This is a genomic window from Burkholderia sp. SRS-W-2-2016 (genome assembly GCF_001931485.1).
Lineage (GTDB): Bacteria > Pseudomonadota > Gammaproteobacteria > Burkholderiales > Burkholderiaceae > Paraburkholderia.
The window spans coordinates 1-54,668 of the sequence record NZ_MSDV01000029.1 but is presented as its reverse complement, the minus strand read 5'-3'; the positions used below and the strand labels follow the sequence as shown (position 1 = coordinate 54,668).

Below are 54,668 nucleotides of genomic sequence, written 5' to 3'. Positions count from 1 at the left end.
GGATGGAGAAGGCGCGGGGTTGGTTAGGGCGCGAGGGGCTCGCTGATGCGAGGTAACGTGTCGAGCGGTTCGAGCTTGACGCGTTCGCTACGGATGGAGTGTATCCGCCAACTCTAACCACGAACTAACTCGAGCAACATCGCGCGGGTGTCCGGTTGTTCGTTCAGACACTCGTACACCCAATCGCTCATTTGCTGGAAAGACGGATCATTCGCGGTCTCAGCGCCAAATTCACGCCGCAATAGCATTTCGATCGCGACACGAGACAACTGGTTTTCGTCCTGAACACCCGCCGCTCGCAGCGTGTCCATCTGCTTGTGGATGGCCGCGGGAAGATCGTCGCCGAGCGATGCCCCCGCCGCCTGCACCGACGATGTGCCGGTTCGGCCGACCGCTGTCCGTTCTCCACGTTGTTTCTTTTCGGCCAGCTGTTGCCGCAGCAACTGCATGGCCTGATTGAGCGTCGAGATGGGGTCCATGGTGCGCGCGGAGCTCAGTGACGGGTCTGATTGTTCTGATAACCCGACAGCAGCAGGTGCGCGTGCTGTTGAGCGTCGCTGTCCGCTGACGGTGCACTAGATGCTGAGCGATCGACAATTTTCTCGACTACGTTGCGCACATACACGTTGATCAGCGGATGCTCGCGATTCAACTGCATGCCGCGGTTCAATTTTTCCAGCGCATCATCGAACCGGTCTGCGGCAAGACTGAGGAAGCCATCCTTCAGTACCGGCAGTGCATTGTCATCGGGCAGGCGATCGATCGGCAACCACGTTTGCGCTGCCTGTTCGACGAGACCGTTCATCAACTCGAGCAGCCCAAGCATGAAGCGGGCAACGTTATTGTCCGGAGCCAGCGTCAGCGACTGGACGAAATCGGCGCGCGCGTGGCCGTGCTGCTGCAGACCCGCATGGACCGCGCCGCGCAGGAACCACAGACGGGCATCCCGTGGCCAGTTCGCCAGCGCGTCGTTCAGCGCGTCCAGCGCGTGTTCGTCACTGCCCTGCATCGCAGCGAGGACGGACGACATTGCCGCGTCGTTGCAAAGCGTCGGAGAGTTGTGTTCGTGAGTCATGGTTCTAGCCCGTGATGTGCAAATGCTGGGTATTGCCGAGCAGGTCGCGCAGTTCGAGTAGCGCGGCGCGATGCACCTGCGAAACGCGGCCCTTGGTGACGCCGAGAATATCGGCAATCTGCTCGAACCCCAGTCCGTGAAAGTAATGGTAGCGGATAACTTTCTGGTCGCGTGCCGGTAAGCGGGCGACCGCCGTATGCAGTTTTTCTCTAGTCTGCCTCCATGCAATCGTTTGATACGCGTTGGCGGCGGTTGCGGATTGCGCGGCGTTTTCGTGCTCGACGATGTTCGTATCGTCGAGCATGAAACCGATGGCAAGTCCCGCCGCGAGCGAGGCGAGTAGCTGGAACGTATCGGATTGTTTGCCCGCTCTGTCCGACGGCTCGAGCGATGCCACGCGCTCGCGCCGCACCCGCTTGCGCAGCGCGATCTGCTCCTGCGCATCGCTCAGGCGCTGGATGCCGGTCAGCACGTTACCTCTCAGACGCGGGGTGCAGTACGTACGGAACGACACGCCGCGTTCAGGCTCGAAGCGGTCGATCGCTTCGAGCAGGCCAACGCAGGCGAGCTGCAGGAAGTCCTTGAACTCGACGTCGTCGTGCACGCGCCCTGCGTAGAGCTGCGCGGCGAGCGCCTTCGCGTAGGACAGGTAGTGCACGAATACCGCCTCGCGCGCCGGCGGATTCCGCTCGCTTTGGAGCGTGGTCCATAGCTGGTCTTCGAGTACCGTCGACGCGCTTTCGGCGCGCGAGTGATCGGCGCTGGCGTACCCGGCAGGGATATTCATTTAAAGCTGCCGAGAACACCGCGTAATACGAGTCCCCAGCCGTCGACCAGCACGAACATCAGCACCTTTAGCGGTAGCGAAATCGTGGCGGGCGGCACCATCAGCATGCCGAGCGACAGCAGTACGCTCGACACGACGAGGTCGATCAATAAAAACGGCAGCAGCACGACAAAGCCGATCTGGAACGCGACGCGCAACTCATTCAGGATGAAGGCCGGTGTCAGTTGCAACAGGCTGACGTCGGCGGGCGACTGCGGCAGCGGTTGTTGCGACATCTCGTACATCAGCTTGAGTTCGTCCTCGCGCACCTGACGCAGCATGAAATCGCGAATTGGGGCGGTGCTGCTGTCGAGCGCGTGCTTGAGATCGATCTGCCCTTGCATGAACGGCTGAAGCGCGTCGTGATTGATCACCTGCAGCGTCGGCAGCATCGCGAACACGGTCAGGAACAGCGCGAGGCTGATCAGCACCGGTGTCGGCGGTGTTTCGGGCATGCCGAACGCGTGGCGAATCATCGACAACACGATCACGATACGGATGAACGCGGTCATCGACACGATCAATGCGGGCGCGACGCTGAGCAGCGTGAGAAGCGTAGCGATCCGCACCGTTTCCGAGACGCCTTTGCTATCGGCGACGAACCCGGCCGTCGAACCGGACAGGGACAGCATGCCGGGGTCCATGCCGTGCGCGGCCGGTGCCGCGGCGGCGAGGCCGGTGTACAGGCAGACACCAACGCAGGCGCCGCCGATCAGCAATGCAATGAGCGCTCTGCGCCACGCGTCGAAGCGATTGCATTGCATCATGCTTCAGGTGCTCCGGCCGGCTGATCGCGTGCGTCCAGCAGTTTGATCCCGCTCGCGTCCGAGGCGAGCAGCACGACCCGCGAGTCGTATTCGATCAGATGCAGCGTTGCGCGCGAGCCAAGACGCAGCGTTGCGGCGACGGCGATGCGTTGCCGGTCGCCCGGCATCGACAGCTTTCCGCCAATGCGCTGGCTGCGCCGTATCACGAGAATCGCCGCGACACCGAGCGCCAGGCAGAGCACCAGCGCAATGCCGACGCGCATGAGGTCCACCCCCGCGAGTGCGATGCCCGCGGTCGACAAAGCGCTCGGTTGCACAGTGGCATCGCTCGCGCCCTGAAGCCAGGAGGCTGAAACAGGCGCTGTCATGGGGTCGCCGAAATCTCGGTGATACGGATGCCGAACTGTTCGCCGAGCGCGACGATCTCCGCACGCGCGATGGTCTTATTGTTCAGCAGTACTTCAACGGTGTCGCCGAGGTACCGATCGAGTTCGACGACCGCGCCCGCCTGCAACGCCATCAATTCCTTGACCGACATGTCGGCGCAGCCGAGCCGGATGTCCACGGTCACCTTGACGTCTTCGAGCAGCGACAGTTGCGGGCGAATTTCGTCGGCTTCGACGAGGGCCGGTTGTTGATCGGGAAGGTCGACGCGCATCACGAGCGGTCGGGTGGGTGAAGTACTGAGGGTCATGGCGTATCCGGCCGGCCTATCGAGGTAAGTTGAATGGAAAATCTGCCGGCCCGCTGTCCGGGTGTGCCGGCGGCAATGGGCGTGCCGCATCCGTGATCGGGCTGTATCAGCATCAGTGCAAGGGGGTCCGTGAGCGCGTGGTCGAGTGCGATTACATCGCCGACTGCGAGCGTGGCCAGTTGTGGAACACTCAGTTCGCACTGGCCGAGCATTGCGCAGACCGCAACGCGGCTGTCTTCGATGGCCGCGCTGCGGGGCGCCGGAGCCCGGATGTCGGATTGGCCGGCATGCGGCTGCTCTGGCGCAACGCAGGTCCATAGCGTTTGCGCGCCACACACCACGGTCAGTACGGCTTCGCCGCTGGCGTCGACCAGTTCGAAGCTGGCGCCGCCATACGGAAGATGCAGAGGTGCGGCGTCGGCAGCGATGCGTGCTTGCCCGGCGGCTTGCCGCGCGACGGGTACGATTGGTGCGAACGCGGCGTGTAGCGCGTCGAGCAGTTCGCCGACGAGTTGCGCTTCGACGTCCTTCAGCAGCGCCGGCCGCGACTCGTCGCGAAGGGCGAACAGCTCCGGCAGATCGAGCGCCTGATTGACCAGAATGGCTAGCTGGGACGGCTCCGCGATGACCCGCACGTCATCGCCGATCGGCCACGACGAGTACGTATCGGGCCACGTGAACTCATCGCGCGAGGTGAGCAGGGCAACTGCTTTCGCGCGGATTCGTGGCGTAACTAGCCACGTCTGCTGCCACGCGGCGATCGCCCGCGTGAGCAACGCCGCGCCTGCCTCCAGATCGTGCGTTCCGAGTGGCCGCCAGCGGATCGGCACGACGCTCATCCCTGGCCTCGCATCTGGAACAGCTGCATGATCATTTCGTTGGCCGTACTGATCACCTGCGAGGAAGCCTGGAAGCCGCGCTGGACCAGGATCAACTGACCGAATTCCGTCGACAGATCGACGTTGGACGCCTCGGTCGCGCCGGCGAGCAACGTGCCGACGCCCGCGCCGTTGCTGGCGCGATACTGCGGCGGCATTGCGTGCGACGCGTCGAACAGCCCGTTGCCCTGCTGCACCAGCTGTTGCGGATTCGAAAAGCTGGCGAGGGCGATGGCGCCGAGCGTGTCGGTCTGTCCGTTCGAATACTGCAGAACTAGTTGCCCGTCGACGTCGATGTTCATCGACGACAGCGTGCCGGTCGCATAGCCGTCCGCGCTCGACACGCGCAAGCTCGACACGCTGCCCGCGGAGAAGTTGGTGACCCCGGTCGAGAAATCGAGCGTGACGGTGAGCGGCGGTGCGTCGGCCGAGGTCAGCGTGAAATCGATCTGGTCGCGTCCCGGCTCGGGAATGCCGCCGTTGAACTGCAGCGTGCCCTGCTGGATCGGCACACTGTTTTCGTCGGTGACGGTGACCTGCCAGCGCCCCGGAACGATGCTCGAGTCAGGCTCGAAAGCGATTGTGAGCGTATGCTTGCCGCCGTTCGCGTCATACACGTCGACGTTCGGTATCGAGAAGTTGGTCGAGCCCGACGACAGGTTGTCGGAGAACTGGATCACCGTCGTCGCCTGCGGTGGGTTGATCTGCTTGCCGGCAAGCGAGATCGGGCCGAGCTTGCCTGACGCGGTCAGCGCGGCAAGTTTCAACCCGGTCGACTTGTCTTCGATGAAGCCGTCGTTGCCGACCGAGAACTGCCCCGTGCGCGCATAGCGTGGAGTATCGCCGTCGAGCAGGGTCAGGAAGCCGTTGCCCTGAATCGCCAGATCGAGCTGACCGTCGCTGCCGCGCAGATCGCCCTGCGCGAAATTGAGCGACGAATACCCATATTCGACGCCGCTGCCGAACTGCATCGTGTTCGGGTTGCCCGGTGCGCTGCGCGCGAACTGCTCGCCGTAGTACAGATCGGCGAAGTGTGGCGTGGAGGTCTTGAAACCCGCGGTGTTCAGGTTCGCGACGTTGTTGCTGATGGTCTGCAAACCTTTCGCGTATGCCGTCAGGCCGCTCATGCCGATATAGATGCTTTCCAGCATAGAAATTCTCCGTAGAAGAGCAATCGGTTAGCGAACCGAAACGATCTGCGAGATATTCGCGTTCGTGAGGAACTGCCCGCTCTCGGTTTCGATGGTCAACTGCGGTTGCGCATCTTTGAACGACACGCTTTTGACGATGCCGCTGAGCAATGAGGTATCGGTTTGCACGTCGACGTTGCGGCCCAGCAAACCCAGCGTCTGCGTGGCCGATTGCACCGACAACAGGTTGTCGATCTTGTCGGTCATCTGGCGCGACTGCTCCAGCGAGGTGAACTGCGCGAGCTGCGAGACGAACTCGAAGTTGTCGACCGGTTTGAGCGGATCCTGATAAGTCAGCTGCGTGAGAATGATCTGCAGCAGCGACTGCATGTCGAGACCGATCGAATCGATCCGGTTGTTGACGTCGCTTGTCGAGCTGATCGGGTTAGTGGCCATGAGCGGTGCCTTGCAAATGAGTCGGAATCTGTTCGACGCCGTTGACGATGAGCCGTGCCGCGCGCGTCGTGCCGGGGGCCAGTTCGTCTAGCGCGCGCCGGCTGAGCGCTTCCAGCTCGTCGTCGGTGGTCGCGTTGATGCGAAGCGCGATCGACATGCCGGCCTCGCCGGTCATCACGGTCAGGCGATAGGGCGGGGTTTGGTGGGAAGCGTCGCTGGTTGGTGCGCCAGCCCTGGAGCCGGGCATCGTGGCGTGCAATACAGCGGATACAGGAGCCGGCACGAAGCGATCTACAGGTGACGCATCGGGAATGCGCACCGCCGGGGAACCGAGCGACGCAACGGTCACGGATAACGGAGCCGCCCCGCGAGCGTCGAACGGACGATCGCTGTCCGGATGCGCGAGCGGCGAATTGGGTGAGCGCGGCGCCGCCTCCGCCGTCGAGGAAAAAGGCGTCGATGTGCGATTACTCAGTTCGCGTGCCGCAGTGTTCAAAGCAGCGTGGACGCTGGAACCGGGTTCGAACGCCGGCGCGCTTCCAGCGCGTTCCCGTATCGAACGTCCAGCCTGGTCCGGTAATGGGTCGCCGGTCATCGCACCGGCTTTCGCGCCACCCCATATGTCCTGTTCCATTACGCGCAGCATCTGATCGAACGAGCCGGACCTGGCGTCAGGTCTTGATGCTGAACCGACCGGCGACGTCATCGCGTCGCGCGATGCCGCGGATAGATCGAGCTTCACGCGCGGTTCTCCTGCGACAGATACATGTCCTCGATCCGGCTCGCGCGCTGTTCATCACAGTGGCGTTCGAACTGCCGCTTCGCGCGTCCAACCGCGTTGCGGGCATGTTCCGCCTGCTGTTCGTGACGCGCCATGGCGGCGCGTTGCTGTTCCAGTTGATCGGCGGCGTTCTGGGTGCATTGCCGTGCGTCAACGCAGGCTGCGCGAATGGAGCCCGCCGCGCCGCTCCAGTTCGCCGCGAGCGACGGCGACAGTCCACCCGACGCCTGCATCGCATCGCGCCATCCATCGAGATGCGCGTCGAGATTCGACTGCAACGACTGCTCGTGGGCGACGCTGGAGTCATAGGCTTGAGCGACGCGCAGCGTGTCCATCCGTGCCCGTTCCAGCTGCAATTGACGCAAGGCCGCGATCGCGCGCGCCGTTTCGAACTGCTGACGTTTCTTCACCTGTCACTCCTCATCGCGATGTATCGAGCAATGCGGCCAGCACACTGAGCGTCGCCGCGCGCGGCATCGGTGTGTCCGGAGCCTGACGCAGGAAATCGACCAACGCGGTGCGGTTGCGCAGCGCGCGGTCGAGCGGGGGATTGCTGCCGGGCGCGTACAGTCCGGCCTCCACGAGCGTGCGCGATGACTCGTAGGCCGCCAGTTGCGATACCGCTTCGGCTGCCAGCCGCCGTTCGTCGGGCTGCGCGACGTACTGCATCACACGGCTGATGCTGCGCGGCACCTGAATGGCGGGGTAGTGGCCCTGCTCCGCGAGTTCCCGCGTCAGCACGATATGGCCGTCGAGCAACGCGCGCATCGTTTCGGCCATCGGGTCGTCGATGTCGTCGGTTTCCGTCAGCACGGTCATCAGCGCGGTAATCGCACCGCTGTCTCTGAGCGCGCCGCATCGCTCGACAATTTTCGGCAGCGCGGCAAAGACGCCCGGCGTGTACGCGCGCACGGTCGGCGGTTCGCCGGCGGCAAGGCCGATCTCGCGCAACGCGAGCGCATAACGGGTCACCGAATCGAGCAGCAGCAGCACGTGCGCGCCCTGTGCGCGGAAATATTCGGCTAGCGACAGCGCCACCAGAACACTGCGCGCGCGCATCACAGCGGGCTGATCGGACGTCGCGACGACCATCGTCGAGCGTGCGCGGGCCGAGTCGGAGAGCGAGCGTTGCCAGAATTCCTCCGCTTCGCGGCCGCGCTCGCCGACGAGGCAGAGCACGCAGACATCGGCCTGCACATGCCGCGCAAGGCTGGCGAGCAGGGTCGTTTTGCCGACGCCGCTGCCCGCGAAAATCCCCACACGCTGGCCGACACCGAGCGTCAGCAGAGCGTCGAGTGCGCGGATGCCGGTTTCCAGCGGCTCCACGGGCGACAGGCGGTCGAGAGGCGGCGTAGCGACGCCCGCTAGCGGCCAGCACGTCTCACCGGCCGGAATCGGCGGGCCGCCGTCGAGCGGGCGGCCCAGCGGATCGATGACGCGGCCGAGCCACGCGGGACCCACCGGTATGGTTGCGCCCACACGCGTTGCGCGCACCGGGTCGCCGATGCAGATCGCGGCGCTCGACGTGTAAGGCGCGAGCGTGACCTTGCCGACTTCGACCTTGACCACTTCGGCATGACACGGCTGCGCAGCGGATGTACCGAGCGTGCAGAGCGAGCCCAACGGCACACCCGGGCCGTCCGCTTCGACGTAGGTCGGCATGACGCGTGTGACCGCGCCGATGCGCGTAACCGGATCGAGTTGGCGCATTGCCGCGACGTAGCGGTGGAGCGGAGCCGTGTCAGTCATCCGCGCGCAGTCCGTCGAGCGTGTGATCGATCTGCGCCAGTTGCCGCGGCAGGCTCACATCGAGGCGCCCAAGCGTCAGATCGATCACGCAGGAGCCGGCTGTCAATTGTGGGTCGACTTCAACCGCTAACTTCGTGTTGCGAGTGATGGCGGCGAACGCTTCGCTCAATTCGGCAGACGTGGGGAAATCTTCGGCGGACACGCGCATCCCGATCAGCGAGCCGGCGGCGATTTGCGCGACGTGATGGCGGGCGGTTTGCACGACGAGCGCCGCATACCGGTCGGAATCACCGAGCGTTTTCCGCAGCGCTGCCTGGGCGACATCGAGCGCGATTGCTTCGATACCTAGCAGACGCTCGCCGAACACAGCCAGCGCCGAATCGATGCCGGCGGCGAGCGCGTCGAGCTGCTGCGCGTGACCGTATTCGGCGCGTGCGATGCCGGTTTCGATTCCTTTATCGACACCGCGCTGGTAGGCGGCGCGCTCCAGTTCTTCGAAAGCACGCGTTTGCTCGGCGTGGCTGTGCGCGAGTTCGGGAAGCTGGCGCTTCAATTCGGCGAGTTGTGCGCCGTTGTCGGGCCGGGCCGGTACGCATGCAATCTCGCTCACGTTGGATTCGGAATCAGGTGAAGCAAGATTCGTCATGCCAATCGATTTGCGTTCGCTGCCCAGCGTGATCTGTTCCGCCTTGAAAAGCCGGCTCATGCGGACCGTCCGAGCCAGCGGCGAATTTTCTGGCGAAGCCGCGGCGGTCGAACCGGAAGTGCGTCGCCAGCCGGTTCGCAGCTTTCGGATGACCGGGCGCTCGCCGCGAGCCCGGCAGCAAGTAGCGCTGCGCGCGCACGCTCGGTGATCTCATAGACATGACCGCGAGGCACGAGCAATGCACGGCGCTCCGGCGGCAGCGCCGCGAGGACGGCATCGCGCGTCGATGCGTCGACGCAGAACGCGAGCCGCGACAGAAGCTCATTCGGTAACGTTTCGCCGAGACGCGCGATATGTTGTGCATGCGCGGCGCTGTTGTCGTCGTGGCCGGCCGCTTCGGCGGCGGCTACCGTGTCCGGCATGCCGGCCCCCGCGAAGTTGCCCGACGTGATGCGTGAGGCGTCGGCGAGCAGCGGCCGCAGTTGTGCGCGTTCGTCCGGCGAGAGTTCGTTCCAGATCGCTTCGATATCCTCGATCGCAAGTTCGCTCAGATCGGCAACCGCCCGGCGCAGACGGCGCTCGCGCGAAGCAGCGTGCTCAAGCGCGCCCATGAGGCTCTCCTTCTTTGGCCAGCAATGCGCGCAAGCGAGCCACGTAGGCTTCGCGCTGCCGCAGGCTCAATACGCGTGACGGCAGGCGACGGGAAGCGCGGCGCATCCGTACCGCGATCAGGCCGCCGGCCGCGACGAGGAGCAGCAGCGTCCCCAACGAAGCAATCAGCGGATTGCCGGACGACCACTGCGCTATGTGCCGTATCGCACGTTGCGCCCGCGCTATCTGATCTTCGAGCGTAGCGGGGCCGGCGGAGCGCGATGCCGCCGGCGTCGGAGCGTGGATAGCTCCGGTCGTTGCGTCGACCGTAGGGTCCGCCGGCACCGGGGCGGCGAGGCCAGCGTTCGCGGGCGTAGCATCGGCCGTGCTCGCCGCTGCGCCGCCTGAATGCCGCACATAAATAGACAGCACATCGCCGCGCGCCGCATCGAGGCCGATCGACGCGCCGACCATCGCATTGATGCGTGCCATGTCGTCCTGGGGTAGCGCGTGATCGAGCACGATGCCGACCGACAGCCGCCGGATCGATCCCGGCTGCGACACGATCTGCTCCAGACTGCGATCGGTTTTCGTGCCTTCCGTGGAAGGTTGCGAGGGCAGCGGCGGCAGTCCCGCCGGTGGCAGCGCGTGCGAGCCTTTCGAAGACGGCAACGGCGACGCGGTACCGGCGGCGCTCTCCGGACCGGCGATTGGCCGCGATACGCCCGACTCGCGGGTCGTGCGCGTTTGCGCGAAGTCGAGCGTGGCGTCGACGCTGGCGCTCACATGCCCGGCGCCGATGATCGGTGCGATCTGCGCGAGGATTTTCCGTTCGTAGCGCTGCTCGATGGCCTGTTTCAGCGCGAAGTGCGGGTCGTCGGTCTCGGCGGTTTCGCTGCCTTTCGTGCCCGCGAGATCGCCGCGCTGGTCGAGCACGGTGACGTCGTTGGCCGACAGATCCGGCACCGCGGCGGCCACCAGTCGCTGGATGCCGCGCACGGTTTCCGGCGCAAGCGCCTGAGCGTCGCGCATGAACAGCGCCACCGAGGCCTTCGGGCGCGCGCTATCGCGACGGAACAGCGACGATTCCGGCAACGTCAGATGCACCCGTGCGAGGTCGATTTCGTCCAGCGTCATGATCGTGCGCGCAAGTTCGCCCTGCAGTGCACGCTGATAGTTCACCTTCTGCGCGAACTCGGTGAGGCCGAGATCCGAGTTGTTGAACAGCTCGAAGCCGACCGCTCCCTGCAGGCGCAGATCGCTGCTCATCAACTTCAGGCGCAGCGCTCTGGTGTCGTTCTCGGGTACCAGAATCGCCGAGGTCTTGCCGTCGATGCGGTAGGGGACCTTCTGTTTATCCAGTTCCGCGACGACCGCGGACGCGTCCTGCGGCTTCAGATCGCGGAACAGGACCTGATAGCTCGGCCGCGTGATGAAGAACGCGGCCGCCATCGCACCGAACAGCAGCGCCGACAACGCGCCCGCGACGATAAACTGGCGCTCGCGCGAGGCGTCGGTAAAGAACGACGTAAAACGGGACATGCGGGGTTCCATCCTAGAGTTGCATCCGCATCAGTTCCTGATAGCCCTCGACGAGGCGCGATCGAACCTGCAGCGCGAATTGCAGCGACATGCGGGCTTCTTCGAGCGCCATCACTACCTGATGCGGCGGGAGGTCGGCGCCGAGCGCGAAATCGGCGACCGCGGCATTCGCCGTGCTCACTTGCGTATCGACCGACTGCAGGCCTTGTACGAGCAGTTCGCCGAAGCCTTCGCGCGTCGGCGCCGTGACTCCGTGAGCGAGTTGCGAAGCCAGTTCCGGCGTGAAGCCGGTTTGCCATGCCGGAGCGAGAAAGCCCGGCTCGACCGCGGCGATTGCAGTGCTGCTCATGAGCGGTTCCCCAGTTCCAGCGCGCGCATGTACATCGAGCGGGCCGCGTTGAACATCACCGTGTTCGACTCGTACACGCGCAGCGTCTGCACCATCAGCGCCATTTCGCCCGCATGATCGAGGCCGGGGTAGGACACGAAGCCCTTCGCGTCCGCGTGAGGATGCGCGGGGTCGTAGACGAGACGCGGCGGCACGTCGACGGTTTCGACACCGTACATCTGCACGCCGGCGGGTGCTTGCGTCGCCGCGCCGTTCAGCTGGCTGGCGAAACTATCCGATGCCATACGAGGCCCGGACACCAGCCGCAACGGTTGATAAGGCGCGCCGGATGCCGTGCGGGTAGTGCTCGCGTTGGCGAGGTTCTGCGCAATCACTTCCATGCGTTGCCGTTCGACGTCGAGCCCGGAGCGGGCAATCGCGAAGATGGAGTCGCTCATCGGGTTAGCCTCCGCTGATTGCCAGCTTCTCGATCTGCAGCGAGCGATCGAGCATGCCGATCAGCATCGCGTAGCGAGCCGAGGTTTCGGATGCGGTTGCGATTTCATCGTCGAGCTTGACGCTATTCGCTTCGATGGGCAGCGGCACGTCGAAGCGCGGCGTCACGTTGCTCACGCGCGCGAGCAGGCTGGCCGAGGTATCGCCGGAGCGCAGCGCGGCAGCGTCGCGCAATGCGTCCTCGAACGACACACGCACCGGCGTGAAGCCGCTCGAACCGGCATTGGCCACGTTTTGCGCGGTAGCCGTCTGGCGTGCGAACAGGCCGTCGAGCGCCTTGCCGGCAATCGCGGCGACCAGGTTGATGGTCATTGCGGGTTCCTCCTGTTATTGAACGATGATGTCGGCGTGCAGTGCGCCCGCTGCCTTGATCGCTTCGAGAATCGCGATCACGTCGCGGGTGCTGACGCGGCTCTTGGACAGCGCCTGCACCAGCTCACCGACCGAGCCGTGCGGGAAGCTGGCGGCGACGGTCTGCCCCGGTTCTTCGACCGAGAGCTCGCTGTTGCCGATCACGAGGCTGCGCACGCCGCGCCCCGCGATGCCGATCTGTTCGGGCTGCGAGGCCGAGTACTGGGTCGTGACCGTCACGCGGATGTCGCCGTGCGAAATCGTGATCGGCGAAATGTGGGTATCGCCGCCGGCGACCACCGTGCCCGTGCGTTCGTTGATGACGATGCGCGAGTCCTGATCGGGTACCACGCTCAAGGTCTCGACACGCGCGACGTAGCGATTGAGCGCGCTGCTGTCATCGGGCGCGCGGATCTGCACGGTCTCCGCATCGAGCGAACGGGCGTTGCCGGCGCCGAACGCTGCGTTGATGCGCTGCGCGATGCGCTCGGCCGTGGTGGAGTCCGCGTTTCTCAGCACGAAGTTCAGATAGCCATCCTGAGTAACGAGCTCGGCGCGCACCGGCACTTCGACGATCGCCCCTTGCGGCACGGTGCCGACGGTCGGATGATTTTTTTGCCGCAGGTTGCCGTTGGCGTCGAAGCGATAGCCGCCGACCGTCACCGGTCCCTGGGCGAGCGCATAGGTCTTGCGATCGGGGCCGCGCAGCGGCGTCATGATCAGCGTGCCGCCGGTCAGGCTGCGGGCATCGCCCATCGATGTGACGTTGATGTCGATCCGGTCGCCGATATTCGCGGTGGGCGGGAGCGACGCGGTAATCATGACCATCGCGACGTTGCGGCTCTGGATCTGGTCCTGGGTCAGATTCAGGTCGAACTGCGACATCATGTTCATCATCGCCTGACGGGTGGCCTGATTGCGCGGTGTATCGCCGGAGCCGGCAAGACCCGACACGATGCCGTAGCCGACCAGCATGTTGTCGCGCCAGCCGAGAAAGCGGCCGAGATCTTTCAGCCGCACTTCGCTGGCGGCGTGCGCGGTGCCCACGCCGGCAGTTGCCGCGCAGACAAGCAGCAGTACGTAGCGCGCGGCGCGCGAATAGAGTCGCTTTACCATAAGCCCAACCATGCGAGGAAGCGGGGAATGAGACCGGGTCTGGAGCGGTCGGTGATGAAGCCTTCGCCGACATAGTCGATCTTCGCGTCGGCAAGGCGGTTCGACTGGACGGTGTTGTTGGCGGCGATATCGATCGGACGCACCCGCCCTTGCAGATGAATGCGGGTCTTTTCGCCATTGACGTCGATCTCCTGCTCGCCCGCGACGATCAGGTCGCCATTCGGCTTTGCCTCGATCACGTTTGCGCTGATCTGCGCGAGCAGTCGACCCGTGCGCTGGATCTGGCCGCGGCCGCCGTAGTTGTCGCCGAGTCCGATCTGCGCGGCGTTGTTGCCGGCCCACATCGTCGACACGCTGCCTTGTACGCCGACGTTGGTCTTGGTCGAGGTGTCCGCGGTGTTGCTGGCGGTCGAGTTTTCGTAGACCAGGATAGTGACGATGTCGCCGGGGCGCGAAGCGCGGCGGTCGGCGGTCAGCGACTGGTAGGTGTCGCTCTGGAACAGGTCGGCGGCGTGGGTATGCGCGGTTGTCGCGAGCCAGACGAGCGAGACGGTGGCGAGCCAGCGCCATACGGGTCTGATCATGGAATGCATAGACTCGATCATGGGTTCGGTTGAGTGGGGGCCATCCGGGTCCCGGTGCTGTACAGGATGGCTGACCGCCCTCTCGTTCGGTCGACAAGGGCGGTGCCCGTACGGGTGACAGAGACGCCACCGACGACCGACGTGATCGAGACGGTGTCGCCACGACGAACGTCGGCGAGTAGTACTGGCGTGATATCCGTCATCAGGTCGCCCGATGCGAGGTCCGTGCCGGCGCGTACGATTTTTGCGTCGCGGTCGAAGTGTGTGCGCCGAACCCGGTTCCCGTCGCGAGGGCAGGTGACAGGCATGACGTCCACCGCGCGAATCGCTGTGCCGCGGCCGATAGGCGCAGCTACGCGCAGACACTTCGTTCCAGCCGGTGCGATGGCTTCGTCACGCGCCACGCGTTCGCCGGAATTGCGCGCCTGGATGACATCGACCGACAGCAGATCCTCATTGGGCAGCCAGCCGGTAAGACGCGGCATCTGGCGGCGCGCCATTTCCGCAAGTCGTTTAATCGGAATGGTCGCTCGCTCGTTACGCGGATCCAGACGCGCAACGATCAGCGCTGCCGCAGCGTCGCGCCAGGCGGCGGGGAGCGTCGCGATATCCGCGACGTCGCCGAGGCGAACGCGTGCATCTTCAACATGCGCAGTCGCATGGAAGACGATGGGCGTATGGACGGAGCCCGCATGTGCGATACAACCGATCGAAGCCAGAATGACGGTGCAGTAGCGTAGACACCGCGAGAGGCGAGCGCGTATGCCGGCCGGGAGCGCCATCGCACGCCCCCGCGACTCACAGAAAATAGGCATATGCCGAGTTCTTCCCGCAGTTCCACAAACCGCTTCGCTGGTAATCGGGGCAGCCCGTAACGCTGTATACGATGACCGCTTTGCCTGCGGTGTTGATCGCGATATCGGCCACGAATCCCAGGGATACCTTGCCTTCGGCGACACCAACCGGCGCACTCCATCCGGAAGCGAAGTCGAAGCGTGAATAGCTGAGCTTCCCTGTGGAAGCATGGTCGGTCGTTGTCAGTGCGAGTACGGCATCGCCCGACAGGCTCATTTTTACGGCGGGGAGGGCCGTCATTGAGTCAGCCGGAATACCCAGCGACAATGCAAGTTCCGTGGGCGTACTCCAGATACCATTCGCGAGCGACTGGCTCCACATGTATCGTGACCGCGGATCATCCGTACTCTTCTCGGCCCATACCGCTAACACACGACCGTTCCCATCCTGCAAAAGCTTGGCATCGGACACATCGGCGCCCGGCGAGCTGAGCACGAAGGTCTTTACGTCCCAACCGAGACTTGTGTCGATACGGGTTGCCTTCAGAATGCACTGCTTGCGATCGATCGCCATGTCGCCTGACAGGACGACGGCCGAACTGATACTCGCAGCAGCGGCCCTGAGGAGCTGCGCCGAGCATGTCGCACTACCCGCGGCCGTGTTCTGATAGAGACCCCGCGCCTCCATGGTGATGAACGGCTGGTCGTATTGCGCGCGCAGAACCGCCAACGACGAGTACCCCGGCGGTACGCCGTCCGCTTCCTGCCAGAAGAAAAAGCCGTCTGTCCTGAACGCGTTTTCAGCGCCAGTCGGCGGTAGCGCGAAAACGGCTCCGGCGTTGCTCAGACGTGCCGACGGAATGGGTTTTCCGGTCGCCGACATGGCAATGCTCTGGATACCTGTTGTCTGCGCGCCATTTGGGCGCAGCCGATACAACTCAGCGGGTCCCGTTCTATTGGCACTCGATGGACCGGACGTGTCGTATGGCTTGACCGAGATGAGAGCAGAACCATCACTCGTCACCTGAAGATCCGATGAGTCCGGGTAAAGTGCAGCAAGAGTACGGCTTAGCGGCACGGCAGCGGACCACCCGGCATCACCTGGTTTGAAGAAGAACGCCGATGACTCGACGCCATGGGTCGGCGTGGACATTTCGGCGAGTAGGACACGCTGTCCCGCGGTGTTGGTCGCCAGCGCATAGGCGAAACCGAGATGAACGTCTTTTGTTATCAGGGAGGGCGTGGTCCAGTTTCCAGCGGCATCGCTGCTCGACGCGTAGAGTTCAGACGTGAATCCTTCGGCCCAGATCGCGACCGCGGTGCCGGCATCGTCGAGTGTGACGTGGGGCTGGACCAGTACATTTCCCTGCGCTAACAGCACGTTCCCGTGGGCTTGTGAAAACGCCACGCTGCTCGAATTTTCGCTCGCCTGGCCTGTGGCGTTTGCATCATTTGCAACCGGCGCGCCGTCGCTGCCACCACCCCCGCCACATCCGACAAGCGCGAACGCGCAACAGGCACTGACTAACGTCTGTTTGAATAGCGTGTGTTTCTTGTTCATTGTCCCTTTCCTCGCTGTTTGCTAATGGCGGTACGGGGGTGGTCCTCCCGCACGCAAGCGGATGCCTACCGCTTCAACCCGTTCGCAATCGCCATCAACTCATCGCCGGCCTGCACGAGCCGCGCATTCGACGCATACGCGCGCTGATACAGCATCAGGCTGACGAGTTCGTCCGACAGCGAAACGTTCGACGCTTCACTGAACCCTTGCGCCAACGTGCCCGCGTTGTCTTCGCCGGGGCGCAGGCGGGTCAACGCGATGCCGTCGTCCTGAATGCGATACACGCCGTCGCCGGTCGCTTGCAGCGCGCGCACGTCGGTCGGCATCACGAGTTCGATTTCGCCGAGATCGACTGGATCGGTCTGATTGGCGAGCACCGCCTGAACCTGGCCGGTCGCGGAAATGGTGATGCCGGACGCGTCGCGCGGAACCGAGATCATCGATTTCAGCGGCTGACCATTCGGTGCGGTCAGATAGCCGTCGTTGCCGACGTGCAGCACGCCGCCGCGCCACAGCGTCGCCTGTCCGGAATCGGACGCCAGCTCGATAAAGCCGTCGCCGCGGATTGCGAGATCGAGCGCGCTGCCGGTCGGACGCAACTCGGCCGCCGTGAATACATGCGGCGATGGATCGGCCGCGACGCCCGCGGCGGTACTGACGGTTTCATTGGCCGTCGCGCGATTGAGCGGCGCGGCTGCCGACGTCAGCAGTTCCGAGAACGCCACCGTGCCGCGCTTGAACGCGGGGGTATTCATGTTCGCGATGTTGTTGGCGGTGACGTCGACCGCTGTCTGCTGCGCGTTCAAACCCATCGCGCCGATATAAAAAACGTTGTTCACGCTTACATGTCTCCCAAACGCTGTAGAACGGTGCCGAGCATGTCGTCGTACGCGTGCACGAGCTTCTGGCCGGACTCGACGCGCCGCATCGCTTCCATCATCTGCATCATGTCGTTGCCCACTGCGACGTTCGACGATTCGACGAAGCCCTGCACGATGTGCGTCTGCTCGTCATCGACGGCCTGCGCTTGCGTTGCGCGGAAGAGGCCGTCGGCACCTCGTTCGAGCCGGCCGGGCTCGGCGAACGTGGCGACGCGAATCACGGACGACGGCGTGCCGTCGTCGAGCACGGTGCCGTCGCTGGTGATTTGCCAGTTGTTCGAGCGCACGGCTACGTCACCGCCGCCGGCACCCTGCAGCACCCAGCCTTGAGACGTCACGAGGCGGCCGTCCGCGTCGCGCTGGAACGAGCCAACCCTCGTATAAGCGGGCCCGTCCGCGGTCATCACTTCGAAAAATCCTGCTCCGCCGATCGCCAGATCGAGCGGATTGCCGGTGTGGACCAGCTTGCCTGCTGAGAAGTCGGTGGCGATGCCGGTCGCCGGCGATGCGAGGGCGGCGGATAGGGGCATGGTTTGAGCGCGGCCCTTGGCTAGCACGTCGTCAAATGCAATCTGCCGCTTGTAGCCAGGCGTTGCCACGTTCGCGAGATTCTGCGCGGCGGTTTCGACCCGGCGCGTCTCATGCGAGATCAGGCCGGTTGCAAGCGTCATCAGGTTGTCCATAAGGAATCCGTTCTATTGGGTCGTCACGCGATCAGGCGGCTTGAGCGGCAACCGGCAATGACTGCGCGGGACGTGCAGCGGCTCGCGGCGCGGCGGCCTCGATGCTGACCATCGCGAATGATCTGAGGCTGATCGAGTGGGGCACCTCGCTCATCGACAGCACGGCGAGCCTCGGTGCGACCCTGTGCGTGAAAGTCTTCAGATGCCGCCGGATTTCCGGGCGGCAAAGCAGCGCCGGCTTAAGGTTCTGGCGCATCATTGCGTCGACCTGGGCGGCGAGCTTGCCAAGGAAGCTTTCCGCCACGCGGGGATCGAGCACGAACGCACCCGTGCCGTCCGATCCCTGCAGGTTCTGGACTATCGTGTTTTCGAGCGCGGGGTCGAGCGTGAGGACGGCGAGTGCGTCGTGATCGCCCTGGATCGCCTGGCAGATACCGTGGCCGAGCCGTTGGCGCACGCGTTCGCTCAACGCGGCAGGGTCTTTCACGTGGCGGCCCGCATCGACGAGTACTTCGACAATCAGGCCGAGATTGCGAATGGCAACCTGCTCGGTCAGCAGATTTTGCAAAACCTGCTGCACGTCGCTGACCGCGAGCACGTTCGGCACCAGTTCCTCGACCAGTCCGGGCGCGCGGGACCGGACACCTTCCAGCAACGTAACCACTTCTGTACGCGACAGCAGCGCCGGTACATTCGCTTTGACGACCTCGGTGACGTGAGTAATGAGTACGGTCAGCGGATCGACGGCGGTATAACCGAGTGTTCGCGCGCGCGGCAGGTCTGTTGCATCGATCCATACGGCCGGCAAACCGAACGCGGGATCATGGGTGGCAATGCCTTGCAGTTTTTCGCCCTTGTCCGACGAGTGAATTGCGAGCGTCTTGTCCGGATACAGCGTGGCCTGGCCGAACCGGTCGCCAAACAGCAGGATGCGATAGTCGTTCGAACCCAATTGCGCACCGTCGCGAAACACGACAGGCGGAACCGTGACGCCCATTTCAGCCGCGTATTGCTGGCGAAACGCGGCAATGCGTTCGCCTAGCACGCTTTGCAGCGGGATCCATGCGGCAGTCAGCGCAGCGCCAAAGGAGACTTCGATGGCCGGTAGAGCGGACGCGTCGGGCATTTGCTCCGGTGAGCTGCCTGGTTCGCTCGACTCGGCGTTATCCGTTCGCGTTGCATTCCGTTTGCGCCGTGCGATCAACCACGTGCCGAGCGCAATCGCGGCAAGAATAAGAACCGGCCATTTGGGCATGCCGGGCAGGGCCAGCAGACCGGTTAGCGCAATCATCACCAGTATCTGAATCTTCGGAAACTGCGCGAGCTGTCGCAGCACTTCGTTGCCGAGTTCGCCGTCGGCAGACGAGCGCGTGACGATAATCCCTGTGGCGATGGAAATAATGAGCGCGGGCACTTGCGTAACGATGCCGTCGCCGATCGTGAGCAGTGTGAAAGTCTGCATCGCCTGGGCGAGCGGCATACCCATCTGCGCGACGCCGACAGCCCAGCCGCCGAGAATATCGATCAGCAGAATAACGATGCCGGCCACCGCATCGCCTTTAACGAATTTGCTGGCGCCGTCCATCGAACCATAAAAGCCGGCTTCCTTTTCGAGTGCTTTGCGGCGACGCTTCGCTTCGTCCTGATCGATGAGACCCATGTTCAGGTCGGCATCGATACTCATCTGCTGGCCCGGCATCGCGTCGAGCACGAAGCGCGCAGCGACTTCCGACACACGCTGCGCGCCGGTTGTCACCACCACGTACTGAACGACGATCAGAATAAAGAAGACGATCAGGCCAATGACGAAATTGCCCTGCACGACGAACGCGCCGATTGCACCGATTACCTGGCCTGATTCGGCGCCGGAAAGAATCAACCGGGTTGCGGCGATGTTGAGCGACAGCCGGAACAACGTGGCGATCAGCAATAGCGATGGGAACGTCGAGAATTCGACGGGCCGCGACACGTAAAACGTCATCAACAGAATCGTGAACGCGAACGCGAAGTTGACGATGATGAACAGATCCAGCGCGCCCGCCGGAATCGGCGTGAACAGCAGTAAAAGGATCGCGACGACCGCGAACACCAGCGCGAGATCGGAGTGACTGCGCAAACGGGACTGAAGCGTCATGCCGGCTCCGATCGCGACCGCGACTGCGATTGCGCGTTGCCACGTCGCGCCTGCAGGTAGATCGCTGCCGTATCGCGGTACAGATCGCCCGGCACCTCGCGTTCGAGCCCGGCCTTGAAATACAACGCGCGGGCGAAGCTCGGCGACTCAATGACCGGTACGCCGTAGATAAAGGCGAGTTTTTTCAGGCGCAGCGCGAAATCGCCTGCGCCTTTTGCGATGACATGCGGCGCGGCCATTCGTGACGGTTCGTATTTCAGACCGACCGCATAATGAGTCGGATTGGCGACGACGACGTCGGCACTACGCACCGCCTTCATGCTGCGCGAACGCTGCAGCAATTCGCGCTGCAATTGCCGGCGCCGCTGCTTGATGCGCGGGTCTCCCTCGCGCTGCTTCATTTCCTGCTTCTGTTCGTAGCGGCTCATGCGCATCTTCTTTGCAAACGAGCGCCGCACGAGTACCTGATCGATCAATGCAAATATCGCCGCCGCGGCGAGCAACAGGAAAAGCAGGTGTAGTCCACTCGCCAGCAGCGTTTGCGCGATTCGGGCGGCAGGCAGACTTTCGTGCGCGAGAGAAATGGCTGTATCGACAATCGTAAAGCGGATGATTGCCGCATAGACGGCCATCTTGAAGCATGCCTTCAGCGCTTCGATCAATGTTTGCATCGAGAAGACGCGCCTGAATCCCTGCACGGGATTAAGTTTGCTGACGTCGATCTTCAGTGCGCTGGGCGCGAATAACAAACCGGTCTGCACGACCGCGGACAACAGCGCACTGCCCATGGCAATCGCGATCAATGGCGCTACAACGTGTGCCGCCTGCGAGAGTAGCGTTACCACTACGGTTGGCAGTGCCCGGCCGCTGCCGGTCAGCGACCCGGCTTCGCTCAACGCACGCGCGCTGATCGACGCGAGACGGGTCGCCATCTCGCCACCCCAGATCGACAGATAGCCCGCGCTCGCAAGCAGGCTCAGCGTCATGCCGAGCTCCTGGCTGCGCGGCACTATCCCCTTTTTGCGGGCCTGCGCGAGTTTGTAGGCACTGGCCTGCTGCGATTTGTTCTGTTCCGTATCCGACATGACTATTCCATCGACGGGACGAACGATAACGCATGAGTTAGCAGGCGCAATGCGACGGGAATCAGCAAGCCGGCCGAGATGGTCATCATCAGTAGCGTTGCAATCGTCTTGATTTGCAGCCCTAACATCAGCGCGTTCATTTGCGGTAGTGCGCGCGACAGGAAGGCGATCGATATATCGATTAGAAAGAGTGTGATCACGACTGCCGACACCGCGGATAGGCCGATGCCCAACGTCATGCCGAAGTAACCGATCAGCGTTTGTGGATCGCCGGTGAGCCGCAGCTCGCCAACCGGAATGGCAACGATGAGAGCGCTCAGTAGTCGCAACAATTCCAGATGGCCGTTGGACGCGAAAAACAGCAGCCCGGCGACGAGTGTCAGGATGGTGCCGAACATGGGTGCCTGTTCACGGGAACCCGGATCGATCACCATTGCAAGGCCGTAGCCCGCCTGTACGTCGAGCACACGCCCCGCGAACGTGAGCGCGGCAAATGCGACCTGAAAGGAAAACGCGATGGCGAGTCCGAGCATCAGTTCGGCTGCGGCCGCGATCAGCAACACGGCGCCGTCCGTGTACATCGTGGCGGGTGCATTGTTTGCGAGACATGCGCACAGTGCGAGAACTAGGCACAAGCGCACGCGAGCGGGAACCTGGGTCTGCGCGAACGGCGGTGCGAGCACGAACACCGGCCCAATTCGCAACGAGAGCAGCAGGACATTTAGCGTCCAGCTCGTGCTGGCTTGCAGTGCCATTGCGTTAGCCGAGGCTGGGGATGCTTTTGAAAAGCGATGCCGCAAATCCGGTGAGCCGGGCGAGCATCCACGGAGCGAGCGCAATCGTCACGACGACGGCGACAGCCAGCTTCGGCACATAGCTCAGGCTCATTTCCTGCAACTGCGTGACGACCTGAAAGACACTGACCAGCAGACCGACCACAAGCGTGGCAATAAGAACCGGCCCGGCGATGAGGAAGCTGTTCCAGAACAGCTGCGTCATCATTTGAAGCGCCTGGTCTGCGTACATCGCTGCGGTCTCCATAATTGATCAGGTGGGCCGCATTATGGCGAGCTTGCTACTGGAGCGGAATCGGACAAGTCATGAAAAAGTAAGCCGAATGAAAATTTTTTAGTTGTATGAAAACTACTGCAATTAATTGTTCCGGTTTATCGAAAAGACTTCCCCATTTGCGAGAATTTCCGTGAGAGAGCCCGCTCGATCGTGTTGCCTTGCGCGTCGATAGGACGTTTGAGTGCAGTGTCGAGTAGCGTATTCGCATTAGCCTGATTGCCTGCTTGCACTTCAATCAGAGCTTGCGCAAGCGCGGCCGATAGACATCCGGGGTCCAGCCGCAACGCGATCTTTGTCTGAGCGCGCGCGTCATCGAGCCGGCCTTCCTTGAGTGCCACGATTGCGAGCGCGCCGGGCACTTCCGCAAAGCCGCGATCGACGCTGCCGCCTTGTTCAAAGCGGGCGCGAGCCTGCACGAGGTCGCCCTTCAGCAGATAAGCCCAGCCTGCCGCGACCCAGGAGCCGGCGTGACTGCGGAATGCAAGGGCTGCGGTGTCGATCTGCTGTGCTGCCTCTTCGAACCGATGTTGTTCGAGTAGTGCAAGACCGGTGCCGAGCAGAGCCCTGCTGTTATCTGGTCGAATTGCCAGCGCTCGAGAAAAGAGAGCCAGCGCCTCGGTGGAGCTTCCTTCGTTGAGTGCGAGCAGACCGTTCACCGCGAGACCGTCGGGCAAGCTCATCGCTCTCGATGCAAATTGGGCAGCGCCTGCGACGTCTTCGGAATCGAACAGTGCGGTTGCCAGAAGTCCGCAGATTTCGGGACCTGCTTCCGGATGATCCGCATACCGTTTGCCCAATTCGATAACTTCGTCGAGTCGGCCTAGGTGATGCAGCGCGCGCATTCTGAGTGCGATCGCTTGTGGCACCGCCGTCCACACATCTTCATCGAGCAATCCGGTTGCTTCGTCGAATTGGCTCAACATGGCGTGAGCATAGGCCTTGTTGTAGCGGATGACCGGGTTGCGGTCGTGATCCGGTAGGGCTGCGAATGCACGCAGCGCTTCGTCGAACTTGCCGCGAGCCATTGCGCACAGCCCGTACAGATTCATCGATGCTGGCGTTGATGTGCCCCTTGCCTGCTGCCGGATAAGCAGTTCGTCGCACAGATCGAACCGTTGCGCGTCGAATGCGCAAGCCGCGGCGTCGCCGAGCAGGGTGACATTGGTCGGATCGGAATCGAGATATCCAAGCAGGCGTTCCAGCCGGTCGGGAGGCGAATCTTTAGCGTGTATGGGGGGCGTGTTCATGGCGGCGGGCGTTGACTGCGTGGATCGACGCAGCGAAAAATGAGAGGTCTCTTAAGAGCGCAGGGCTTTTTTTAGCATAGCAGCGCAGCAGTATTCACGCCAAGCTATCGAATAGAAATTGATTGGATTGCGTGTAGATAGTTAGGATGACGTCTGATATCGATTTATCTCAATAAAAGAAAATAAAAAAATCGTCGATTTCGCTAAACAGATCGAAAAATCCGCGGATAACTTGTTCGGGTGCGGCTCGGGAAACCGGCGCGCAACGGATAACGAACAGGCATTCGAGGTTCAGATGGTAGCGATCGTCACGGGAAACGGATTGGGCTTGCAGTCGTCATCGGCGTTGGGGCTGGGTGCGCGCGGGCAGGTTGGCAATGCGTCGTTCGGGCAGACTGGCGAGCAGATCTACGTCAATGCGGCGAACGGGAATCTGGTGATCCAGGATCTCGATCAGCTACTGCTCGGACAAGGTGTGAACAGCGCGATCCATCGCGCTTACAACAGCCTCGGACAGTTCGCCGGAGACAACTGGCGCCCGGGCGGATCGCGCACGGTGGACGGCCTGACCGGTACGCTGAATACGGCTGGCAGCACAATCACGCGCACCGACTGGGACGGCACGGCGATCACATACGCATACGATGGGACACGCAATCTGTACGTGGCCACCAGCGGCACGGGCGCGCGCGCGACGCTTGCCTTCGACGCGGCATCGAATACATGGAACTGGAGCGACGGCGCGAACCAACTGACCGAGGCCTATGACGCGAATCACGGCGGGCGACTCGGGACTGCAACCGACCGCGACGGTAATACCGTCAACTACGCATACAACGCGGCGGGCCTGCTCGCCCAGGTTACTACCGCGAGCGGCGAGGCGACGTACCTCCACTACAACGCGGCACAGCAGCTGACGGATCTGCGCACCGTTTATCTGGATGCGAGCGGCAGACAGGCCACGTCCACCACGGTGCGCTATGCATATGACACGGCGGGCCGGCTTTCCCAGGCGATCGTCGACCTGAGTCCCGAGGACAGCAGCATCGTCGACGGGAGCGTCTTCACGACCAGCTACACCTATGACGGCGCGAGCAGCCGCGTCGCCTCGATTGCGCAGTCGGACGGTTCACGGGTGTCGTTCACCTACGGGAACATCGGCGGCGAATACCGCGTCACGTCGATTAGCCAGACGAGCGACGCTGGCGTCGTGCGCATCACGACGCTCACCTACGATACGGCGAAGAACGAGACGACGGCGACCGACCCGCTTGGGTTCACAACGGTTCTGACCTATGACGGCGCGGGCCGCCTGACGTCCATTGCGTCCGCAGTCGCCAACGGCACGACCCGGTACCAGGCCTTTTACTACGATGCCGATGGCAACGTTGCGCGGATGACCGATAGCGGTTCTGATACACGCTACCGGTACGACAGTCGCGGCAATCTGGTCTGGATTCAGGACTTCGATGGAAAGACGGTCGAGCGTTCTTATGGAGAAAATAATGAACTGCTGACTGAGACGGTCTATCTGGTTGCGACTACGGGCGTTCCGGAGCTGTCGGACCCGGCCGTGACCCGCTATGTGTACGACAGCAACAATCATCTGCGCTTTGTCGTCAGTCCGGAAGGCCGGGTGACGGAATACCGGTACAACGCGGCTGGGCAACAAACCTCCGTTCTGATTCTGAATAGTGCGTACGCGGAGGCGGATCTGAGCGAAGCGGCGCTGGCCAACTGGGTGGCGGGGCTCACGAGCCTGGGCGACAGCACCCGGATCGACACCACCTACGATTTTCGCGGCAATGTGGACACCGTGACCCGGTACGGCAAACTGCTGGCCGACGGCACGGGGAATATCGCGTGGCCCGGCGAGATCACGTGCACACGATACGTCTACGATGCCTCCGGAAGGTTGCTGCAGCGCTACGTTGGCGCGCCCGGCCAGCAGCAGGTCGAGCAGTTCACGTACGACGGACTGGGGCGGCTCCTCAGCGCCACGCAGTTCAACGGGGTGCTCACGCTCTACGCCTATGACAATGCGAGCCATACGGTTTGCGTAACGCTGAGCAATGGCCTGACGCGCACGATGACCTACAGCGCGGCCGGTGAGCTGCTTGCGGTGGTGGAGTCGGCGAGGGGAGCAGTTCTGTCACAGGTTCTGAACTATTTCGACGTCAACGGCCGTCTGCGCATGACTGTCGACGCCAATGGCGAGCGCACCCATTATCTCTACAACCGCGCTGGCATGCGGGTCGCCGAGATCGGGCCGGACGGCACGTTGACCGAATATACGTACACACCCGCTGGCCTGCTCACGTGCACGACCCGGTACGCCAACACGGTGAGTCCCGCCGCGCTGGCGTCTCTCGTGGATGCGAATGGCCAACCGGTTCAAACCGTTACTGTGTCGGGGAAACCTGCCGAACTAACGCTTGACAGCGCCGGCCTGCGTCCGTCCGCCAGCAGTGCGGATCGGACCGAATGGCGGGCCTATGACAGCGCCGGACGGGTGAGCCGAACGGTCGACGCGGAAGGATTATTTACGCTTTACCAGTACAACGGTGCGGGACGGCTGGTTGGCGTGACACAGTACGCGAACCGTGCCAACCCGGCTACCGAGCCCAATCCTGCGACGGCGACCGGGCCGGCGACTTCTCCCGACGACCGCACCACCCGTTACTTCTACGACCATGATGGGCTGCTGTGCGGCCAACTCGACGCCCAGGGATATCTGACCGAATACCGCTACAACGCCGCAGGCGAGAAGGTGGAGGAGATCCGCTATGCGAATGCAATCGTTGAATACGGGCGGGTAGCAGGAACACTGGTGCAGCTTGTTCCGGCAAAAAGCGCTGCCGATATTCACCAGTATTACCTCTACGACGCGCGCGGCCTGTTGCGCGCGGAGATCGATGGCGAAGGATTTGTGACGACGTATAGCTACGATGCGCGGGGCAACGTCGCGCAGCGCGTGCGTGGCCAGCAGGTCGATCCCGGCTTGCTGCGCGCACCGCAGCAGATACCGGTCACGATCAGTGCGACAGGGAAACCGGGTTCGAGCGGCACCGTCGAAGTCTGGATCGATGGCGTACGGGCGGGCGCGCTCGCGTTCGATTTTTCATCGGGGACCTCCGCCACCAGTACGCTTGCCGTACCGAACCTCGTGTCGCTCGCAAACCATACGATCGAGCTCCGCTATCCAGCGGACAGCGGTCTTTCGATATGGACTGCAACCTTTGGCCCGTCCTGGCTGAGCAAGGCCGACGAGCTGCGCACGTCGACAGATGGCAGCCCCTCGCAACAAAGCCTGCGCTATGTGCTGCGGGCCCATGAGGCGTTGAGCTGGGCAGATCGCCCCGGGACGATGGAGTTCGCCTATTACACCTACGACGAAATGGGACGGCTCACGAACCGTACGACCTCTCAGCAGGACGGCATGGGTGGTCGTGTATCGACTGACTGGACGTGGGACGATGAGGGCCACCTCACCAGCGAGACGACCGCTGGGCGTACGACGACGTATCGCTACGATTTGCAGGGCCGTCTCGTTGCGCAACTGGACGGCGAAGGCAGCGATGCACTCGCTGCGCTCGGGACCAGCGCGACCCAGGCCCAGATCGATATCGTGTGGCAGACGTGGGGCGTCAACTATACGTACGACGCAGCCGGTCTTCGAACATCAATGACCGACGCCAATGGCAACACGACGTTCTACTACTACGATGTCGCAGAGCGTCTGACGCACATCGTCAATCCGATGGGCGAGGTGGTCGAGTACCAGTACGACACGTTCGGCGACGTGACGCAGACCGTGGTCTACGCGACGCGCGTCGCGGAGGCCACGCTGGCGAGTCTGGCGGGCGGGCTGCTGCCCGATGCACTCAGAAACACGTTCACGGCGTTGTGCGATGAAGGCGAGGCCACGCGCACGACTTTCAGCTACAGCGCAGCAGGGCGACTCCTGCAGCGTGCGGATGCGCTGGGCCTCAACACGCGCTACACCTACAACACGTTCGGCGAGCAGATATCGACGGTCCGTGACATCGCCCCTAACGTGCAGGTGCGCGACACGACGGACTATGACAGGCTCGGCCAGGTCATTCGCCAGACCACCGACCCAGGCGGTTTGAACCTCATCACCCAGGCGGTCTACGACGCGTTCGGACGCCTCATCGAATCGATCGATGCGAACGGCGTGGTGCGTCGCCAGAACTTCGACCGCAATGGCAATGTCGTGGTGTTGACGGACGGCACCGGTGCGCGTACGCAACTGACGTACGATGCATTCGGCAACGTGCTTACGCGCACCGATGCAAATGGCAATGAGACGACATGGTCGTACTCGGAATTCGACCGATCGATCACCGTGACGAGCCCCGATGGCATCCAGACGACATCGTCGTATGACGAACACGGCCAGATCGTCGCGCTCACCGATGGTCGAGGCAAGACAACGCGCTACGCGTATGACCACGACGGCAACCTGCTTGGTACCACCGACGCGACCGGGGCGACGACCACATCGAGTTATGACCGTGCGGGCCACGTTACCGACACAGTCGACGCGCGCGGCATTCATACGACGTACACGTACGACGCGGCTGGCCGCGTGCTGACGCGCTCGGTCGATCCGACGGGTCTGAATCTGGTCACGCGCTATGAATACGACGCAAAAGGCCAGGCGACGCGCGTGACGGATCCATCAGGTGTCGTTACCGAAACACGTTTTGACCTCGCAGGTCGCGCAGTCGCTGTGACCACCGACGTCGGTGGACTGAACCTCCTCACGACGTTTACTTACGATGGTCTCGGCAACGTTGTGAGCGTGACGGAAGGTGCGGGCAGCAGCAATCCACGGATCACGCAAAACGTGTATGACAAAGCCGGGCGTTTGATCAGCACGATCGCCGATCCGGACAGACTCGGGCTCAAGACGGGCTATGCATACGACGGCAACGGCAACGTCGTATCGGCGACCGATGCCTCCGGCGCCATTACGCGTTACGTGTATGACGAAGAGGGGCGACAGATCTGGTCGGCTGGGCCGACCGGCGCGGTGGTCAGGAACGTCTACGATGCGGCGGGGCGGCTCGTATCGCGAACCGCGTTTGCGAGCAATCTGAGCGAGGTGCCGGCCACGCTGTCCGACGCGTACATCACGGACCGGTTGACGCTTCAGCCATCACGCGACCAGACTACGCGGTACGTCTACGATGCCGATGACCGCGTGCGCTACGTCGTCAATGCATTGAATAACGTGACGGAGAACGTCTACGACGCGAATGGCAATGTGATCCGGACGATCGCTTACGCAACTCCCGTCACGATTTCGGGACCGCTTACCGCTGATGCCGTCGGCGCCGCGCTGACCGCGCAATCGCCGCAAGTCCACGCGAGCGACCGCGTAACGCGCATGATTTACGACGCGGCCAACCGGCTGACGGCGACTATCGACGCGCTCGGTTTCGTCACGTACAACCTCTATGACGCGAGTGGCGTGCTGCTCGAGCGGACGCAGTACCAGACGCCTTATCCGGATGCGGACGATCCAGAAGCGTCGGCGTTGCAATCGTGGCTCTCTTCGCCAGGCGTTGCGATTGCGTCCGGCGATCGCACTACGACGTGGATTTACGACGCTGCGGCGCGCCCGGCGTACGTTGTCGATGCCGAAGGCTACGTCACCGAAAACCGCTACGATGAGGCCGGCCGTCTGACGGAGACGATCCGTTATGCGGACGTCTATTCGGAGGTGCGGGGCGCAAACCAGGCACAAGCGGCGGCGCTGCTGCCGCAGACGATTCCCGCTACCGCTGCCGCAACGCAATACGGCTATGACAGCGCGGGGCGGCTGACGAGTGTTACCAATGCGGCGGGTGTCGTCACGCGCTACGAACTGGACGCGCTTGGCCGCGCGGTCAACACGAGCGTGGCCGATGGCCTGCCCGAGCAGAGCGTCACGCACGCGGTATTCGACGCGGCCGGCCGGCTGATCGAACAGACTCGCGCATATGGCTCGCCAGTCGCCGTGACGACACGCTACACGTATGACGCAATGGGGCGTGTGACGGCGGAAATCGATCCACGCGGCGTCGAGCTTGCCGAGCAGGACACCGCCTGGGCGCTCGCCGAGCGCAAGGCGCGCGGCTATGTCGATGCAAATAACGAGGCGCTCGCCGCGGCGGCTCTCAGCCAGACTCAGAAAAGCAGCTTGCTGGCCGCGTACCGCACGACCTACCGGTACGACGCGCGCGGCAATCTGCGACAGACCATCGATCCGCTGGGCTACATCACGGAGAATTTCTACGACGGCTTCGGCAACCGCACGGCCGCGCGTGACAAGAACGGCAATCAGACGAATTTCCTCTACGACGCGCTGAATCGCGTAGAGCAGGTAATTTCGCCCACGCAAAGCCGGGTCGTGACTAAATTCGATGCCTTTGGTCAAGCGATCCGCGTGACGCAGGACGGCAATGCAGTCACGCAGATGGAGTACGACGGGCTCGGGCGGCTGGTGAAGTCGATTGACGCAGAGGGATACAGCGAACTCTACGGCTATGACGCATTCGGCAACCGTATCAGCTATACGAATAAGGTTGGCGGGCAGTTTGCGTATACGTACGATCGCCGCGGTTTGCTGCTTTCGGAGACGCTGCCGGTGACGTCGGGCGGCAATGCGGTCGTCAACGCGTTCGAGTATGACGCGCGAGGCAATCGTATTACGACGATCGAGGCGCAGGGGCTCGGCGAAGAGTGCGTCACCCGTTATAGCTACGATTTGCTGGACAGGCAGCTCAACGTCGCGAAGCAGGTGTATCTGGCCGGCTATAACGAAACGGTGACCGAAGCATTCGCGTACGACGCGCGCGGCAATCTCGTGTCCCACACAGCCGAGAACGGCAGCGTTACGAGGTGGTATTACGATGCGGCAGACAGAAAGACCGCGCAGATCACCCCGCTGGGCACGCTCACACTGTGGACGAACGATGCAGCGGGGAACGTGATTTCCACGCGCATCTACGCAGATCCGGTCGTTGCGAAAGCCGGTCAGCCGGCGCCGCCGCCGGAACCGGTCGACGCGACGCGAGTGCGCGAAACGCGCTATGTCTACGATGCGGACAACCGGCTCACGCAGTCGCGCGTGCAGAACGTGGCGACTGGCTATTTCGATCCGAACGCCGGAGACGACCAGCGCGGCGAATATTTCATCACGTCCGGCAGCGAACTGGTGACCACGTGGGAATACGACGGCAACGGGCAGGTGATCGCGACGACCGATGCCGCCGGCAATCGCACGATGTATTTCTACAATCGCAGCGGTCAGAAGACGCTGGAAGTCGATGCGAAGGGCTTCGGCATTGCCTATACAGTGAATGCGCAGGGATATGTCACCGAGGAAATACGTTTCGCACAGGCACTTCAGGATCCGATTACGACGAGCTCGGACCCTGCCGCGTTGATTTCTCAATGGCCGCGCAACGCCGACGATCGGATCACGAACTACACGTGGGACAACAACGGCCGACTGCTCAGCGAATCCCGGATGGACGTGCAGTTCGCGGTAGTCGATTCGAACGGCAAGCTCGTACAGTCGACCGGCAACGCGACCACGACTTATGTGTACGACGGTGAAGGTCATCTTGTACGCAAGATCGACGCAAACGGCAGTCAATACGACTTCACGTATGACGCGCTCGGCCATCTGACAGCACAGATCTTGCCGCAGTTTGCCGACAACCAGGGCCGACAGGTCCGTGCCACGACCGTCTATGAATACGATGGTCTCGGCAACGTCGTTAAAGAAACCCGCAAGGGTGACGTGGACCAGGTGACGGTTTACCTGTACGGCGCCGGCGGACGTCTGAAAAGCAAGATGAACTCACTGAAAGTCTGGACGAACTTCTTTTATGACCAGGTGGGAAATAACACACAGGTCGGCTATGGATTCAAGAATGCAGACGGAGAGGACTTTTCACGGCACACCTTCATCAGGTATGACGCGGAAGGCCGTGAGGTCCTGCGGTTCACTGACGTACATCGTTCAGACTTCAGTCTGCAAAATGAGGGCGTCAAGCAGGAGATACGCTACAACGCGTACGGAGAAGTAACCGGACGCCGAACCGGAGGCGGCGGAGCGAGCGGCGAGTGGCAGGAATACGCGGACTACAACAACGCCGGTTGGGTGGTGCGTACCAACTTCGACGATGGCGTATCGCATCTGTTCATGTATGACCGCAACGGTAATGCGACGCTGAAGGTCGAGTCGATGGAAAACGATCTGCGCTATCGCGAGATCGCGACGGGCGACGATCTGAAAGCACTGCTGCAGAGCGTCGACATGATGCAGACGTATACGCGCTACGACGCCCGCAATCAGGTTATCCAGATCCGCCAGCCCAAAACATCGGGCGGGATACCGACGATCAGCTTCAGCCCGGTTGATATTCCGATCGATGGTGGGGTGTTCGCTAATACACAGTTGAGTATTGCCGGGTGGCTCGATTCGTCGGCGCGGCCGGTGACGGGGCCGACGCGGATTCCGATCGACGGCGACGTTGGGATTATCGGTACTGACGCACGGGTGAATGTCACGGGTGATTGGTCGATTAACTACGATTCCCCGCCAAGTGGAATGGGTAATGGCCTCGGCGGTTTAGTTACGGTCAATTCCCTGACATTTGCGTTGCCGGACTTCTCGGAAGTTTATGGTGCCTATAACGTAGAGGTTCGGTTGACCTATACGGGATCCGGATCGAAATGGTATTACCGCGGCGGAGCCACGGGCGGTAACGATATTTTTATGTCACCGTTCACCTATTCGCTTAGCGCCTCGAGCGGGTCCATGCCGATGGGGACAACGAGCGTGACGCTACCGATTAACTGGATGTCGGGGGGGCTCCTTCAATGGGGAAATGCAGGAGGTACCTCGGTGACATTCGAATATGCTGCCGAGGTCTACGTGACCCCGCTAAGCAGTATGACGGGCCCGGTGCTGGTCGGAACAATAACGCAGTCGTCAGAACTCTTTTCAAGTTCAAGTTACACCGGCGACGCCAGCTATTCAAAAGGAAAGGCTGGAGATAGCAACGCACTGGATTCCAGTTCGGAACTGCAGGTTGCATCCGGGGTGCTGACGGTCGCCCGCAACTCGCTGCCGGATGGCGCGCAAGGCATGCTCTACTATCGTCCCAAGGATGCAGACAGCAATTTCCAGTTGCTTCCTCAGGGGGCGGATAGCCAGCCGAATTCGTACAGTGTCAACATCAGCAATCTGCCCGATGGCGACTACGAGATAATCTTCATCGCGGTAAGTGGCGGCGAAGACGGTGATATTCCAAGTACGCTGCTGCGCCGCGACAGTTACGAGGTTCATCTGGACCGGGTGACCGGCTCCAGCGTTAAGCAGACGGAACTGCCGTACTACGACGAGAGCTCGCGTCCTGGATTTCTCGTCGATTCGTCCGGAACCTACATCTGGTCGGCGCCGCAAGTACTGAACATTTACGCGCTGCAGAGCACGAAGCTGGATCTGGTTGATCATATCGCCGTCCACCTGCGCGACCCGAACAATCCGAACTGGCAACTCGACTACCCGGTCTGGCGCGATCCAGCCACCGGCGCATTCCAGATCGACTTGGCTTCGCTCGGTGGCGGAGTCTATGAGATATCGCTCGACCTGTTCGACTCGACCGGCGCACAGATCGATGCGCTGCGTGGCACGGTCAATTTACCGGGCAATGGCCAGTCGCCGTCGTTTGCGCTCGACTATCTTGTGGATCTGAAATCGACCGTGGTGTTTCATGCCCAACCGGCGGGCACGGATCATATGGTCGTGTCGTGGGAGCGGGACGGCATTGCGCAGTACGCGACGTTGTATGGCATGGGCGGCGACTTCCTGTGGGACACAACGAACACGGGATTGCAGCCGGACACGGACTATGCGATCAAGTTCACCGCTTACGACACGGCGGGCCGCCCGCTCTCGATGGGGCAAGGCGATATCAGGATCGGCGTCAACACGACGTCCGAAGTGACCTTGACGGGTAGCGCGTTGCCGTCGATTTTCGAGTTCTCGCCAACAGATAGTAATGGCGCACGACTCGATAACGTCGAAACGATCACGCTGTACTACCGCGAATCGACCAAACAGGATGGTGATTACGACAGACCATTCAGCGTCGCGACCCTCACCCGCGACGCCGATGGCCGCTTCCTGTTCGATGCGGGCGACCTGCCGACAAACGTCGAATACGAGTACCGCTATCTGGCGAACGACGCGGCCGGCAACGTACTGATGGAGCGCCAGAGCTATTTCCTGACCGGTACGCGTAACAACCCGGTTACCAATGTCGATATCGTCGGAGTGATAGAGGAACTCGCGAAGGACATGACGATCGACCGTTTGCAGCAGTACAACGCATTCGGTGACGTGTCGGCGGAAAGAGACGGTCGCGGCAACTGGACGTATTCGTCGTATAACACGATGGGTTATCTGACGCTCAAGCGCGAACCGACCGTCATGGTGACGCTGGAGAACGGTGCGCAGGTCGAGATGGCGCCGTTGACCTCGTATTACTACGATCTGACCGGCAACCTGGTGGGCCTCAAGGACGCGAACGGTCATCTGAGCACCCAGCAGTGGAACTATGGTCTCGCGCAACCGGCGGTCGCGCAGTCGTGGGATGCGATGGGCTATAGCAAACGCTTCTCGTACGACGCGTTGGGCAATTTGCGGGTGTCAGTCGATGAATTGAGCCGGCGCACCGACTACACATACGACAACGCCAATCGACTGATAGAGATTGCCCGACCGGCGCTGGCCAATGGCCAGCGCAGTATTGACCGCTATGAATACGACAGTTCCGGCAACCGCATCGCCCACACGGACGCGCTGGGCGGGCGGGAGCGCATCTATTACGACGCCGATGGCCACGTCGTGAAGACCATCAGCGCGACGGGCAGCACAGTGCAGTACGACTACCGTTGGGCGAGCACGATCAGCTCGATCGGCTCGGTCGTGAGCGGTGGCTGGGTAAAGACGACGATCGACGCGAACGGACGCTCGATGGTCGACGAAGTGGATCTGTTCGGCCGGGTGACGAAACACACCGATCTCGGCGGTCACGTATTCGAGTACACGTACAACTGGGCCGGTCTGTTGACAAAGCAGGAAGGCTCGACAGGCCAACTGGTCGAGTACACCTATTACTCGCACGGGCTCGTACGCTCGATCGTGGATTTCGGCACGCAGACCCAATCGCTCTACGAATACGACGGCGACGGCAACCGTACCGCGGAGTTCTTCACGAACTTCGGCGATTCCTATGTGTTTGCGCAGTCCCGGGTCGAGTACGACGCGCTTAACCGCGTCGTGGCGATCCGCGACAACAGCTACCAGGTCTATTACGAATACGACGCCGTCGGCAACCGGCGCCGGATGCTGGCGTCGTACACGGACATGGTCGGCTATCACGCGACGGAGCAGGAGTACTGGTACGAATACGATGCGTTGAACCGTTTCACGGTATCGATGGGTTCGCTCTCTGGCGCACGCGCTACCGATCCGAACGACACCAGCGTACATATCGTGGCCGGCGCGGCAGGCGGCGACGGTGTGCAGCTCGGCTACAACGCGGCAGGCGAGAGGACGATGGCGGTCTATGCCACGGATGGCCGCACGGAGTCCTACACCTACGACGCAAACGGCTTTCTGGCGACCCAGAGCGTCGATGGCGTGGTGATCCAGCAGCGGACCAATGATCTGCTGGGGCGGGTCACGGAAACGATCGAACGGGACCGCAGCAGCGGTCAGATCGTGACGGCGGTGACACGCGGCTGGGACGCCGATAGCCAGTTGATGTCGGAGCACGACAACCTGAACGGCTCGACGACGACCTATACGCGCATGGCGGACGGCACGCTCGAACAGGTGGTCACGCGTCCGGACAGTGGCAGTGGCACGACGATGACGACCACCTATTCGTACGAATGGTGGGACAGCGCGAAGCAGAGCCAGATCCTGGCGCAGGGCAGCAACCCGGACGCGCCGGGCTGGAAGCCGGCCTCGAGCTACTTCAACTATGACGTCAACGGCAACCTGAAGGCCGCTTATGACGATGGCGGCGGCCAGGCGGGCGATGCCCGTGCGTTCACCTACTACACCGATCTGCGCGGGCAGGTGCAGCGGCGCGACGAACTGGTGGGCGTGACGGTGTCGGCCGACGGCACGATCCGTGGCGCGACGGGTGACAGGAAGCACAACTACTACTACCTGAACGGCAACCGCGTGGGTAACCAGGGCAACGACGGGGTGGAGTCGGTTGACTACGTGCAGGAACTGGCGGGCAAGCTCGCGAAGGGAAGCGAGAGTCAGTACAAGGTGTTCACGCCGGTGAGCAGCGCGGATTTCGACGAGAACTTCATGGCGATTAACGGGGTGTATCCGGGCGTGAGTCCGGGGACCTGGACGGTGCGCGATGGGGACACGCTGCAGTCGATCGCATCGTCGCTGTGGGGGGATGCGACGCTGTGGTACATCCTGGCGGACGCGAACAGACTGAAGGGCGACGACGTGCTGAAGGCCGGTCAGATGCTGACGGTGCCCAACAAGGTCACGAACGTGCACAACACGGCGACGACGTTCAAGCCGTATGACCCGGGCAAGGCGATTGGGGATACGCAGCCGACGTTGCCGGATCCGCCGCCTCCGCCGGGTAAGGGAGGGGGGTGTGGTCCGGTGGCGGCGATCATTGCTGTGGTCGTCGCAGCGGTTGCAACGGTGTTTACTGCGGGAGCGGCATCGATGGCGCTGGCCGGAACGCTGTCGAGCTTTACAGTGAGCGGTGCGATGACGGCAGGCGCCGCGGCATTGACTGGCGGCGGTGCTGCGATGGGCTTCGGTACTGCGGTAGCGGCGTCTGTGATCGGCGGCGCAGTAGGGACGGCAGCGGCCCAGGGCGTCATGATCGCCGCTGGTGAGCAGAGCGGCTTCAGCTGGAAGGGCGTGGCGATGGGCGCTGTCGGCGCCGCAGTCGGTTCGAGCGTTCTTGGCGCAACCGGAGTCGGCACAGCGGTTGGTAGTGCGTTCAGCGGGAGCGGCGCAAGCCAGTTTGCTGGTGCCGCTACCCAAGGAGCAATGCGGTCTGTAGCTACGCAGGGCATTGGCATGCTGACCGGCGCACAACATGGCTTTGACTGGAAGGGAGTCGCCGCCTCTGCGATAGCGTCAGGCGTGGCCTATGGAGCGACGCAGGCGATTGGTCAGTGGCAGTACGGCGACGCGTGGAGTGGGATGTCGTCGGACGCACTTCGTGCGGATACGTTCAACTCGGCAGTCCGTAGCATAGGGGCGGACTTGGCAGCTGGTACTGCGAGTACAATTGTCCGGGGCGGAAGTCTTGGGCGCAATGTGGGGGCGATCACGATGGATGCGATCGCTTCCACGGTTGGCAATATGGTCGTCGATCGGGTTGCGAATGCATCGACCAGTACGTTGTATGGGCCGGCTGGCAATGTCGATGCTATGGTGGCTGGCGCAACGGTCTACCAGCCGACGTCGCCGAACGTTTTCTCGATGCCGGCCGAAAGTTACTCGGCAAATACGGCATTGTTTGGGTACGGGATGGGAACGCTGGACACGGTGGTTGGGTCCGCCGCTACGGATGCCTATCGGACGAGCAAAAGTCCACAGCCATACAGCGCGTCGTCAACACTGTTTGGCCCGTCGATGGGGTTGCAGGACCAGCAGCGGCCGATCATGCTGGCCGATGCGGGCGGCAATCCGGAAAATACGCTGCTCGCGTGGGAGCATGCGGCGAAACAGGCCACATCGGATAGCGTCAATTTCGTGAAGGGACTGGCCAACACGCCAATCCAGTTCGTGAATGGCGGGTTGGATCTCGGCCACGCGGCGGTGGCCGGCCTGGAGACTGTGGGCGTATTCCCGCCGGGGGCGGCTGCCGGAAAGACGCCGCAGATTCCGTATTTCCAGACTGATGGTGGCTTTGCTGCACGCTCTGGCAATGCAGCTGGATTCGCTTTGAGCATGATCGAGCAGATTCCAGAGCAGTTCGCCATAAAGGGGGCGCAACTGCTTGATACGATCTTGCCCGGTCAAGTTGTCAAGTCGACTTCAACACTTGGAGCGGTGGCTGGCGCAACGTATCGGGATATCGTGGGGCAGATACCTGGGCGCATCCTGTTTGAGGCGGATGCCATGACGCCAGGTGCGTTGGGGGGTGACATTGCAGGTACGTTCTCTGGTGGTCGTTACGCAACGATGCAACTGGATCAGCCGTTGACGGTCTATCGAGCATGGGCGCCGGGACAGTCTCGGGAATTCGGTGCGTTCTGGTCGCTTGAGCAACCATCTGGTTCATTGCAGACACGCATTGATTCCGCTTTGCTTCCAGAATGGGGAAATATCCGTGGCACTTCGTTCAGCACTCAGGCATCACAGTACACAACTATGCAGTTACCGGCGGGAACGAATCTCCACATTGGAGAGGTCGGGTCGCAGGGCAGTGCATGGGTTGGAGGTAAAAGTCAGTTACTGATCGATGGGGGCGCGCAACCGCTTTGGAAGATCGGTGGGGGAGTATTGCGATGAATGAAAAAAGCAAGCAGTGCACATGTGCCGTAGTTCATGAAACTGGCACATTTGCGGGATGGGATGATTATGACCGGACAGAGAAGGCTCTAAAGAGCAGCGCTGACTTCGTGCAAGTGGGCGTAGCCAAGCCGTACTCGAATGTTGGATTCGAGGAACATTGGTTCCAATGTTCGCGATGCAAAACTATATGGCGCCTTGTTGAGCCGGATCCACCATTTGCTGGCCTGTGGGAGCCGGTGGACATTAATGCTCCGTAACTGATCGAGCGTGAGAACGACAACACCCGCTCTTCGCGGGCGTCGTCGTTCCGGCAGCGTGATGCGCCCGGAGTCGTTATTGGCAATATGGTGGTCAGCCAGATTGCGGCGACTGACACGACGAAGCTGCGCACGCAGCAGGCGATCGATGGCGTGACCGGTCAGATTCTGCCGGGTGGTCTCGGTGGAGTGGGTAGCGGATTTGTAGCATCGGAGACGTCGTACAGCAGTAACGCGGCGCTGTTCGGTGTGTGTGGTGGCTCGTTGATAGCAGTCAGACGCCCTACAGTGGCGCATTGACGCTGTATCGTCCGGGCATGGGGCTACCGGATTTGGCCACGGCGAGAACCCCGTTGTCTGCTGAGCCGTTCAGAGCGCAGTTTGATGGGCCACTGCAGGGTGTTGTAGTGGCTGGTCGGGGAGCAGGTGAGGCGCCGCGCGATGCCTTTGTGCGGGCGTTCAGGGTGGCTATGTGTGTCTGCTTGATCCGAGCCCCAATGCGGCGTATGCCGGTAAGCTGGTTGGCGACGCAGCCCAGAGTTTCAAGCAGTTCGGCTATCAGTTGCTGGGTGCTCAGAGTGCGGAAGAAGCGCGAGCGCAGTGGGCGGCAGGAAACCACCTGACGGCAGCGGCAAAGGAGGGACAAGCGTTTGTCGAAGCGTTCACGACCATAACGGGTGCAGCGGCGATTGGGAAGGCGTCTGCTCCAGCGGTGCGCGCCATAGCGGGATCATTCGCCGAAACGGCTGACATTATGGCTGGTAATGCCGCCGATCGCTTTGGATTCAGGCTGTCGATGACCGAACCTGCGTCAACAGGTGTTGATAGCTTTAGGCCCGCAGCTTCGACTGGACTTGTTTATACATCTGAGTCACCTGGTGTGAATGTTCTGGAACTAACCTCGCGTCAAAAATTCGATGCGGCGGGTAATATCGTGCCAGCGATGGGTATTCGTTCCGAGATTGTTTCGACGTTCAATCCAGAAAAGGGGGATCTGTTCATCAATTTCTACCGCACTACGGAATGGGCGAGGCGTTGGTCCGGAGATGATTTCAAATTTCATTCAGAAGTTTGGCGCACAGAACGTGCAGTCCATATCGGCGGAGCTCGGTTTGACTAACAAATCATTGTTTGAATACAACATGTCCATAGAGGGGACGTCCCCTGTTCGTGCTGCTAGCAATACGCCGTTGGGCAAGTCACTAATCAGTCTTGGATATAGGCAGATTGAAGTGAATGGCTACCATATAACGGCTAAATTGGGGAATTGATGTGAGTGCTGCTGACAAGGAATCCATCCTGAAGTTAATGGGAGATGGGAAAGCATTGGACTTGGTAGATTTAATTCTAGGAGATTCACCATGTCGCGTTACCGGCGAAGTGAAATTCGCCAGTAACGAAGAACGTGATGCTTACGTGATGACTATCGAGCACCTGCGTTTCGTAAGCAAGTATGGCGCGCAGGCAGGCCCCGTCAAGGAGAATGGTCGGGTGTACTTTGCATATCCGGACTACTTCGAAAAGTGGTTACAGCTGGGAACACCAGGGCTCACGCAGGAGGACTTGCTAAGCTAGCTGAACAAAGCGGCGTGATAGTTAATTCGAAGTGAGAAAACCCGAAGGGCCGCGTAACGGCCATTCGTTCGTCTGGCGGTGAGCGGGTTTATCGTGTGGAGAACCGGTCAGCCCGTGACGAACGAATTGCGCTTGCCGATCTCCGTCTCGGTCATGTGTCGGCCTGCAATGTTGGAAATATGGTGGTGGACCGGGTTGCGACTGCGTCGACCAGCACCCTGTATGGGCCGGGTGGCAATGGTTGCTCGATGGTGTGACGGACGTGTGTCAGCGTGGGGAGTCCATCAGGGTGGTGTCCTAGGTGGCGCCGCGCTGTATGGCGGGGCCGTGGTCGGCGGTGTTGCCGATGGCCTGCTACCAAATTCGCCCATCGAAACGCTGTTCAGCGGGGCTGGAGGGGCGGTTGCCGGAAAGGTGAGTGGCCTGGCGATCGGTGGTCTCGAAAGAGTTGCGGGGCGTTCCGCGTACACGGCGTGGCTGGCTGAAGATGCGGGCAGCGTTGCGAGCCGGGTAGGAGCGTCATTCGCTGAAACCTTCGATAGCATGGCGGCACGCAATCCGTTGATCTTTGGGCCGCGTTTGAGCATCGCGGAGAACGACCCTGCCAATGTCTCGCGGGTGTCGATGGTCCTGACTCCGTTCATGGGAATCGAGTTCAGCACGTCCTTGATCATACTGTGCCGGATTCCAGCAAGACGACTCACAGTCTCTTCAATGTGGATCGAAAAGAGGTCTTGGGATTGGTTGACGAGGCATGGCGTGCCAAAGGAAGCCCGCTGCCGAATGATCCTGGTGCTTATATTGTTTCTAGGGGACGTACGATTGGTACTGCTGGGGAAACCAATTTCAAGCTTATTGTTCGACCTAGCGCCAACCAAATCATTACCGCTTATCCGTTTAGCAAGTAAGGATTTTAGAAATGCTGTGTCCCCGATGCGAGCAAGGCGATATTGCCAAGACAAAGGTAAAGAAGACAGGGGCAATACTGTTTGTGTGTCAAGAGTGTGAGGCTACCTGGTTCTCACTTGAGGACATTGGGGTTACACCGTTTGTTGACTTTGGAACGTATATGGAAGAGATAAGCTTGGCGCCATTGTGGAGTGAGTTGGAGATTATGAGCCCATGATTGTGTAGGGTTGCACGTAAGATAAAGCACCAAGGACCACGGAAGCGACCCTTGTGTTTTTTACGAAGGAACTTTATCCGTCGGTGCTGAGCCTGCTGCGTTGCCTGATCTGCAGCGACGTCATTTGCCTGCCCGCTACGGTGTAGTCCCGATCGGAAGCAATGGTGATCTTGCCGTAGGTGTGGTCGATGCTGAGCATGACGCGTTGGCCAGGCAGCGAGTCCACCTGTTCGAGATCGATGACTTGCCTCCCCGGAAAGGCGAGGCATCGGTGCTGTTCGCGACAGTTCGTCGGCAATTGTGCTGGCGAACTGACTGATGCACCTGCTGATGATGCCGCACATGTCCTCGGGATCGATGGTCGCGGAAAATCCTTAAAGGCGAAGAAACAAAAATGAAAATTCATGTTGGTATTAGCGCTACATTTTTATGTTTCGCTCTCGCAGGTTGTACTGTAATCCAGACTAAGACTCTCGCTACCGATCGAAGCGAAGTACTGTATGGCAAGACTCTCGTCGTCGACGAATATCCGACGCCGACGTTTACTGCCTCGACACCGGGGAAAGCCATCTTCGCGATGATCGGCGCCGCTTTGATGATTGCTGAAGGCAATCAGTTTGTTAAGGAAAGTGAGATTCATGATCCGGCGGCTTATATTGGGAACCAGCTTGCACGTCGTCTTGCGACTCAGCACACAATCACGCTCAGGCCGAACGATGCCGGGCCTCTGAATGGCAACTCAATTGATGAGATTGCGGCCCGATATCCCCAGAGCGATCTGGTTCTGGATAGTCAAACGACATACTGGTCCTACGTGTACTTCCCGGCGCACTGGGATAGTTATCGACTTATGTATGCCGTCAGGACACGACTAATCGACGTGCGTTCCAGGAGCGTCCTGGCGGAAGCATTCTGCAAGCACATTCCGGAATACTCGGACGATGCACCGAGTCACGAAAGATTGACTGCCAACGCAGGCGAGTGGGTAAAGCAGCGCCTCATGATTTATGCCGATGCTTGTGTTGACGAACTCGCCAACGCGATGTTCGGCGCAGCAACAGTTGCTGAGCAAACCGCCTCGGATCATGCAACTGCCGAACCGATACCTGCCCTGAGATGATTGCGTGGGCGCAAGAGCAACCTGCGGTGGTGAGTAATACACATAGCTCCGCCTATTCATTGCCGAAACGTGTGATGCCGCCGCTGCGTGGTGATCGCGCCATTGGACCGAACTTCGTCGCGCAGGCTCGCAGCCCGCTTGCAGTAATGCGAGCGATCTTACGCGCTGCGGGTTGGGTGCAGTCTGCATAATTCGTCGCAAATGTCGCCGCCGATCGAGCTGATGTGCAGGCAGGGATATTGCCTGGAAAAGCCTGCGCGCCACGTCCAGGCGGACGCGGCAGGGCCCGGTGGATCGGCGCGAAAGGGATCACGCTGCTGCTGGCGAAGCTGGAGCGCGAAGCTCAGGAAGAGGCTGACGAGCCGTGGTTGCAGCCAAAACACGCGCTTGGGGAAGAATTGCCGGAGGTCGTGTTGACGGGCCGGAGAGCCTTGTCCTATAAGGGTTTTCGCTCTTCAAGAAGGCATTTCGCGTCAGAGACACCTGTTTGGCAATATGGTGGTGAGCCAGATAGAGGCGTCGTCGGTTGAGAAAACTGCCACGGCTGGTGGTGGCAACATGAGCGGTCTGCACGGCGTCGCTGCCAACTACGATCAATCGTTGTTCCCATTGACGTATGCCACGTCGATCAACGAGTAGCCGTTCGCGGACTTCGGCGGTCAGTTGGGCGGTCTTTCCATCGTGAAACACTAGACTGGCCCTCGTCGAATACGGGAACACGAACGCCCGTTTGCAAACATCAATATCGAGCCGAGCGGCGCATTATCCAAAATTCCAACCCTGATCGGGCGGGCGTTAGGCCAAATTGCATTCGAGAACGATCCAAGGCAACTTTCGATACGTATCCTGCATATGTGGCCACCCGCGCCGGATTGCAGTATGCATTGCGTGGAACGCTCGCGCCCGAAAATGATATTCGAGACGATCTGCCAGATAATTTTTAATTAATTGTCAAATCTATTTTTCCGAGAGGCGACGGCTGCGAGAATCGATATTCCATATTTCCTGATTGCGACAATGCGAGCGTCGGGATTACCGGAATGTCAATCGTTGGGCTGATGCCGGGGATCGCGCAGCCGAAATATTTTGAGTGTTTGATATAAGTCAAAGAAAAAGGTACATTTTGAAAAAATTCCGTGCTGTCGCAATACTTGCGAATTTCATTATTCTTACCGGATGTGCTCGCTTGCCGCTCACACGGTCCGTTGAGCACGATGCTCTGACAACCATGCAACCCGTCGAGGTTCAGGTGGGTATTGCGCAACCCGAGTTGTATGCGGCGTTCATCCCGTCGACTGCGGGAGTGGTTGGGGCCGCGACCTGTGGAGTGATTCCCGGTATCGGTATTCTTCTGGCCGCTGCCTGTGGCGGTGCTCTCGGCGCGGTGGACGCAAGTATCAATGCTTCGCGTGCCAAGAGCGCTGAAGAATCGATCCATCCGCTAAAGGCACAACTGGTCGGGCTAGATTTCGACCAGCAGATGCGCGAATCGGTATCGAACGCATTTCGAGAAATGCCTGATATGCAACTCGAGCGCGTTGAAGTAACTAAAGATGTAAAGGCCCACGCCTATAACGAATTGCTCGTCGCCTCGCAGGCAGGCTCTGTGATGTTCGTGACTGTTGACTATCACTTGTCGCCTGACTTTTCCACATTTGAGCTTTCGACACGCAGTCTTCTTTTTCCGCGTAGCGCCGCGGCGAAAGCGCAGGGGATCGGACAGGCGACGGCACCTGACAACGAACTAGCGGTTGCTCAGAAGAACTCAGTGTACCGGGCCAGTATTACGTACCGCGCCAAGCTGGTGACCTCTGGCAAAGATTCCACGCAGAACGTCGCAATATGGAATGAGAACGACGCTCGTCTGCTGCGGGCAAGTATCCAAGATGGTATTGCGCAGATGGGCCGTTTGGTGGCGGAAAACCTGCAGCGCAAATATGAAGCCAACGGAAGCGACGCTCAGATCAAGGACGACAACGGTCTTGCCGCGAGTCAGGTCTCTATGGATAACACGGGGTCGCTGCTGCGCTACCCTGATGGGTCGCTGCAATTTAACGCCAACCTTGAGGTCGCACTGGCGAACTTCGACGCAGTGCGACGAGCGGCGAGCGTATCCGAGACATCGGCGCAAGCGGCGACTGCCACCGCAAATGAGACGTCGAGGTAGGTCTTGTGCGCTTCGTATACGTTGCATGTTCGGCTAAATCTGCAACGTACGATTGCGTCGAGAATGCGCCGGCTTTGCCAGGTCGGCGTCATTCGATTTTTTGCCCTCGGTCCGTGCTGATATCGTGGCGCGCGTTCTTCGGGGGACGTTGCTGACTCGGAAGGCGATAGTGGCTGCCAGAACGTAGGACGTGTTTTCTGGACCCACGCCTAACCCCTCATCTCCGGGTCATCTCTGCTAGCACCCCGCCCGAGTTTGTCCTACTGTCCACCATGCCGCGATTCATCGAATTCCGGCGATTCTCAAAGCGCGATGTGGCATCTCTTACTTGAACAACAAAGAAGGAGATAAGAATGACAGGCTCCCCGATCGCAGGCAGATGCAGCGGCAGAGGCACACGCAGAACGGCACGACTGCATACCGCCAAAGCACTACGAAAAGCACTAGGAATAGCCATAGCAGCAACATGCGCGGCACTGGCCAGCACCGCGCACGCCACCGATCACGACAACCGCGGCCACGACGACTCGAACCCACTGCCATCGTTCGTGGTACCAGGTAGTCTGTCAACCGTCACCTACGACGGCAGCACCGACGACCTACTGACCGCCGGCCTGGGCAAAACCGGTCTCGCAAGCGCGGTAGCGCCTGCCATCGCGAACCCGATCAGCCCCACCGCAGCCGAACTCCGCAGACTGGCAATCTGGTCGAACTACCGCGCGCTCGTCGACATGACGACGGCCGGCGGCTACGGCCGCTTCTGGGGGCCCAATGTCGATCTCGACGGCAACGACACGCTAGGCGAAGGCAAAATCGCCGGCACCGAATATCTGGCCTATGCCGACGACGGCAGCGGGCGCCAGAATGTCAGCCTGCTCGTCCAGGTGCCCGCAAGCTTCAACCCGGCGAACGCGTGCATCGTCACCGCGACGTCATCGGGCTCGCGCGGCGTCTACGGCGCGATTTCGGCGGCCGGCGAGTGGGGCCTCAAGCGCGGCTGCGCGGTCGCCTATACCGACAAGGGCAGCGGCAACGGCGCGCACGAACTGATGAGCGGCCTCGTCACGCTGATCGACGGCCGGCTCGCGAACGCCGCCGCCGCCGGGCACGCGAGTCTTTTCACCGCCGACGTGTCCGCCTCCAAACTCGCCACCTACAACCAGAAGTACCCGTATCGCTATGCGTTCAAGCACGCGCACTCGCAGCAGAATCCCGAACAGGACTGGGGCCGGGACACGCTCGACGCGATCCAGTTCGCGTACTGGGTGCTGAACCAGCAGTTCACGCCGCGCGCCGACTCGTTGCATCATCGCGTGCGCTATCAGCCTGGCAGCATCACCACGATCGCGGCATCCGTGAGCAACGGCGGCGGCGCGTCGCTCGCGGCCGCCGAGCAGGACACGAAAGGCTGGATCACGGCAGTGGTAGTCGGCGAGCCGCAGATCAACGTGCGCATGCCGGGCAGCGCGCAGGTGAAGGAGGGCGGCCAGCGGATCGCCGCGGCCGGCAAACCGCTGGCCGACTACATGACGCTCGCCAATCTGCTCGAACCGTGCGCCGCGCTCGCGGATGCGGCCGCCAACGCGCCGTATCTGACCGCGCTGCCGCTCGCGACCACCAATGCGATCCGCGAGGCTCGCTGCGCGTCGCTGGCGGCGGCCGGATTCGTGCGCGGCAGCGACACGCAAACGCAGGCCAACGACGCGCTCGCGCGGCTGCATCAAGCCGGCTACGAGGCGGATTCGGATCTGCTGCATGCGCCGATGTGGGATTCGCAGGCGGTGCCGGCGGTCGCGGTCACGTATGCGAACGCGTACATGCGCGCGAGCGTCGTCGACAATCTGTGCGGCTTCAGCTTCGGCACGACCAACGCGCTGACGGGCGCCGCGGGCGTCGCGCCGGCGGTCCCGCCGATGCCGACCGTCTTCGGTCTCGGCAACGGTGTGCCGCCCACCAACGGCATCAGCCTCGTCTATAACACGACGCCGTCGGCGGGCGCGGACCATCGGCTCGCGACACCTGATGCGAGTTTCGCGGGCGCCGTATGCGCGCGGGCGTTGTGGACCGGCAAAAATCCGCGCATGCTCGCGAGCGTCGAGGCGATCAGCGTGAACGCGCTGCTGCGTGGCAAGCCCACGATCATCGTGCAAGGCCGCAGCGATGCGTTGGTGCCGATCAATCACGCGTCGCGCGCGTATCTCGCCGCGAACAGCGTGCGCGAAGGCTCGCGTAGCCAGCTGTCGCTGTACGAGGTGACCAACGGTCAGCATTTCGATGCGTTTCTGGGCGTGTCCGGCTTCGACAGCCGCTTCGTGCCGGTCCATTACTACAACCTGCAGGCGCTCAATCTGATGTGGAGTCACCTGAAGAGCGGCGCGGCGCTGCCGCCGTCGCAGGTGATCCGCACGATCCCGCGCGGCATTAATGCGGGCATCGTGCCGGCGTTGACCGTGTCGAACCTGCCGCCGATCGTCGCGAACCCCGGCAGCAATGCGATCAGCGCGGTACATGGGGTGGTCGACGTGCCGCATTAACCGGAGTTCGGAACCCGTTCGATCGGGCTGAGTGTCGATGCAAGGGCCGCCGTTGGCGGCCCTTGGTTCTTGGATGCCCGTATCGACGCGGCGAGCTTGCGACCGGCGGCTCGCCTGGTCGTCCGCCGGCCTTCCGGGCTGGCGTCTCCGGCGAACCACTCCGGCGGGCACCCCTGTGCCAATTGGCTGTTACTTACCCGCCGCCCTCCGGCGCATCCGCGCTATCCGCCCGTTCCCGCCACCGCCCGGCGCCCCCGCGCGCGCCAGCCGGCTCCCCACCACCGCCCAGCGCCCCTTAAGCTATCGCTATTCGAGCCCGCCGGCGGACCCTTCACGACCGCCACCAGCGTCTCTCGGTAACGCGTAAACCCTTATTATTGCAGCGTCTATTCTCAACCTATACTCTGTCTACAGTTTGTAGACAAACACACCATGTCTAAACAGAAGCTTCAGCTGGCAGCCGCGGACACCGAATCGGGTCCGTCGGGAGATCGCAAGAACGTGATGGCGGAGACGCTGCGGCGGCGCATCGTGAGCATGGAACTCGCGCCCGGCGCGATCGTCGACGAACTGGCGCTGGCCGAGGAGTTCGGGCTGTCGCGTCCGCCGGTGCGCGAACTGATGCGCCAGATGGCGGCCGAGGGTTATCTGGAGCTCGAGCCGAACCGGCCGGCACGGGTGTCGCCGATGAGCTACCAGTCGTTGCGGAGTTTCTTTCTGGCTGCGCCGCTGATTTACGTCGCGACCACGCAACTGGCGGCGAGCCACGCGACCCCCGAAGAGATCGCGCGGCTCAAGGAGATTCAGGCGCAGTTTCGCGCGTCGATCGAGCGCAATGATCTGCAGGGACGCGTGCTGCACAACGATGAGTTTCACTTCGAAATCGGCCGGATCGCTCGCAACGCGTATCTGATGCCGAGCCTGCGGCGCGTGTTGATCGACCACGCGCGTCTCGGCAAGGTTTTTTACCGCTCGCCGACCACGAGCGAGATGCAGAAGGACCTGGAGCGGGCCGTGGAACAACACGACCAGATCATCGAGGCGATTGCACGGGGCGACGCCCAGGGAGCCGGCGAACTGGTTCGTAGTCATATGGAACTGTCGCGCCGACGCATGACCGAGTACGTGATTCCGGAAGGCTTGAACGTACCGATCCAGTTTTAAGGGCCGCGCGGGGCGGCGCACACATCAGCGTGCGTCGTCCCGGTCAGAGCGCGGGGAATCGACTCATGGCGACAACGGATTTAGGAATGCAAAGTATCTCATCGCTCCCCGCCGACGACACGATGTGCGGCTGGTATCACACGAGCCCGGCTCGCAAGCCGAAGGCCGGTCACGCCGGCGAAACCCGGGCGCGCTGGGCCGTGATCGGCGCGGGCTTTACCGGTCTGGCGGCCGCGCGCCAGCTGGCGCTGAACTTCCCGGACGACGACGTCGTGCTGATCGAAGCGCAGGAAGTCGGCTTCGGCACCTCCGGGCGCAATGCCGGCTTCGCGATCGATCTGCCGCACGACATCGGCGCCGACGATTACATCGGCGACATCGCGACCGCGCGATCGACACTGCGGCTGAACCTGCTCGGCCAGACGATCCTGCGCGATCTGGTCGGCGAACATGGGATCGATTGCCAGATGAGCGCGTCCGGCAAGTACCAGGCGGCGGTCGAGGAGCGCGGCGTGGCCGTGCTCGATGCGTACCGGCGCGGTCTCGACAAACTCGGTCAGTCGTACCAGGTAATCGAAGGCAAGGACCTGCCTGACCATATCGGCACGTCGTTCTATTCGAAGGCACTGTTTACGCCGGGCACGATCCTCGTGCAGCCGTCGGCACTGGTCAAGGGCCTCGCCGACTGTCTGCCGCCGAACGTGACGCTGCACGAGCACACGCCGATCACCGACGTCGAATACGGCGACAAAATCGTGCTCGCGCATCGCAACGGCCGGATCGTCGCCGACAAGCTGGTGCTCGCGAACAACGCATTCGGCGCGCGCTTCGGTTTCCTCGCCCGCACGATGCTGCCGGTGTTCCTGTACGCGAGCCTGTCGCGCCGGCTGAGCAGCGCCGAACAGGCGCAACTCGGCGGCAAGCCGTTCTGGGGCGTGATTCCGGCCGACCCGTTCGGCAGCACGGTGCGCCGCACGCACGATAACCGCATCCTGATTCGCAACAGCGTCAGCTTCAATCCGGATGGCCGGCCGAAAGAGCAGTACCTCGCGCGCTTCGTCGAGCGGCATCGCGAGTCGTTCCAACGGCGTTTTCCGATGCTGCCGGAAGTCGACTTCGAATACACGTGGAGCGGTTCGCTCGCGCTGTCGCACAACCACAAGGGATTTTTCGGGCAACTCGCGCCGAATGTGTATGGCGCGCTGTGCTGCAACGGGCTGGGCATCACGCGCGGCACCGTGACCGGCACGCTGCTGGCGGACTGGCTCGCCGGCAAGCGCAGCGATCAGATCGATTTCCTGCTCGCCACCTCGGGCCCGAGCAGGACGCCGCCCGAGCCGTTCCTGTCGCTCGGCGTCAATGCAACCCTCTGGTGGGGGCAGCGCAAGGCCGGCCTGGAAAGCTGAACCCATCCCGGTCGCCGCGGCAGTCCACGGGCTGACGGCGACTCTCGCGGAACGCAGCAAGCGGCGAAAAGACCGCGCCGACCGCATACGACCCGTACAGGACGCAAGTTCATGGCTCACGCCAGGACCCGTTGCGTCCACTTCAAGGAAGGAGACAGTAATGCTGAAGAGTCACACGACCATCGAGGATGTTCCCCTCAATGGCTTTCACCAACTACTGACGATCCGCTCCAGCGGCGGCTGGCTGATGGACGGCTACGTGCTCAGCATTATCGGTGTGGCGATGGTGCAGTTTTCCGCCGCGCTCGGCCTCACCAGTTTCTGGGAAGGGATGGTCGCCGCGTCGGCGCTGATCGGGATCTTCTTCGGCGGCTTTCTCGGCGGCTGGCTGTCCGATCGGCTCGGCCGGCAGAAGCCTTATTTCTTCGGCCCGGTCATCTTCTTTGTCTGCTCGCTCGCGCAGCTGTGGGTGCAGTCCGGCGAAGCGCTGTTCGTGCTGCGCTTTCTGATCGGCATCGGCGTCGGGATCGAATATCCGGTCGCGGGCTCGCTGCTGGTCGAATTCATGCCGCGCAAATACCGCGGCCCGCGGCTCGCACTGCTGACGATTATCTGGTTTCTCGGCGCGGCGCTCGCGTATATCGTCGGCAACCTGATTCTGAGCAGCGGCGGTCCCGACGCATGGCGCTGGGTGCTGGCGAGCCCGGCGGTGATCGGTCTGGCGCTGTTCGTCGTGCGCATCGGCACCCCGGAGTCGCCGCGCTGGCTACTCAGCAAGGGCCGCGCCGCCGAGGCCGAAGCGGTGATCAGGCAGGTGTACGGTCCTTCGTTCTCCCTGGCGAATTTGCCTGAGGAAAAGACCGGCAAAAAGATCTCGCTGTGGGCGTTGCTGCATTCCGGCTACGGCAAGCGCATGCTGTTCGTATCGCTGTTCTGGAGCTGCTCGGTGATTCCGGTGTTCGCGGTCTATTCGTTCGCGCCGCGCGTGCTCGAAGCGCTGAATCTGACCGGCAAGTGGGAGTCGCTCGGCTCGGTCGCGATCACGCTGCTGTTCGTGGTCGGCTGCTTCATCGCGACGCGCATCATCAACACGATCGGCCGCCGCGCGATGGTGATTCACAGCTTCCTGTGGTCGGGTCTGGCACTGCTCGCGCTCGGCGCGTTCTCGAATGGCTCGGCGTTCGTCATCCTGGTGCTGTTCGGCGCGTATGCGGTGCTGGTCGGCGGCGCGCAGGTGCTGCAACTGGTGTACCCGAATGAAATCTTCCCGACCGATATCCGCGCGTTCGCGGTCGGTATGGGCGCGTCGCTGTCGCGGATCGGCGCGGCGGTCGGAACCTGGCTGGTGCCGATCGCGCTGCAGACCATCGGTATCGGTCACACGATGTATGCGGCCGCGGCGGTGTCGTTCATCGGTCTCGCGGCTTCGCTCGCGCTGGCGCCGGAGACCCGCTCGATGAGCCTGCAGGAGGCCGCTTCGCTCAGCCATTGACCCTCTTCCGCGCGTGCCGCCGTTGCAATCGGCGGCGGCGCGCGCTTCGTTACAGCAGCCGTTTTCCCTTTTTTCGCGGAGCAACATCATGAACTTCGAAGGCATCTACACCCCGGCTATCACGCCGTTGAACGCGGCAGGACAGATCGACAAGGCGGCGTTTACCGACGTGCTCGAATCGCTGATCGCGGCGCGAGTGCACGGCATCATCATCGGCGGCTCGACCGGCGAGTACTACGCGCACACCGCGCAGGAGCGCTTCGATCTCGGCGCGCTCGCGAAGGAAGTGATCGGCTCGCGCACCGCGCTGATCATCGGCACCGGCGCGGTCCGCACCGAGGATTCGATCGAGTACGCGAAGGCCGCGAAGGCGATCCGCGCGGACGCGATCCTCGTCGGTTCGCCGCCGTACGCGCTGCCGACGCAGCAGGAAAACGCCGCGCACGCGCTGGCCGTCGACCGCGCGGCCGATCTGCCGATCATGCTGTACAACTACCCCGGCCGCATGAGCGTCGGGATGGGCCGCGAGTTCTTCGAGACGGTGACCCGCGCGTCGAAGAACTTCGTCGCCATTAAGGAAAGTTCGGGCGAAACCGGCCAGTTGCACATGCTCGCGCGCGACTTTCCGCAGCTCGGCCTGTCGTGCGGCTGGGACGATCAGGCGCTGGAATTTTTCGCATGGGGTGCGCGCAGCTGGGTGTGCGCGGGCTCGAACTTCCTGCCGCGCGAACATATCGCGCTGTACGAAGCGTGCGCGGTCCAGAAGGATTTCGACAAGGGCCGCCGCATCATGTCGGCGATGCTGCCGCTGATGGACTTCCTCGAAGGCGGCAAATTCGTGCAGTCGATCAAGTACGGCTGCGAGATCGCCGGTCTGCGCGCCGGCGGCGTGCGCGCGCCGCTACAGGAACTCGATGAAGCCGAAAAGCAGGCGCTGCGTGCGGTGGTCTCCACGCTCAAGAGCGAAGTCGCGGCCGTGGTCGGAGGCAAAGCCTGATGGCCGATCTGCTTAGTGCTACCGAATACGCGGCGCTGGCCGCGCAACTGCGGCTGCCGGCCCAGGCATTCGTCGAAGGCGCGTTCCGGCCGTCGCTGTCCGGTTCAACGTTCGTCACCACCAACCCGGCCACCGGCGACGTCCTGACGGAAATCGCCGCGTGCAATGCGGCCGACGTCGATCTGGCGGTCGCGAAAGCGAAGGCCGCGTACGAGGACGGCCGCTGGCGCAACCTGGCGCCGTCGCGTCGCAAGTCGATCCTGCTGAAGTTCGCCGAGCTGCTGGAGCAGCACGCGCACGAACTCGCGACGATGGAAAGCCTCGACAGCGGCAAGCCGATCCGCGAATGCCAGAACACCGACGTGCCCGAGACGATCCACACGATCCGTTGGCATGCCGAACTGATCGACAAGATCTACGACAACACCGCGCCGGTCGGCGCGAGCGCGCTGGCGCTGGTGGTGCGCGAGCCGATCGGCGTGGTGGGGCTGGTGCTGCCGTGGAATTTCCCGCTGCTGATGCTCGCGTGGAAGATCGGTCCGTCGCTGGCGGCGGGTTGTTCGATCGTCGTGAAGCCGGCCAGGGAAACCACGCTGACCGCGCTGCGGGTCGCCGAACTCGCGCACCAGGCCGGCGTGCCGGCGGGCGTGTTCAACGTGCTGCCGGGCGGCGGCAAGGATGTCGGCGAGCCGTTGGGCCGGCATGCGGACGTCGATATGGTCAGCTTCACCGGTTCGACCGAGACCGGCCGGCGCTTCCTGCAATACGCGGCCGAGTCGAATCTTAAGCGGGTCGTGTTAGAGTGCGGCGGCAAAAATCCGGCCGTGGTGCTGCGCGACGTCGAAAACCTCGATACGGTCGCGCAACACGTGGTCAGCGGCGCGTTCTGGAACATGGGCGAGAACTGCTCGGCGTCGTCCAGGCTGATCGTGCATGCGGATATCAAGGACGAACTGCTGCAGCGGATCGGCGTGTATCTGCGCGACTGGAAGATGGGCAATCCGCTCGATCCGGACAATCGCCTCGGCGCGATGGTCAGCACAGCGCACTTCGAGAAAGTCCGCGAGTATCTGGAGCACGCGGCGGCCGAGCGGATGTGCGTGCCGTTCGGCGGCGGCACCGAAGGCGGCATTTTCGTGCAGCCGACGGTGGTCGACGAGGTCGCGCAAAGCAACCGGCTGTTCCAGGAAGAGATCTTCGGTCCGGTGCTGTCGGTGACGACATTCACCGAACTCGACGAAGCGATCGCGCTGGCGAACGACTCGATCTACGGCCTCGCCGCATCGGTCTACACCAGCAATCTGAATCATGCGGTGCGGCTGTCGCGTGAAATCCGCGCGGGTGTCGTGACGGTCAACTGTTTCGGCGAGGGCGACGTGACGACCCCGTTCGGCGGCTACAAGCAGTCGGGCTTCGGCGGTCGCGACAAGTCGCAGTGGGCGCACGACCAGTACACCGAGATCAAGACGGTCTGGATCGACGTACCGGTGGCGAGCGCGTAAGCGCGGCGCCGCAGGTTGCCGGCCGCGGTCACCATTGCGGTGACCGCGGCCGGTGCTGTTTGGATGGCCAATGTTGTAGCAACAAAACCGGCGCGGTGCGCGCCGGCGAAATCGATTTATCGGAAGCAGGCGAGAAGGATGAAGAGCAAGAAGAAGGCGACGGGTATCGGTTTGATCGCGGTGCTGTTGTGGGCGTCGATCGTCGCGATGATTCGCGGCGTCAGCGAAAGCCTCGGCGCAACCGGCGGCGCCGCGATGATTTATACGCTGGCGGCGGTGCTGCTGTTTTTTACGGTCGGCTTGCCGCGACTCAGCGAGTTTCCGCGCCGCTATATGGTCTGGGGCAGTGTGCTGTTCGTCGCCTATGAGATGTGTCTGTCGCTGTCGATCGGCTATGCGGATAGCGGCCGGCAGGCGATCGAAGTCGGCATGGTCAACTATCTGTGGCCGACCTTCACGCTGGTGTCGGCGATCCTGTTCAACCGGCAGCGGGCCAACGTGCTGGTGGTGCCGGGCTTTGCGCTGTCGATGCTCGGCATCTGCTGGGTGCTCGGCGGCGACCAGGGGCTGGATTTGCCGGGGATGCTGGAGAACGTGAAGGACAATCCGCTCAGCTACGGCCTCGCGCTGTCCGGCGCGTTGATCTGGGCCGCGTATTGCACGGTGACCGTGAGGATTGCCAACGGCAGGAACGGCATCACGCCGTTCTTCATGCTGACCGCGGCGGTGTTGTGGGCCAAGTTCGCTATCGAAGGGGGCGCGCCGATGACGTTCAGCGTCGAGGCATTCGTCTATCTCGCGCTGGCCGCGTCCGCGATGGCGTTCGGCTATGCCGCGTGGAACGTCGGCATCCTGCACGGCAACGTGACGGTGCTGGCCGGCGCGTCGTATTTCATTCCGGTGTTATCTGCCGCGCTGGCCGCGCTGCTGCTGCATGCGCCGTTGTCGGCCGAGTTCTGGAAGGGCGCGCTGATGGTGTGCGGCGGCTCGATTCTGTGCTGGTTCGCAACGCGGGCGCGGCCGGCGAAAGCGAAAGTGAAAGGCAGTGCAGCGGTTCGGGCCGCGAAGGGCCGTTCGCGCGATTACGTGTAACGGGGCGGCGGGGGGGGGGGGGGGGCCCCCCCCCCCCCCCCCCCAAAACACAACAAAAAAAGGCCCGCAATCCCCCGGGCAGAACCCGCCCACGCGACACAAAAAATCCCCGGCCCCCCCAGCAAGCGCCCACCCCCCC

At 62.1% G+C, this 54,668-nt stretch carries 42 protein-coding genes; 12 read left to right on the top strand and 30 right to left on the bottom strand.

The window, feature by feature from the left end:
• Positions 1-113: 113 nt before the first annotated feature.
• The 29 genes from BTH42_RS15000 to BTH42_RS14860 form a co-directional block, all read right to left on the bottom strand.
• Positions 114-479: a hypothetical protein gene (locus BTH42_RS15000; protein WP_075300659.1), complete on the bottom strand. Its 366-nt coding sequence runs from the start codon at positions 477-479 to the stop codon at positions 114-116.
• Between the two features lie 14 nt (positions 480-493).
• Positions 494-1,030, bottom strand: a complete 537-nt coding sequence (locus BTH42_RS14995) for a tetratricopeptide repeat protein (protein WP_083654815.1) — start codon at positions 1,028-1,030, stop codon at positions 494-496.
• A gap of 49 nt (positions 1,031-1,079) precedes the next feature.
• Entirely contained in the window at positions 1,080-1,862 is a 783-nt protein-coding gene (locus tag BTH42_RS14990; RefSeq protein ID WP_075300655.1) for a sigma-70 family RNA polymerase sigma factor, read from the bottom strand.
• Positions 1,859-2,668, bottom strand: a complete 810-nt coding sequence (gene fliP, locus BTH42_RS14985) for a flagellar type III secretion system pore protein FliP (RefSeq protein ID WP_256702040.1) — start codon at positions 2,666-2,668, stop codon at positions 1,859-1,861. The genes BTH42_RS14990 and fliP overlap by 4 nt, the downstream gene beginning before the upstream one ends.
• The gene (locus BTH42_RS14980) at positions 2,665-3,036 is read right to left on the bottom strand and encodes a flagellar biosynthetic protein FliO (RefSeq protein ID WP_075300653.1); all 372 of its coding nucleotides are present in this window, start codon (positions 3,034-3,036) and stop codon (positions 2,665-2,667) included. Before BTH42_RS14980 ends, fliP begins: the two co-directional genes overlap by 4 nt.
• Positions 3,033-3,362: a flagellar motor switch protein FliN gene (gene fliN, locus BTH42_RS14975; protein ID WP_075300651.1), complete on the bottom strand. Its 330-nt coding sequence runs from the start codon at positions 3,360-3,362 to the stop codon at positions 3,033-3,035. The genes BTH42_RS14980 and fliN overlap by 4 nt, the downstream gene beginning before the upstream one ends.
• Positions 3,359-4,201 (bottom strand): FliM/FliN family flagellar motor C-terminal domain-containing protein, encoded by an 843-nt coding sequence (locus tag BTH42_RS14970; protein ID WP_075300649.1) that lies wholly within the window; start codon positions 4,199-4,201, stop codon positions 3,359-3,361. The genes fliN and BTH42_RS14970 overlap by 4 nt, the downstream gene beginning before the upstream one ends.
• Entirely contained in the window at positions 4,198-5,391 is a 1,194-nt protein-coding gene (locus BTH42_RS14965; protein ID WP_075300647.1) for a flagellar hook protein FlgE, read from the bottom strand. The genes BTH42_RS14970 and BTH42_RS14965 overlap by 4 nt, the downstream gene beginning before the upstream one ends.
• A 27-nt stretch (positions 5,392-5,418) precedes the next feature.
• Positions 5,419-5,826: a flagellar hook assembly protein FlgD gene (locus BTH42_RS14960; RefSeq protein ID WP_075300645.1), complete on the bottom strand. Its 408-nt coding sequence runs from the start codon at positions 5,824-5,826 to the stop codon at positions 5,419-5,421.
• Positions 5,816-6,568, bottom strand: coding sequence for a hypothetical protein (locus tag BTH42_RS34855; RefSeq protein ID WP_143752067.1), 753 nt, complete (start codon positions 6,566-6,568; stop codon positions 5,816-5,818). Before BTH42_RS34855 ends, BTH42_RS14960 begins: the two co-directional genes overlap by 11 nt.
• Complete coding sequence (locus BTH42_RS14950; protein ID WP_075300641.1) at positions 6,565-7,017, bottom strand: hypothetical protein; 453 nt, start codon at positions 7,015-7,017, stop codon at positions 6,565-6,567. The genes BTH42_RS34855 and BTH42_RS14950 overlap by 4 nt, the downstream gene beginning before the upstream one ends.
• Positions 7,018-7,027: 10 nt before the next feature.
• Entirely contained in the window at positions 7,028-8,356 is a 1,329-nt protein-coding gene (locus tag BTH42_RS14945; RefSeq protein ID WP_075300639.1) for a FliI/YscN family ATPase, read from the bottom strand.
• Positions 8,349-9,062 carry a hypothetical protein gene (locus tag BTH42_RS14940; RefSeq protein ID WP_075300637.1) on the bottom strand — a complete coding sequence of 238 codons (714 nt, stop codon included), beginning with the start codon at positions 9,060-9,062 and terminating at the stop codon, positions 8,349-8,351. The genes BTH42_RS14945 and BTH42_RS14940 overlap by 8 nt, the downstream gene beginning before the upstream one ends.
• Positions 9,059-9,613 (bottom strand): hypothetical protein, encoded by a 555-nt coding sequence (locus BTH42_RS14935; RefSeq protein ID WP_075300635.1) that lies wholly within the window; start codon positions 9,611-9,613, stop codon positions 9,059-9,061. Before BTH42_RS14935 ends, BTH42_RS14940 begins: the two co-directional genes overlap by 4 nt.
• The gene (gene fliF, locus BTH42_RS14930; RefSeq protein WP_256702039.1) at positions 9,600-11,135 is read right to left on the bottom strand and encodes a flagellar basal-body MS-ring/collar protein FliF; all 1,536 of its coding nucleotides are present in this window, start codon (positions 11,133-11,135) and stop codon (positions 9,600-9,602) included. The genes BTH42_RS14935 and fliF overlap by 14 nt, the downstream gene beginning before the upstream one ends.
• A 13-nt stretch (positions 11,136-11,148) precedes the next feature.
• The gene (gene fliE / locus BTH42_RS14925) at positions 11,149-11,484 is read right to left on the bottom strand and encodes a flagellar hook-basal body complex protein FliE (protein WP_083654813.1); all 336 of its coding nucleotides are present in this window, start codon (positions 11,482-11,484) and stop codon (positions 11,149-11,151) included.
• Positions 11,481-11,921, bottom strand: coding sequence for a flagellar basal body rod protein FlgC (flgC, locus tag BTH42_RS14920; RefSeq protein WP_075300631.1), 441 nt, complete (start codon positions 11,919-11,921; stop codon positions 11,481-11,483). Before flgC ends, fliE begins: the two co-directional genes overlap by 4 nt.
• Positions 11,922-11,925: 4 nt before the next feature.
• A complete protein-coding gene (locus tag BTH42_RS14915) occupies positions 11,926-12,291 on the bottom strand; it encodes a hypothetical protein (protein ID WP_075300629.1) in 366 nt (121 codons plus the stop codon).
• A gap of 15 nt (positions 12,292-12,306) precedes the next feature.
• A complete protein-coding gene (locus BTH42_RS14910; RefSeq protein ID WP_075300627.1) occupies positions 12,307-13,446 on the bottom strand; it encodes a flagellar basal body P-ring protein FlgI in 1,140 nt (379 codons plus the stop codon).
• Positions 13,440-14,030, bottom strand: coding sequence for a flagellar basal body L-ring protein FlgH (locus BTH42_RS14905; RefSeq protein ID WP_256702038.1), 591 nt, complete (start codon positions 14,028-14,030; stop codon positions 13,440-13,442). The genes BTH42_RS14910 and BTH42_RS14905 overlap by 7 nt, the downstream gene beginning before the upstream one ends.
• 17 nt (positions 14,031-14,047) lie before the next feature.
• The gene (locus BTH42_RS14900; protein ID WP_075300625.1) at positions 14,048-14,812 is read right to left on the bottom strand and encodes a hypothetical protein; all 765 of its coding nucleotides are present in this window, start codon (positions 14,810-14,812) and stop codon (positions 14,048-14,050) included.
• Between the two features lie 16 nt (positions 14,813-14,828).
• Positions 14,829-16,385, bottom strand: a complete 1,557-nt coding sequence (locus tag BTH42_RS14895; RefSeq protein WP_075300623.1) for a hypothetical protein — start codon at positions 16,383-16,385, stop codon at positions 14,829-14,831.
• Positions 16,386-16,450: 65 nt separating this feature from the next.
• Positions 16,451-17,224, bottom strand: coding sequence for a flagellar hook-basal body protein (locus tag BTH42_RS14890; RefSeq protein WP_075300621.1), 774 nt, complete (start codon positions 17,222-17,224; stop codon positions 16,451-16,453).
• Between the two features lie 2 nt (positions 17,225-17,226).
• Positions 17,227-17,949, bottom strand: a complete 723-nt coding sequence (locus BTH42_RS14885; RefSeq protein ID WP_075300619.1) for a flagellar hook-basal body protein — start codon at positions 17,947-17,949, stop codon at positions 17,227-17,229.
• Positions 17,950-17,980: 31 nt separating this feature from the next.
• Entirely contained in the window at positions 17,981-20,083 is a 2,103-nt protein-coding gene (locus tag BTH42_RS14880) for a flagellar biosynthesis protein FlhA (protein WP_075300617.1), read from the bottom strand.
• Entirely contained in the window at positions 20,080-21,168 is a 1,089-nt protein-coding gene (locus BTH42_RS14875) for a flagellar biosynthesis protein FlhB (RefSeq protein WP_075300615.1), read from the bottom strand. The genes BTH42_RS14880 and BTH42_RS14875 overlap by 4 nt, the downstream gene beginning before the upstream one ends.
• 2 nt (positions 21,169-21,170) lie before the next feature.
• Positions 21,171-21,923, bottom strand: a complete 753-nt coding sequence (locus BTH42_RS14870) for a flagellar biosynthetic protein FliR (protein WP_075300613.1) — start codon at positions 21,921-21,923, stop codon at positions 21,171-21,173.
• A 4-nt stretch (positions 21,924-21,927) separates the two neighbouring features.
• Complete coding sequence (locus BTH42_RS14865) at positions 21,928-22,170, bottom strand: flagellar biosynthetic protein FliQ (protein ID WP_256702037.1); 243 nt, start codon at positions 22,168-22,170, stop codon at positions 21,928-21,930.
• Between the two features lie 164 nt (positions 22,171-22,334).
• Positions 22,335-23,486: a tetratricopeptide repeat protein gene (locus BTH42_RS14860; RefSeq protein WP_075300609.1), complete on the bottom strand. Its 1,152-nt coding sequence runs from the start codon at positions 23,484-23,486 to the stop codon at positions 22,335-22,337.
• Between the two features lie 295 nt (positions 23,487-23,781).
• Here BTH42_RS14860 and BTH42_RS14855 point away from each other — a divergent pair, with 295 nt between their 5' ends.
• From BTH42_RS14855 to BTH42_RS34845, 3 genes are all read left to right on the top strand, one after another.
• Entirely contained in the window at positions 23,782-38,094 is a 14,313-nt protein-coding gene (locus BTH42_RS14855; RefSeq protein WP_075300607.1) for a LysM peptidoglycan-binding domain-containing protein, read from the top strand.
• A 732-nt stretch (positions 38,095-38,826) separates the two neighbouring features.
• Positions 38,827-39,474 (top strand): hypothetical protein, encoded by a 648-nt coding sequence (locus tag BTH42_RS34850; RefSeq protein WP_143752065.1) that lies wholly within the window; start codon positions 38,827-38,829, stop codon positions 39,472-39,474.
• 152 nt (positions 39,475-39,626) lie between these two features.
• Complete coding sequence (locus BTH42_RS34845; protein ID WP_143752063.1) at positions 39,627-39,929, top strand: hypothetical protein; 303 nt, start codon at positions 39,627-39,629, stop codon at positions 39,927-39,929.
• 1,199 nt (positions 39,930-41,128) lie between these two features.
• Here BTH42_RS34845 and BTH42_RS36010 read toward each other — a convergent pair.
• Entirely contained in the window at positions 41,129-41,254 is a 126-nt protein-coding gene (locus BTH42_RS36010) for a hypothetical protein (protein WP_256702035.1), read from the bottom strand.
• 195 nt (positions 41,255-41,449) lie between these two features.
• Between BTH42_RS36010 and BTH42_RS14845 the strand changes: the two genes are divergently transcribed.
• The 9 genes from BTH42_RS14845 (at position 41,450) to yddG (ending at position 54,529) form a co-directional block, all read left to right on the top strand.
• The gene (locus tag BTH42_RS14845; protein ID WP_075300603.1) at positions 41,450-42,175 is read left to right on the top strand and encodes a hypothetical protein; all 726 of its coding nucleotides are present in this window, start codon (positions 41,450-41,452) and stop codon (positions 42,173-42,175) included.
• Between the two features lie 1,228 nt (positions 42,176-43,403).
• Complete coding sequence (locus tag BTH42_RS14840; protein WP_075300601.1) at positions 43,404-44,342, top strand: hypothetical protein; 939 nt, start codon at positions 43,404-43,406, stop codon at positions 44,340-44,342.
• Positions 44,343-44,695: 353 nt separating this feature from the next.
• Positions 44,696-46,876, top strand: a complete 2,181-nt coding sequence (locus tag BTH42_RS14835) for a D-(-)-3-hydroxybutyrate oligomer hydrolase (protein WP_083654811.1) — start codon at positions 44,696-44,698, stop codon at positions 46,874-46,876.
• Between the two features lie 432 nt (positions 46,877-47,308).
• Positions 47,309-48,040 (top strand): GntR family transcriptional regulator, encoded by a 732-nt coding sequence (locus tag BTH42_RS14830; protein ID WP_075300599.1) that lies wholly within the window; start codon positions 47,309-47,311, stop codon positions 48,038-48,040.
• Between the two features lie 86 nt (positions 48,041-48,126).
• On the top strand, positions 48,127-49,446 hold the full coding sequence (locus tag BTH42_RS14825; RefSeq protein ID WP_075300597.1) for an FAD-binding oxidoreductase: 1,320 nt from the start codon (positions 48,127-48,129) through the stop codon (positions 49,444-49,446).
• Positions 49,447-49,606: 160 nt separating this feature from the next.
• Positions 49,607-50,938, top strand: a complete 1,332-nt coding sequence (locus BTH42_RS14820) for an MFS transporter (protein ID WP_178392171.1) — start codon at positions 49,607-49,609, stop codon at positions 50,936-50,938.
• A gap of 88 nt (positions 50,939-51,026) precedes the next feature.
• Positions 51,027-51,935, top strand: coding sequence for a dihydrodipicolinate synthase family protein (locus BTH42_RS14815; protein WP_075300661.1), 909 nt, complete (start codon positions 51,027-51,029; stop codon positions 51,933-51,935).
• Positions 51,935-53,437: an aldehyde dehydrogenase gene (locus BTH42_RS14810; protein ID WP_075300595.1), complete on the top strand. Its 1,503-nt coding sequence runs from the start codon at positions 51,935-51,937 to the stop codon at positions 53,435-53,437. The genes BTH42_RS14815 and BTH42_RS14810 overlap by 1 nt, the downstream gene beginning before the upstream one ends.
• A gap of 138 nt (positions 53,438-53,575) precedes the next feature.
• On the top strand, positions 53,576-54,529 hold the full coding sequence (gene yddG / locus BTH42_RS14805) for an aromatic amino acid DMT transporter YddG (protein ID WP_075300593.1): 954 nt from the start codon (positions 53,576-53,578) through the stop codon (positions 54,527-54,529).
• Positions 54,530-54,668: the final 139 nt, after the last annotated feature.

Excerpts from the sequence above, each read along its gene's own strand:
- BTH42_RS14830 (WP_075300599.1), top strand. The coding sequence starts at position 47,309 with ATGTCTAAACAGAAGCTTCAGCTGGCAGCCGCGGACACCGAATCGGGT.
- BTH42_RS14990 (WP_075300655.1), bottom strand. The coding sequence starts at position 1,862 with ATGAATATCCCTGCCGGGTACGCCAGCGCCGATCACTCGCGCGCCGAA.
- BTH42_RS14825 (WP_075300597.1), top strand. The coding sequence starts at position 48,127 with ATGCAAAGTATCTCATCGCTCCCCGCCGACGACACGATGTGCGGCTGG.
- BTH42_RS14935 (WP_075300635.1), bottom strand. The coding sequence starts at position 9,613 with ATGGGCGCGCTTGAGCACGCTGCTTCGCGCGAGCGCCGTCTGCGCCGG.
- BTH42_RS14865 (WP_256702037.1), bottom strand. The coding sequence starts at position 22,170 with ATGATGACGCAGCTGTTCTGGAACAGCTTCCTCATCGCCGGGCCGGTT.
- fliF (WP_256702039.1), bottom strand. The coding sequence starts at position 11,135 with ATGTCCCGTTTTACGTCGTTCTTTACCGACGCCTCGCGCGAGCGCCAG.
- yddG (WP_075300593.1), top strand. The coding sequence starts at position 53,576 with ATGAAGAGCAAGAAGAAGGCGACGGGTATCGGTTTGATCGCGGTGCTG.
- BTH42_RS14960 (WP_075300645.1), bottom strand. The coding sequence starts at position 5,826 with ATGGCCACTAACCCGATCAGCTCGACAAGCGACGTCAACAACCGGATC.
- BTH42_RS14845 (WP_075300603.1), top strand. The coding sequence starts at position 41,450 with ATGAAAATTCATGTTGGTATTAGCGCTACATTTTTATGTTTCGCTCTC.
- BTH42_RS14860 (WP_075300609.1), bottom strand. The coding sequence starts at position 23,486 with ATGAACACGCCCCCCATACACGCTAAAGATTCGCCTCCCGACCGGCTG.
- BTH42_RS14870 (WP_075300613.1), bottom strand. The coding sequence starts at position 21,923 with ATGGCACTGCAAGCCAGCACGAGCTGGACGCTAAATGTCCTGCTGCTC.
- BTH42_RS14970 (WP_075300649.1), bottom strand. The coding sequence starts at position 4,201 with ATGAGCGTCGTGCCGATCCGCTGGCGGCCACTCGGAACGCACGATCTG.
- BTH42_RS14980 (WP_075300653.1), bottom strand. The coding sequence starts at position 3,036 with ATGACAGCGCCTGTTTCAGCCTCCTGGCTTCAGGGCGCGAGCGATGCC.
- fliN (WP_075300651.1), bottom strand. The coding sequence starts at position 3,362 with ATGACCCTCAGTACTTCACCCACCCGACCGCTCGTGATGCGCGTCGAC.
- BTH42_RS14875 (WP_075300615.1), bottom strand. The coding sequence starts at position 21,168 with ATGTCGGATACGGAACAGAACAAATCGCAGCAGGCCAGTGCCTACAAA.
- BTH42_RS14915 (WP_075300629.1), bottom strand. The coding sequence starts at position 12,291 with ATGACCATCAACCTGGTCGCCGCGATTGCCGGCAAGGCGCTCGACGGC.
- BTH42_RS15000 (WP_075300659.1), bottom strand. The coding sequence starts at position 479 with ATGGACCCCATCTCGACGCTCAATCAGGCCATGCAGTTGCTGCGGCAA.
- BTH42_RS14910 (WP_075300627.1), bottom strand. The coding sequence starts at position 13,446 with ATGGTAAAGCGACTCTATTCGCGCGCCGCGCGCTACGTACTGCTGCTT.
- BTH42_RS14855 (WP_075300607.1), top strand. The coding sequence starts at position 23,782 with ATGGTAGCGATCGTCACGGGAAACGGATTGGGCTTGCAGTCGTCATCG.
- BTH42_RS14820 (WP_178392171.1), top strand. The coding sequence starts at position 49,607 with ATGCTGAAGAGTCACACGACCATCGAGGATGTTCCCCTCAATGGCTTT.
- BTH42_RS14840 (WP_075300601.1), top strand. The coding sequence starts at position 43,404 with ATGCAACCCGTCGAGGTTCAGGTGGGTATTGCGCAACCCGAGTTGTAT.
- BTH42_RS14835 (WP_083654811.1), top strand. The coding sequence starts at position 44,696 with ATGACAGGCTCCCCGATCGCAGGCAGATGCAGCGGCAGAGGCACACGC.
- fliP (WP_256702040.1), bottom strand. The coding sequence starts at position 2,668 with ATGATGCAATGCAATCGCTTCGACGCGTGGCGCAGAGCGCTCATTGCA.
- flgC (WP_075300631.1), bottom strand. The coding sequence starts at position 11,921 with ATGAGCGACTCCATCTTCGCGATTGCCCGCTCCGGGCTCGACGTCGAA.
- BTH42_RS14945 (WP_075300639.1), bottom strand. The coding sequence starts at position 8,356 with ATGACTGACACGGCTCCGCTCCACCGCTACGTCGCGGCAATGCGCCAA.
- BTH42_RS14940 (WP_075300637.1), bottom strand. The coding sequence starts at position 9,062 with ATGAGCCGGCTTTTCAAGGCGGAACAGATCACGCTGGGCAGCGAACGC.
- BTH42_RS14895 (WP_075300623.1), bottom strand. The coding sequence starts at position 16,385 with ATGAACAAGAAACACACGCTATTCAAACAGACGTTAGTCAGTGCCTGT.
- BTH42_RS14905 (WP_256702038.1), bottom strand. The coding sequence starts at position 14,030 with ATGATCAGACCCGTATGGCGCTGGCTCGCCACCGTCTCGCTCGTCTGG.
- BTH42_RS14900 (WP_075300625.1), bottom strand. The coding sequence starts at position 14,812 with ATGGCGCTCCCGGCCGGCATACGCGCTCGCCTCTCGCGGTGTCTACGC.
- BTH42_RS14810 (WP_075300595.1), top strand. The coding sequence starts at position 51,935 with ATGGCCGATCTGCTTAGTGCTACCGAATACGCGGCGCTGGCCGCGCAA.
- BTH42_RS14880 (WP_075300617.1), bottom strand. The coding sequence starts at position 20,083 with ATGACGCTTCAGTCCCGTTTGCGCAGTCACTCCGATCTCGCGCTGGTG.
- BTH42_RS14995 (WP_083654815.1), bottom strand. The coding sequence starts at position 1,030 with ATGTCGTCCGTCCTCGCTGCGATGCAGGGCAGTGACGAACACGCGCTG.
- BTH42_RS14815 (WP_075300661.1), top strand. The coding sequence starts at position 51,027 with ATGAACTTCGAAGGCATCTACACCCCGGCTATCACGCCGTTGAACGCG.
- fliE (WP_083654813.1), bottom strand. The coding sequence starts at position 11,484 with ATGAGCAGCACTGCAATCGCCGCGGTCGAGCCGGGCTTTCTCGCTCCG.
- BTH42_RS14965 (WP_075300647.1), bottom strand. The coding sequence starts at position 5,391 with ATGCTGGAAAGCATCTATATCGGCATGAGCGGCCTGACGGCATACGCG.
- BTH42_RS14885 (WP_075300619.1), bottom strand. The coding sequence starts at position 17,949 with ATGGACAACCTGATGACGCTTGCAACCGGCCTGATCTCGCATGAGACG.
- BTH42_RS36010 (WP_256702035.1), bottom strand. The coding sequence starts at position 41,254 with ATGCTCAGCATCGACCACACCTACGGCAAGATCACCATTGCTTCCGAT.